The sequence below is a fragment of the Enterobacter cloacae complex sp. P6RS genome (assembly GCF_014982245.1).
Classification (GTDB): domain Bacteria; phylum Pseudomonadota; class Gammaproteobacteria; order Enterobacterales; family Enterobacteriaceae; genus Enterobacter; species Enterobacter bugandensis.
The window spans coordinates 1-56,858 of sequence record NZ_JADCLB010000008.1; the positions used below are offsets into that span (position 1 = coordinate 1).

General features: G+C 57.5%; 55 protein-coding genes (1 of these 55 running past the window's edge). 35 read left to right on the forward strand and 20 right to left on the reverse strand.

Going from position 1 to position 56,858, the window contains the following annotated elements; all coding sequences use genetic code 11:
* The first annotated feature begins 211 nt into the window (after nt 1–211).
* A complete protein-coding gene (locus tag INF73_RS04800; protein WP_150145291.1) occupies nt 212–1,165 on the forward strand; it encodes a nickel/cobalt transporter in 954 nt (317 codons plus the stop codon).
* Between the two features lie 34 nt (nt 1,166–1,199).
* Here the strand turns inward: INF73_RS04800 and proP are convergent, their stop codons facing one another.
* Nucleotides 1,200–2,702 (reverse strand): glycine betaine/L-proline transporter ProP, encoded by a 1,503-nt coding sequence (gene proP, locus INF73_RS04805; protein ID WP_041911505.1) that lies wholly within the window; start codon nt 2,700–2,702, stop codon nt 1,200–1,202.
* A gap of 649 nt (nt 2,703–3,351) precedes the next feature.
* Between proP and kdgT the strand changes: the two genes are divergently transcribed.
* Entirely contained in the window at nt 3,352–4,344 is a 993-nt protein-coding gene (gene kdgT / locus INF73_RS04810) for a 2-keto-3-deoxygluconate transporter (protein WP_059357329.1), read from the forward strand.
* Between the two features lie 55 nt (nt 4,345–4,399).
* Here kdgT and INF73_RS04815 read toward each other — a convergent pair whose 3' ends face one another.
* On the reverse strand, nt 4,400–5,275 hold the full coding sequence (locus INF73_RS04815) for a diguanylate cyclase regulator RdcB family protein (RefSeq protein ID WP_193540802.1): 876 nt from the start codon (nt 5,273–5,275) through the stop codon (nt 4,400–4,402).
* Nucleotides 5,272–7,626: a clamp-binding protein CrfC gene (gene crfC, locus INF73_RS04820; RefSeq protein ID WP_193067156.1), complete on the reverse strand. Its 2,355-nt coding sequence runs from the start codon at nt 7,624–7,626 to the stop codon at nt 5,272–5,274. The genes INF73_RS04815 and crfC overlap by 4 nt, the downstream gene beginning before the upstream one ends.
* A 593-nt stretch (nt 7,627–8,219) precedes the next feature.
* On the opposite strand from crfC, the gene INF73_RS04825 reads away from it, so the two are divergent.
* From INF73_RS04825 to phnP, 16 genes are all read left to right on the forward strand, one after another.
* Nucleotides 8,220–8,555: a zinc ribbon domain-containing protein YjdM gene (locus INF73_RS04825; RefSeq protein WP_028015217.1), complete on the forward strand. Its 336-nt coding sequence runs from the start codon at nt 8,220–8,222 to the stop codon at nt 8,553–8,555.
* Nucleotides 8,556–8,636: 81 nt separating this feature from the next.
* The gene (gene yjdN, locus INF73_RS04830) at nt 8,637–9,074 is read left to right on the forward strand and encodes a VOC family metalloprotein YjdN (RefSeq protein WP_028015216.1); all 438 of its coding nucleotides are present in this window, start codon (nt 8,637–8,639) and stop codon (nt 9,072–9,074) included.
* Nucleotides 9,075–9,210: 136 nt separating this feature from the next.
* Complete coding sequence (gene phnC, locus INF73_RS04835; RefSeq protein ID WP_193540804.1) at nt 9,211–9,999, forward strand: phosphonate ABC transporter ATP-binding protein; 789 nt, start codon at nt 9,211–9,213, stop codon at nt 9,997–9,999.
* A gap of 23 nt (nt 10,000–10,022) precedes the next feature.
* A complete protein-coding gene (gene phnD, locus INF73_RS04840; RefSeq protein ID WP_028015214.1) occupies nt 10,023–11,039 on the forward strand; it encodes a phosphonate ABC transporter substrate-binding protein in 1,017 nt (338 codons plus the stop codon).
* 51 nt (nt 11,040–11,090) lie between these two features.
* Nucleotides 11,091–11,870: a phosphonate ABC transporter, permease protein PhnE gene (gene phnE, locus INF73_RS04845; protein ID WP_023331823.1), complete on the forward strand. Its 780-nt coding sequence runs from the start codon at nt 11,091–11,093 to the stop codon at nt 11,868–11,870.
* Nucleotides 11,871–11,890: 20 nt separating this feature from the next.
* On the forward strand, nt 11,891–12,616 hold the full coding sequence (gene phnF, locus INF73_RS04850) for a phosphonate metabolism transcriptional regulator PhnF (RefSeq protein ID WP_193540806.1): 726 nt from the start codon (nt 11,891–11,893) through the stop codon (nt 12,614–12,616).
* Nucleotides 12,617–13,069, forward strand: a complete 453-nt coding sequence (gene phnG / locus INF73_RS04855; protein ID WP_028015211.1) for a phosphonate C-P lyase system protein PhnG — start codon at nt 12,617–12,619, stop codon at nt 13,067–13,069. It begins immediately after the preceding gene.
* Nucleotides 13,066–13,650, forward strand: a complete 585-nt coding sequence (gene phnH / locus INF73_RS04860) for a phosphonate C-P lyase system protein PhnH (protein WP_193540808.1) — start codon at nt 13,066–13,068, stop codon at nt 13,648–13,650. The genes phnG and phnH overlap by 4 nt, the downstream gene beginning before the upstream one ends.
* Complete coding sequence (locus INF73_RS04865; protein WP_193540811.1) at nt 13,650–14,714, forward strand: carbon-phosphorus lyase complex subunit PhnI; 1,065 nt, start codon at nt 13,650–13,652, stop codon at nt 14,712–14,714. Before phnH ends, INF73_RS04865 begins: the two co-directional genes overlap by 1 nt.
* Complete coding sequence (phnJ, locus tag INF73_RS04870) at nt 14,707–15,552, forward strand: alpha-D-ribose 1-methylphosphonate 5-phosphate C-P-lyase PhnJ (RefSeq protein ID WP_193540813.1); 846 nt, start codon at nt 14,707–14,709, stop codon at nt 15,550–15,552. The genes INF73_RS04865 and phnJ overlap by 8 nt, the downstream gene beginning before the upstream one ends.
* Nucleotides 15,549–16,304, forward strand: coding sequence for a phosphonate C-P lyase system protein PhnK (gene phnK / locus INF73_RS04875; RefSeq protein WP_048210808.1), 756 nt, complete (start codon nt 15,549–15,551; stop codon nt 16,302–16,304). Before phnJ ends, phnK begins: the two co-directional genes overlap by 4 nt.
* 9 nt (nt 16,305–16,313) lie before the next feature.
* A complete protein-coding gene (phnL, locus tag INF73_RS04880; protein ID WP_047366876.1) occupies nt 16,314–16,994 on the forward strand; it encodes a phosphonate C-P lyase system protein PhnL in 681 nt (226 codons plus the stop codon).
* The gene (gene phnM / locus INF73_RS04885; RefSeq protein WP_193540815.1) at nt 16,991–18,127 is read left to right on the forward strand and encodes an alpha-D-ribose 1-methylphosphonate 5-triphosphate diphosphatase; all 1,137 of its coding nucleotides are present in this window, start codon (nt 16,991–16,993) and stop codon (nt 18,125–18,127) included. Before phnL ends, phnM begins: the two co-directional genes overlap by 4 nt.
* Nucleotides 18,124–18,675, forward strand: coding sequence for a ribose 1,5-bisphosphokinase (gene phnN / locus INF73_RS04890; protein ID WP_102863634.1), 552 nt, complete (start codon nt 18,124–18,126; stop codon nt 18,673–18,675). Before phnM ends, phnN begins: the two co-directional genes overlap by 4 nt.
* Nucleotides 18,668–19,102, forward strand: a complete 435-nt coding sequence (gene phnO / locus INF73_RS04895) for an aminoalkylphosphonate N-acetyltransferase (RefSeq protein WP_059357322.1) — start codon at nt 18,668–18,670, stop codon at nt 19,100–19,102. The genes phnN and phnO overlap by 8 nt, the downstream gene beginning before the upstream one ends.
* 9 nt (nt 19,103–19,111) lie before the next feature.
* Nucleotides 19,112–19,870 (forward strand): phosphonate metabolism protein PhnP, encoded by a 759-nt coding sequence (phnP, locus tag INF73_RS04900; protein WP_193067160.1) that lies wholly within the window; start codon nt 19,112–19,114, stop codon nt 19,868–19,870.
* A gap of 52 nt (nt 19,871–19,922) precedes the next feature.
* On the opposite strand, the gene yjdP is transcribed toward phnP, so the two are convergent.
* Complete coding sequence (gene yjdP / locus INF73_RS04905) at nt 19,923–20,246, reverse strand: DDRRRQL repeat protein YjdP (protein WP_028015201.1); 324 nt, start codon at nt 20,244–20,246, stop codon at nt 19,923–19,925.
* A gap of 69 nt (nt 20,247–20,315) precedes the next feature.
* Nucleotides 20,316–22,595 (reverse strand): ATP-binding protein, encoded by a 2,280-nt coding sequence (locus tag INF73_RS04910; RefSeq protein ID WP_193540817.1) that lies wholly within the window; start codon nt 22,593–22,595, stop codon nt 20,316–20,318.
* Nucleotides 22,596–22,720: 125 nt separating this feature from the next.
* On the opposite strand from INF73_RS04910, the gene INF73_RS04915 reads away from it, so the two are divergent.
* The 7 genes from INF73_RS04915 to lpxO all read left to right on the forward strand — a co-directional run bounded on the left by INF73_RS04915 (nt 22,721) and on the right by lpxO (nt 29,868).
* A complete protein-coding gene (locus INF73_RS04915; protein ID WP_028015199.1) occupies nt 22,721–24,241 on the forward strand; it encodes a sugar ABC transporter ATP-binding protein in 1,521 nt (506 codons plus the stop codon).
* Nucleotides 24,238–25,233, forward strand: coding sequence for a ribose ABC transporter permease (locus INF73_RS04920; RefSeq protein WP_028015198.1), 996 nt, complete (start codon nt 24,238–24,240; stop codon nt 25,231–25,233). Before INF73_RS04915 ends, INF73_RS04920 begins: the two co-directional genes overlap by 4 nt.
* 30 nt (nt 25,234–25,263) lie before the next feature.
* The gene (locus INF73_RS04925) at nt 25,264–26,205 is read left to right on the forward strand and encodes an ABC transporter substrate-binding protein (RefSeq protein ID WP_028015197.1); all 942 of its coding nucleotides are present in this window, start codon (nt 25,264–25,266) and stop codon (nt 26,203–26,205) included.
* 49 nt (nt 26,206–26,254) lie between these two features.
* Nucleotides 26,255–26,941: a D-lyxose/D-mannose family sugar isomerase gene (locus tag INF73_RS04930; protein ID WP_193540819.1), complete on the forward strand. Its 687-nt coding sequence runs from the start codon at nt 26,255–26,257 to the stop codon at nt 26,939–26,941.
* Nucleotides 26,942–26,951: 10 nt separating this feature from the next.
* Nucleotides 26,952–27,812 carry a ketose 1,6-bisphosphate aldolase gene (locus INF73_RS04935; RefSeq protein ID WP_193540861.1) on the forward strand — a complete coding sequence of 287 codons (861 nt, stop codon included), beginning with the start codon at nt 26,952–26,954 and terminating at the stop codon, nt 27,810–27,812.
* Complete coding sequence (locus tag INF73_RS04940; RefSeq protein ID WP_193540821.1) at nt 27,812–28,816, forward strand: carbohydrate kinase family protein; 1,005 nt, start codon at nt 27,812–27,814, stop codon at nt 28,814–28,816. Before INF73_RS04935 ends, INF73_RS04940 begins: the two co-directional genes overlap by 1 nt.
* A gap of 143 nt (nt 28,817–28,959) precedes the next feature.
* Complete coding sequence (gene lpxO / locus INF73_RS04945) at nt 28,960–29,868, forward strand: lipid A hydroxylase LpxO (protein WP_028015193.1); 909 nt, start codon at nt 28,960–28,962, stop codon at nt 29,866–29,868.
* A 3-nt stretch (nt 29,869–29,871) separates the two neighbouring features.
* Here the strand turns inward: lpxO and INF73_RS04950 are convergent, their stop codons facing one another.
* A complete protein-coding gene (locus INF73_RS04950) occupies nt 29,872–30,594 on the reverse strand; it encodes a response regulator (protein ID WP_192972052.1) in 723 nt (240 codons plus the stop codon).
* A 257-nt stretch (nt 30,595–30,851) separates the two neighbouring features.
* Here INF73_RS04950 and fdhF point away from each other — a divergent pair, with 257 nt between their 5' ends.
* The 3 genes from fdhF to INF73_RS04965 all read left to right on the forward strand — a co-directional run bounded on the left by fdhF (nt 30,852) and on the right by INF73_RS04965 (nt 34,268).
* Entirely contained in the window at nt 30,852–32,999 is a 2,148-nt protein-coding gene (gene fdhF, locus INF73_RS04955; RefSeq protein ID WP_080350604.1) for a formate dehydrogenase subunit alpha, read from the forward strand.
* A gap of 320 nt (nt 33,000–33,319) precedes the next feature.
* Nucleotides 33,320–33,472, forward strand: coding sequence for a Hok/Gef family protein (locus INF73_RS04960; RefSeq protein WP_028015189.1), 153 nt, complete (start codon nt 33,320–33,322; stop codon nt 33,470–33,472).
* Between the two features lie 121 nt (nt 33,473–33,593).
* Nucleotides 33,594–34,268: a tetratricopeptide repeat protein gene (locus tag INF73_RS04965; protein ID WP_193540823.1), complete on the forward strand. Its 675-nt coding sequence runs from the start codon at nt 33,594–33,596 to the stop codon at nt 34,266–34,268.
* 80 nt (nt 34,269–34,348) lie between these two features.
* Here INF73_RS04965 and gltP read toward each other — a convergent pair whose 3' ends face one another.
* Nucleotides 34,349–35,662 carry a glutamate/aspartate:proton symporter GltP gene (gene gltP / locus INF73_RS04970; protein WP_028015187.1) on the reverse strand — a complete coding sequence of 438 codons (1,314 nt, stop codon included), beginning with the start codon at nt 35,660–35,662 and terminating at the stop codon, nt 34,349–34,351.
* Nucleotides 35,663–36,085: 423 nt separating this feature from the next.
* Between gltP and acs the strand changes: the two genes are divergently transcribed.
* From acs to actP, 3 genes are all read left to right on the forward strand, one after another.
* On the forward strand, nt 36,086–38,044 hold the full coding sequence (gene acs, locus INF73_RS04975) for an acetate--CoA ligase (protein WP_193540825.1): 1,959 nt from the start codon (nt 36,086–36,088) through the stop codon (nt 38,042–38,044).
* 82 nt (nt 38,045–38,126) lie between these two features.
* Complete coding sequence (locus tag INF73_RS04980; RefSeq protein WP_028015185.1) at nt 38,127–38,441, forward strand: DUF485 domain-containing protein; 315 nt, start codon at nt 38,127–38,129, stop codon at nt 38,439–38,441.
* The gene (actP, locus tag INF73_RS04985; RefSeq protein WP_045630756.1) at nt 38,438–40,087 is read left to right on the forward strand and encodes a cation/acetate symporter ActP; all 1,650 of its coding nucleotides are present in this window, start codon (nt 38,438–38,440) and stop codon (nt 40,085–40,087) included. The genes INF73_RS04980 and actP overlap by 4 nt, the downstream gene beginning before the upstream one ends.
* Nucleotides 40,088–40,119: 32 nt before the next feature.
* Here actP and INF73_RS04990 read toward each other — a convergent pair whose 3' ends face one another.
* Together INF73_RS04990 and INF73_RS04995 are read right to left on the reverse strand one after the other, a co-directional pair.
* Entirely contained in the window at nt 40,120–40,809 is a 690-nt protein-coding gene (locus tag INF73_RS04990) for an LrgB family protein (protein ID WP_102751355.1), read from the reverse strand.
* Nucleotides 40,802–41,212, reverse strand: coding sequence for a CidA/LrgA family protein (locus tag INF73_RS04995; RefSeq protein WP_100171234.1), 411 nt, complete (start codon nt 41,210–41,212; stop codon nt 40,802–40,804). The genes INF73_RS04990 and INF73_RS04995 overlap by 8 nt, the downstream gene beginning before the upstream one ends.
* A 102-nt stretch (nt 41,213–41,314) precedes the next feature.
* Here INF73_RS04995 and INF73_RS05000 point away from each other — a divergent pair, with 102 nt between their 5' ends.
* Nucleotides 41,315–42,202, forward strand: a complete 888-nt coding sequence (locus INF73_RS05000) for a LysR family transcriptional regulator (protein ID WP_041911529.1) — start codon at nt 41,315–41,317, stop codon at nt 42,200–42,202.
* An 81-nt stretch (nt 42,203–42,283) separates the two neighbouring features.
* On the opposite strand, the gene INF73_RS05005 is transcribed toward INF73_RS05000, so the two are convergent.
* From INF73_RS05005 to soxR, 4 genes are all read right to left on the reverse strand, one after another.
* Complete coding sequence (locus INF73_RS05005; RefSeq protein WP_028015180.1) at nt 42,284–43,930, reverse strand: Na+/H+ antiporter; 1,647 nt, start codon at nt 43,928–43,930, stop codon at nt 42,284–42,286.
* Nucleotides 43,931–44,083: 153 nt separating this feature from the next.
* Nucleotides 44,084–45,433, reverse strand: a complete 1,350-nt coding sequence (gene ghxP, locus INF73_RS05010; RefSeq protein WP_028015179.1) for a guanine/hypoxanthine transporter GhxP — start codon at nt 45,431–45,433, stop codon at nt 44,084–44,086.
* 297 nt (nt 45,434–45,730) lie between these two features.
* The gene (locus INF73_RS05015; protein WP_028015178.1) at nt 45,731–46,402 is read right to left on the reverse strand and encodes a glutathione S-transferase family protein; all 672 of its coding nucleotides are present in this window, start codon (nt 46,400–46,402) and stop codon (nt 45,731–45,733) included.
* A 287-nt stretch (nt 46,403–46,689) separates the two neighbouring features.
* Nucleotides 46,690–47,148, reverse strand: a complete 459-nt coding sequence (soxR, locus tag INF73_RS05020) for a redox-sensitive transcriptional activator SoxR (protein WP_023331806.1) — start codon at nt 47,146–47,148, stop codon at nt 46,690–46,692.
* A 98-nt stretch (nt 47,149–47,246) separates the two neighbouring features.
* Here soxR and soxS point away from each other — a divergent pair, with 98 nt between their 5' ends.
* A complete protein-coding gene (gene soxS, locus INF73_RS05025) occupies nt 47,247–47,573 on the forward strand; it encodes a superoxide response transcriptional regulator SoxS (protein ID WP_008503387.1) in 327 nt (108 codons plus the stop codon).
* A 6-nt stretch (nt 47,574–47,579) separates the two neighbouring features.
* Here soxS and INF73_RS05030 read toward each other — a convergent pair whose 3' ends face one another.
* On the reverse strand, nt 47,580–49,145 hold the full coding sequence (locus tag INF73_RS05030; protein WP_193540863.1) for an EAL domain-containing protein: 1,566 nt from the start codon (nt 49,143–49,145) through the stop codon (nt 47,580–47,582).
* A gap of 592 nt (nt 49,146–49,737) precedes the next feature.
* On the opposite strand from INF73_RS05030, the gene INF73_RS05035 reads away from it, so the two are divergent.
* Complete coding sequence (locus INF73_RS05035; protein WP_025757848.1) at nt 49,738–50,019, forward strand: YjcB family protein; 282 nt, start codon at nt 49,738–49,740, stop codon at nt 50,017–50,019.
* A 55-nt stretch (nt 50,020–50,074) separates the two neighbouring features.
* Here INF73_RS05035 and ssb1 read toward each other — a convergent pair whose 3' ends face one another.
* Nucleotides 50,075–50,605, reverse strand: a complete 531-nt coding sequence (ssb1, locus tag INF73_RS05040; protein ID WP_006810470.1) for a single-stranded DNA-binding protein SSB1 — start codon at nt 50,603–50,605, stop codon at nt 50,075–50,077.
* Nucleotides 50,606–50,856: 251 nt separating this feature from the next.
* On the opposite strand from ssb1, the gene uvrA reads away from it, so the two are divergent.
* Nucleotides 50,857–53,679 carry an excinuclease ABC subunit UvrA gene (gene uvrA, locus INF73_RS05045; protein ID WP_041911534.1) on the forward strand — a complete coding sequence of 941 codons (2,823 nt, stop codon included), beginning with the start codon at nt 50,857–50,859 and terminating at the stop codon, nt 53,677–53,679.
* A gap of 3 nt (nt 53,680–53,682) precedes the next feature.
* On the opposite strand, the gene INF73_RS05050 is transcribed toward uvrA, so the two are convergent.
* From INF73_RS05050 to alr, 5 genes are all read right to left on the reverse strand, one after another.
* On the reverse strand, nt 53,683–54,036 hold the full coding sequence (locus tag INF73_RS05050; RefSeq protein ID WP_028015174.1) for an MmcQ/YjbR family DNA-binding protein: 354 nt from the start codon (nt 54,034–54,036) through the stop codon (nt 53,683–53,685).
* 2 nt (nt 54,037–54,038) lie between these two features.
* Entirely contained in the window at nt 54,039–54,455 is a 417-nt protein-coding gene (locus INF73_RS05055) for a secondary thiamine-phosphate synthase enzyme YjbQ (RefSeq protein WP_041911536.1), read from the reverse strand.
* Nucleotides 54,456–54,567: 112 nt separating this feature from the next.
* On the reverse strand, nt 54,568–55,281 hold the full coding sequence (aphA, locus tag INF73_RS05060) for an acid phosphatase AphA (RefSeq protein ID WP_193540827.1): 714 nt from the start codon (nt 55,279–55,281) through the stop codon (nt 54,568–54,570).
* A gap of 218 nt (nt 55,282–55,499) precedes the next feature.
* Nucleotides 55,500–56,693, reverse strand: a complete 1,194-nt coding sequence (gene tyrB, locus INF73_RS05065) for an aromatic amino acid transaminase (protein ID WP_045260940.1) — start codon at nt 56,691–56,693, stop codon at nt 55,500–55,502.
* Nucleotides 56,694–56,802: 109 nt separating this feature from the next.
* Nucleotides 56,803–56,858: the 3' end of an alanine racemase gene (gene alr, locus INF73_RS05070; RefSeq protein WP_193540829.1), read on the reverse strand. It continues 1,024 nt past the right edge of the window; only the last 56 of its 1,080 coding nucleotides appear in the window; the start codon falls outside the window, past its right edge; its stop codon occupies nt 56,803–56,805.

Sequence of the window (56,858 nt, forward strand, 5' to 3'; positions counted from 1 at the left end):
GAGGCGCATTATAGGGAGTTCTCCGCAGCCCGCAACAGAAAAGTTGCAAAAAAATGACTGACTGCTGTATTCCCCAGCAAAACCCCGCTTTATACCCTTTTACGCACAGACTTATCCACAATTACAGCAAGATCCTGATGCGATCCTGCGAACTGAAAGAGAAGATCAACTATACTAGCGGCAAATATTCTTCTCCGCAGAGCTCCCCCTGATGAATACACAACGCCTGCCTCGCGACTGGCGCCTCCCTACGGCCGGATTGATGCTGCTGACCATCCTCTTCGCCGCTTTTACGCTGCATGCGCACTGGAACGCCTTTATCCAGTGGTGCCTTGCCACGCAGATTACGCTGCACCGTTATCTGGTGATGTATCTACTGCAGCTTAATAACAACCAGTACAGCGGTGGATTATGGCTCTTAACAGGCGCTTTCTTTTATGGCGTCCTTCACGCCATTGGGCCGGGGCACGGGAAGTTCATCGTGACAACCTACCTGAGCACAAATAAGGAGAGCGAACTGGCCGCACGCACCGTTCCCTTTCTTGGCAGCCTGATGCAGGGCGTCAGCGCCATTCTGTTTGTCTTTATTCTGGCAGTAGGATTTAACCTCGCGTCAGGGGATATCAGCACCAGCCGCTGGTATGTCGAGAAGATAAGCGCCGTGCTGATTGGCGCATTTGGTGCTTTCATCATTTACCAGGCGCTGAAAAGCCTGCGGCCTCAAAGAATGAGGATCTCAGCCATCACTCCCCTTCATCAGCACGATGAACACTGTGGCTGTGGTCATCACGGCGTGGGCGCAGATCTGACACAAGGTGACTGGAAAACGCGTCTGGGCGTCATTCTGGCGATTGGCGCACGTCCGTGCAGCGGTGCAATCATGATTCTGATGTTTTCGAACGCGCTGGGCATTGTCACCTGGGGAATGGCGGCCGTTATGACCATGTCTTTAGGTACGGCACTCTCTATTATGGGGCTATCACTGGCGGTTCGTTATGCCCGTGAACGCACGGTGGCATGGTTCGGGGGAGATAGCGCGTTCAGGTGGCTGGTGCCGGCAGTTAAAATTGCCGGAGGTATCATCCTGATCCTGTTCGCGACCGTCCTGTTCCTGACCGTCATCCCCATTAGCGCCAACGGCGACTACATCGCCGCCGGATGCTAATAAAAGAAAACCCGCCGTTGGCGGGTTTTCTTTATTACTCGTTAATGCGTGGATGTTGATCAACAAGACGGGAGCGTTTCTTCTGCAGCTCTTCAATCTCTGCGTCGATATCCTCAATTTTCTGCTCAACGTTATCGTAGTGCTCACGCAGGATTTCTTTCGCTTCCTGAATATCAGATGCCGCAGGCGTCGCCCCTTTCAGAGGACGGTTCGCCGTCTCCTTCATGGTCAGGCCGGTCGCCAGGCCGACTACCGCAATAACCATCAGGTAGTAGGCTGGCATCATCAGGTTCTGGGTGCTTTCCACCAGAGAGGCGGCAAGCGTAGGCGTCAGGCCGGCAATCAGAACGGAGATGTTGAACGCCGCCGCCAGCGCACTATAACGAATGTGCGTCGGGAACATCGCAGGTAATGTGGATGCCATCACCCCGATAAAGCAGTTCAGGATCACCGCCAGCATCAGCAGACCCGCGAAAATCAGACCCAGCACGTTACTGTTGATCAGAATAAACGCCGGGATCGCCAGCGCGAACAGCGCTACGCTACCCAGGATGATAAACGGTCGACGGCCAAAGCGGTCACTCAGCAGACCCATAATCGGCTGTACAAACAGCATACCCACCATGATGGCGATAATAATCAGCACGCCGTGATCTTCCGAGTAGTGCAGGTTATGCGACAGATAGCTCGGCATGTAGGTCAGCAGCATGTAGTAAGTGACGTTGGTGGAAATCACCAGACCAATACAGGTCAGCAGGCTGCGCCAGTGCTTTGTCGCGATCTCTTTAAAGGACACTTTCGGGCCGTCCTGCAGCCCTTCGCGGTCGCCCTGCTCCAGTTTCTCAACGTGCTGCTGGAACGCAGGTGTCTCTTCCAGCGCATGTCGCAGGTAAAGACCGATAATACCCAGCGGGAGCGCGATAAAGAACGGGATACGCCAGCCCCAGTCGAGGAAGTTCTCCTCACCGACCACGGTTGAAATCAGAACCACGACGCCCGCGCCCATCACGAACCCGGCAATCGAACCGAAGTCCAGCCAGCTGCCCATAAAGCCGCGCTTACGGTCAGGGGAATACTCCGCGACGAAGATCGACGCCCCGGTATACTCGCCCCCGACGGAGAAGCCCTGCGCCATCTTACAGAGCAACAGCAGAATAGGTGCCCAGATGCCGATCGTGGCATAGGACGGTATTAGGCCGATACAGAACGTACTGATCGACATAATGACAATGGTGATAGCGAGTATTTTCTGGCGACCATATTTGTCACCGAGCATACCGAAGAACAGACCACCCAGCGGGCGGATCAGGAAAGGAACGGAGAATGTACCCAGCGCGGCAATCATCTGCAGGCTTGGGTCAGCACCGGGGAAGAACACTTTACCTAATGCATAGGCAACAAAGCCGTAGACACCGAAATCGAACCATTCCATCGCATTACCGAGCGAGGCGGCGGTGATCGCTTTACGCAGTTTAGCGTCATCAATAATGGTGACGTCGCGAAGCGTAATGGGTTTAACCTTTTTCCTTCTTAGCATAGCTTTCCTCGTAGACTTAGCCCTGTCCGTTCCACAGCCAACTCGCACTCTGTGAACCCGAGATCCGCTCCGTGCGAACCTCCATCTTCAAGCGTAGCAGGTTTACTTACATTGACGTTTTCCGTCGATACAACCGAACCTGTTGACGCCTGTCTGGGCAGTTAATGACCTTTTTACCCTACCAGCGTTTATATTTGTGATCAACTTCACACATATATTTATACTGAGTCAGGTGAAGACAGTTTTTGTCAACTACCGCAAATAAGTACTTTCTCAACCTTCCAGAGCCCCCATTTTCGCCCTCATCTTTTTTCTTTTCCCAACAGAATAAAAAGCCATATTTTTTACAAGAGATTTACATAAGTTTTCAGCTCTCACAACGCGCCGTAAAGTTTACATGCAATATGTGATGAAGATAACTAAAACACCGTTTTATTTTCATTGAATCAATATTCCATCGATCGCATGATAATTCCTGAAACATAGCGACGCATGTTTTCTGACGAGAGGAAACGAGAGCGCTAACTGAATTTCGGTGCAGGGTTATCACAAACCAATCATCAAGAGCACCCTTCATCAAATTGAATTTATTGATTTTTTTATTCGCACCTGCCGCTCACCATGAGAGGCGAAATTGTGAGGGTTAGAGATGAAGATTAAAGCCACGATAGAACGCATACCGGGTGGTATGATGCTGGTGCCGCTGGTACTCGGTGCTATTTTGAATACATTAGCACCTGAAACCGGGGCTTATTTTGGTGGTTTCACAAAGGGGATGATTACGGGTACCGTTCCCATCCTGGCGGTCTGGTTCTTTTGTATCGGCGCATCCATTAATTTGCGGGCAACCGGTACCGTATTACGCAAATCCGGAACGCTGGTGATAACCAAAATAGCGGTTGCCTGGGTGGTCGCAATGATATGCGCGATGTTCATTCCTGAAAATGGAATTCAGACCGGTTTCTTCGCCGGGTTATCCGTCCTGGCGATTGTCTCGGCGATGGACATGACCAACGGCGGGCTGTATGCCAGCCTGATGAACCAGTACGGAACGAAAGAGGAGTCCGGCGCGTTTGTTTTGATGTCTCTGGAGTCCGGCCCGCTCATGACGATGTTGATCCTGGGATCCGCTGGCCTGGCTTCTTTTGAGCCCCATCATTTTGTCGGCGCGATCCTGCCATTCCTGATCGGCTTCGCGCTGGGCAATCTGGATCACGATCTGCGTGATTTCTTCAGCAAAGCCACGCCGGTGCTGATCCCATTCTTTGGCTTTGCGCTGGGTAACACCATCAACCTGAACGTGATTCTGGATACGGGACTGCTGGGGATTGTGCTGGGTATCGCGGTTATCATCATCACCGGTATTCCGCTGATCATTGCTGACCGCGTAATCGGGGGAGGAAACGGCACGGCGGGCGTCGCCGCCTCTTCAGCCGCAGGCGCTGCCGTTGCAAACCCGGTGATTATCGCCCAGATTAACCCGGCCTTCGAACCGGTGGCCGCGTCCGCGACGGCACTGGTTGCCGCCAGCGTGATTGTCACCGCAATCCTGGTGCCCATCATCACGGCGCTATACGCGAAACGCTACGGAAATGTGCAAGAGATCCCGCCTGAACCGAAACCGTTAGAAATGAATCACTAACGCACCGCGCCAGCCATCCTCTCTCCCCTGGGGGGAGAGGGTCAGGATGAGGGGTTCAACCAAAAATCTCTTCCACCATTGCATTCACCAGCCGTTTTGCCGAACACAGCCTCGGCATACCCAGCGCGACGGTCTGCCAGTTTTGCGTCACTGACCAACTCACCGGGTGTATATCCGCCTGACACCAGTCGCCCAGCCAGCCCAGCATGTCTTTGTGATCGATTAAACCCGCCGAAGCGGGTGTGGTCAGCCATTGATGATAGAAATGGCGCGTTGTGGGAGACGCATTGATGCCCTGCGCGAGGTAGTTGGCGGCCATGCTGCGTAAATTATCCTTGAGCATTGCCGACACATCGTTGTTCGCCAGACGGCAGGCATCGCCAAATGCTCCCCAGCGCAGCTCTTCCAGAACAATGAAGCAGCGCCCGGCTAAAGACCAGCCATCATAGTGACCGGCTCGCCAGCGGGTGAAAATTTGTTCACTGTGCTCGCCCGCCTGTACCGTCAGTCCACGCTGGGTCAGCGCCTTTTCTTTATAGGCGGCACGTTGGGTAAAATGAGAGGAGAGCTCCGCATACTGTTCAAGCAGGCCGGGAGATGGCTGAGCGCGCAGGTGAGCCTGCTGGCACAGTGCAGTCAGTTTATCGGCCATCAGCGTCAGCGCAAGATGGCCCGGATCCAACATGCCGGCGAGTTTTTCCGCCAGCCCCAGGCGCAGGGCCGCGTTCTCGTTAAGCATTCCCGCCATCGCCCAGGGCCGTAGCCGGGTATGCGTCATGATCTCCTGAGTCAAACGTTCACGAAACTGCAGCTGCTGCGGCCCCAGATGGGGATGGCGCGCCGCGTCCACGCCCTGCACAAGATCGACCATAAACCTGGGATGAATACACTCCAGCGTCCGCCCGGGACCGTCCAGTAGCTGTGTTGTCATGGTTGCTCTGCTGCGAATAGAGTTTGAATGTCATCGCGTAACAGTCGGGTATCTTCCTGAATCCACGTCGCAGTCGTAATGCTTTGCTTCAACAGCTGGCTGAGCGCTCGGGTTGAATGCTCATTTTGTTGACGCACTGCGAGGCTATCACGCAAGCTTTCCTGTAACCCGGTCAGGCATAACGAAAATTCTGCAAAGAACGTCGCCATTCCGGCCGTAACAGAGACATCGACCTGCGCGGATAAAGCTTTACGTATTTGTTCACAAAACTGATCAATATGTTGCTTAAATTTGTCATGCAGTTGCGCAATGTCGATAACATAGTGCGTGCGCGTGACCACATACTCATCCCAGCCCCAGCCCGGATTATTGAGCCAACGCGAAACGGTTTCACGCATACTGCTCCCGGCGGAAAGTTGACCTGCCGGGCGGTTATCCTGTGCAATGGCATCGTTAAACAGCGCGCGCGTATTGAAGTCAAGCTGGTTTGCCTGAAAGGCCGGGAAGCTGATCCGCGCCCGGAAGCCGGCATGGCTCAGATGCTCTTTTATACGCGTTTCAATGGGGCGGATAGCGTCATTCAGCGAGCGCGCCAGCGTAGATTCCAGCTGATCGAAGCGTAACGCCAGCTCCCGGGCGATTTTTGCCTGCGCATCCAGCATGATGAGTTCACAGGAGGAGCGAATTTTACTCAGGACGATCTGCGCCTGACCTTCATCATCCAGAACCAGCGGTTCCCGCTCTTGCTGTTTGTCACTGCGGCGATTCAGCCGCTCAATACCTGCCAAATCAAGAATATTTTGAGGGCTGAACACATGGCCCACGGCCTGGTGAAGCGCCGATTTTTCGGCCTCCATAAAGTCCGCGGTCGCGTTCAGCGCCTGGTCAACTTCATGTTTCACCTCATCGCTCACCGCGCTCTGGCGCGTCTGCAGCAGCGCCATATCCTCTTCAAGACGCGCGATGTTCAGTTCCAGCCCCTCAAAGGCCACCGTCAGCCCCTGATAGCGGAAGTCGAGATACTCCCGGGCATTTTGCGCGTAGTTGAGCAGCTTATGCGAGGCCGAGCGCAGCGCGAATAGCGAGGCATTGGCATAGGCGGCGTAAATCAGTTTGCGTATCGGCTGTTCAAACAGCGAATCTTCCCAGAGCAAATCGGCTGCGTGACGGATATGGTTTATATCGTCCAGGTCCGCCGAACGCCAGCGGCGTCCGAGTGCGGCTTCGGCAAAATCCTGCACCCAGGGCTGCTCCTGATGATCCGGCAGGCGTCCACGTGCATTCATCTCGTTGCGGGCGCGGTTTGCCAGATACGCCCACATAGAGGAAACAGGGTAGATCTGGCCAGGCGAAATAGTGCCTTTCATTAAGGTACCGGAGATCATCGCCCTGACCTGCTCTTCATCGTCGCTATTGCGATCCTTCTGGTCGAATTTATTCACCAGCGCATACAGAGGCACTGATTTCCCCGCAACCGAAATAGCCTGACGGACCTCTTCATCAGATATAGATTTAAGCTGGGTATAATCCATCACCGCCAGCACCGCCGACGCGCGGGCTAGCTGTTCGCTAAGCATTTTTTGCAGATGCGGTTGTCCGGCCTCATTGGGGCCAGGGGTATCGAGCAGCGTCAGCTGCCCGAGGTGCGCATCCAGACCCGCAAGATGCACGAACTCCACTTCAATCACCGGAATATGTTCGATGGCCGCGTATTCAGAGAACGGAAACGCCACGCCCAGCGCCTGGGAGAGCCTCACCAGGTCATTGAGACTTTTCAGGCAATGAAATATTGGCTGCGCCCCGAGATGATGCTTTTCAAAGGCCTCGCCTTTCTCAATACGCTCCAGCAGCGTATTCATGTCCTTATCAATTTCCAGTTGCAGAGCCAGCTTGCCGCGATCGTAATCGCCAAGCTTTTTCTGCAGCAGGTGAATCAAATCATCAATAGGAGAGACATGTGAGAAGTGGAGCACCGGCTCTTTCTGACCTGGCGTATGACGGATCAGCGTAGGCAGCGCCGTCATTGGGCGGTTGCGGTTCGGCAACACTTCGGTACCCACAATGGCATTAATGGTGGTCGATTTCCCCGCTTTCATCGTGCCAACGATAGCCAGAACCATTTCCAGACGTGTTATTTTGCGTAATTCATTATTCAGCGTTGCCTGCTGCGCTTCGACGCCGCGCGCACTAAAATGCAAAGGCAGCACGTTGTTCTTTTCACCTGTAATAGCAGCCGTCGTGCTCTCCAGCTTCGCTGTCGGCATTGATTTCAGGGTATCGAGATTTTGCAGGGCAAGCTGTAACAAACGCTCAGCTTCCTGACTTAATTCAAAAATGGTCTGTGTGTGCATGATAAAAGCCTTTCCTTAACGCAAATTTATTACTTTTATTAAGCCACTTGTATTAATTATGATGTTCAGGCTTATATGATCACGTGTGGAAAACATGTTCACCAAAATATAACTAATTGAAGATAATCAGAAATAAATGGCTATCCCTGCATGGCGTGTAAAGCTCTCCTCAAGGCCAGAAAGCCATAAGATAAAAAGCCTGGCCCATTTTAAGAAGCTTCAGGATATATCATCATTATTTACCCACCTAAAAAGAGAGGGATAGGCCGCCAACATAAGAAATGCATGGCAGTAAAGTTCGAAGATAAATAACAATGCGTTGCTTCACCTTATCCGAAATGAAGGTGCGTAGCAATTTGCCGCAATAAAATATTCGATATATTTAGCGACTTCTCTTTCCACCGTGTTAATGACGTTAGCATCGCTTAGCTGACTGACAGTAAGTGTCACTCGCAACACATTTTCTGCGTTTTTTAAATTCACAATAGCACCGACAAAAGTGTGGATTTGCGTTATACTTGCCGCCTTTTTCGGCACTCTGCCGTCATTTAGCTGGCACTTTCCAGCGCGTTAACACTTTTGAGGATACCGACATGCAACTCCCACACTGCCCAAAATGCAATTCTGAATACACATATGAAGATAATGGCATGTTCATCTGCCCGGAATGTGCACACGAATGGAATGATGCCGAGCCAGCGCAGGACGCTGATGCGCTGGTCGTCAAAGATGCCAACGGTAATCTGCTGGCGGATGGCGACAGCGTCACCGTGGTGAAAGATCTTAAGGTGAAAGGCAGCTCTTCCATGCTGAAGATCGGCACCAAAGTGAAGAATATCCGTCTGGTGGAAGGCGATCATAATATCGATTGCAAAATTGACGGCTTCGGTCCGATGAAACTGAAATCCGAGTTCGTGAAAAAGAACTGATTTAACCCGCCCGGTAGCGCTTCGCTTACCGGGCTTTCGGGAACTACACTTAACGGGCTTTTCTTACGTGAGGTAAAGATTATGCCGTTAAGTCCCTACATCTCTTTTGCCGGCAACTGTGCAGAGGCTACCGCCTTCTATCAGCAGGCCGTCGGCGCAGAACTCCTCTATAAAATCACCTTCGGCGAAATGCCAAAAAGCGATAACAGCGAAGAAGGCTGTCCGTCCGGCATGCAGTTTCCGGATTCGGCTATCGCTCACTCCAACGTTCGCATTGCGGGCAGCGATATCATGATGAGCGACGGGCTGCCGCCGGGCAGCAGCGCACAGTACGCGGGCTTCACGCTGGTGCTCGACACGCAGGATGTGTCAGAAGGCAAGCGCTGGTTCGACAACCTTGCCGATGGCGGGAATATCGACATGGCCTGGCAGGAAACCTTCTGGGCGCACGGCTTCGGTAAGGTCACCGACAAATACGGCGTGCCATGGATGATTAACGTCGTTAAGCAGCAGCACTAATTTTCGGGCGGTGGGCGGTCTGCCTCCGCCTGTCATCAAACTCCCCTCAACTCTTCAAACTCCCGCAACCTGCACTTAACCCAAATGTCATATTGATGCGCCAGCATGAGGCCACATTTATCGTGAGGCCCAGCACATGCACACTGTCATCCGCGTCGAGAAACTGAGCAAGACCTTCAATCACAACAAGGCGCTGCATGCCGTTGATCTGACCGTCCAGCAGGGCGAAATGGTGGCGCTGCTGGGGCCGTCCGGTTCAGGAAAATCCACCCTTCTGCGTCACTTAAGTGGCCTTATTACCTGCGATAAAACGCCGGAAAGCCGCATCGAGCTGCTGGGTAACACCGTGCAGCATGCGGGCCGTCTGGCGAGCGATATTCGCAAAAGCCGCGCCCGGACGGGCTACATCTTTCAGCAGTTCAACCTGGTGAACCGCCTGTCGGTGCTGGAGAACGTGCTGATTGGCGCGCTCGGCAGCACCCCGTTCTGGCGCACCTGCCTGCGCTGGTTCTCCCCATCACAGAAGCAGGAAGCCTTACAGGCGCTGACCCGCGTCGGCATGGCGCACTTCGCCCAGCAGCGCGTGTCCACGCTGTCCGGCGGGCAGCAGCAGCGCGTCGCTATCGCCCGCGCCCTGATGCAGAAAGCCAAAATCATTCTGGCCGATGAGCCCATCGCCTCGCTGGATCCGGAGTCGGCCCGCATCGTGATGGAAACCCTGCGCGACATCAACCAGAACGACGGCATCACCGTGGTGGTGACGCTGCATCAGGTGGATTACGCCCTGCGCTACTGCGAGCGCATCGTCGCCCTGCGTCAGGGCCACGTGTTCTTCGATGGCGCCAGCCATCAGTTTGATAACGAACGTTTTGACCATCTCTACCGCAGCGTAAACCGCGTCGAAGAACGCGCGCAGGCTGCTTAACGCCCCGATAACGAGGAATGGAAATGAACTACAAAGCCGTTGCCGCGCTGGCCTTCACCAGCATGTTCAGCATCAGCACCCTGTTAAGCCCGGCGTACGCCGAAGAGCAGGAAAAAGCGTTGAACTTTGGCATCATTTCAACGGAATCACAGCAAAACCTGAAGCCGCAGTGGGAACCGTTCCTGAAAGATATGGAAACCAAACTGGGGATCAAAGTGAACGCCTTCTTCGCCCCGGACTACGCGGGCATCATCCAGGGGATGCGCTTTAACAAAGTGGACATCGCCTGGTACGGCAACCTCTCCGCCATGGAAGCGGTGGACCGCGCCAACGGTCAGGTCTTTGCCCAGACCGTTGCGGCAGATGGCTCCCCGGGCTACTGGAGCGTGCTGATCGTCAACAAGGACAGCCCGATCAACAACCTCAACGACATGATTGCCAAACGCAAAGATCTGACCTTTGGTAACGGCGATCCGAACTCCACCTCCGGCTTCCTCGTCCCTGGCTACTACGTCTTCGCGAAAAACAACATCTCCGCCAGCGACTTTAAGCGCACGGTCAACGCCAGCCACGAAACCAACGCGCTGGCCGTGGCGAACAAGCAGGTGGACGTTGCCACCAACAACACCGAAAACCTCGACAAGCTGAAAACCTCCGCGCCGGACAAGCTGAAAGAGCTGAAGGTCATCTGGAAATCACCGCTGATCCCCGGCGACCCGATCGTCTGGCGCAAAAACCTCTCCGAAAGCACCAAGGACAAGGTCTACGACTTCTTTATGAACTACGGCAAAACGCCGGAGGAGAAAGCGGTTCTGGAACGTCTGGGCTGGGCACCGTTCCGCGCGTCCAGCGATCTGCAGCTGGTCCCGATTCGCCAGCTGGCGCTGTTTAAGCAGATGCAGGCCGTGAAGGACAACAAAGGGCTGAAGGAAGAGGAGAAGACCAGCAAAGTCTCTGAAATCCAGGCCCAGCTGGAAGACCTCGACCGCCTGACCGCCGCGCTGGGTGCGATGACGAGCGTGAATAAAGCGGTGCAGTAACACAAGTCCCCTCTCCCTTGGGGGAGAGGGAGAACAGATTAAGGAGCCAACATGCAAACCATCACCCTCCCGCCGCCGAAGCGCAGCTGGTTCTCGCTCATAAGCTGGGCCATCCTGCTGGCGGTACTCGTTATCTCCTGGAAGGGCGCGGAGATGGATCCGCTGCTGCTCTTCAAAGATTCCGGCAACATGGCGACCTTCGCCGCCGACTTCTTCCCGCCGGATTTCAGCCAGTGGCAGGACTACCTCAGCGAAATGGCGATCACCCTGCAAATTGCCGTCTGGGGCACCGCGCTGGCCGTTATTCTCTCTATTCCGTTTGGCCTGATGAGCGCTGAAAACATCGTGCCGTGGTGGGTATACCAGCCCATGCGCCGCCTGATGGACGCCTGTCGTGCGATTAACGAAATGGTCTTTGCGATGTTGTTCGTGGTCGCCGTCGGCCTGGGTCCGTTCGCCGGCGTCATGGCGCTGTTCATCCACACCACCGGCGTGCTCTCCAAGCTGCTCTCCGAAGCGGTCGAAGCCATCGAGCCCGGCCCGGTAGAAGGCATCCGCGCCACCGGCGCGAACAAAATCGAAGAGATCCTCTACGGCGTCCTGCCGCAGGTGATGCCGCTGCTGATCTCCTACTCGCTGTACCGCTTCGAGTCCAACGTTCGCTCCGCCACCGTGGTCGGCATGGTGGGCGCAGGCGGGATTGGCGTCACCCTGTGGGAAGCGATTCGCGGTTTCCAGTTCCAGCAAACCTGCGCCCTGATGGTGCTTATCATCGTCACCGTCAGCCTGCTGGATTTTCTCTCTCAACGCTTGCGTAAGCACTTCATCTGATTAGCGAGGCTTTGATTGGTATGCACTTATCCAGACATCCGACCAGTTACCCTACCCGCTGGCAAGAGATTGCGGCCAGGCTCGAAGTGGAGCTGCGCACGCACTACCGCTGCGGTGACTACCTGCCCGCCGAGCAGCAGCTTGCCGACCGCTACGAAGTGAACCGCCACACCCTGCGCCGCGCCATTGACCAGCTGGTGGAGCGCGGCTGGGTCCAGCGCCGTCAGGGCGTCGGCGTGCTGGTGCTGATGCGCCCGTTTGACTACCCGCTCAACGCCCAGGCGCGTTTTAGCCAGAATCTGCTGGATCAGGGCAGTCATCCCACCAGCGAGAAGCTGCTTTCAGTACTGCGCCCGGCCTCCCGCCACGTGGCGGACGCGCTCGGGATTCAGGAGGGTGACAACGTCGTACACCTGCGCACGTTGCGCCGGGTCAACGGCGTGGCGGTCTGCCAGATTGACCACTACTTCGCGGACCTCACCCTCTGGCCAGTGCTGCAACATTTCGCCAGCGGTTCCCTGCATGATTTCCTTCAGGACGCGACGGGTATCGCGCTCAAACGCACCCAGACGCGCATCAGCGCCCGCCGCGCGCAGGCGAAAGAGAGCAAGGTGCTTGAGATCCCCAATATGGCCCCGCTGCTCTGCGTGCGAACCCTCAACCACCGTGACGGCGAGATAGACGCGACGGAATACTCCGTCAGCCTCACCCGCGCCGACATGATCGAATTCACCATGGAGCACTGAATGCACTTCGACACCTCCACCCGACAGCGCTGGATGCGCGTGCTGGCCCACAGCCAGCCTGCTGCGCTGGCCGCACGCATGAACGCACTCGGCCTGACGCCGGACTACGACACGATCCGCGCGCCGGAGATCGGCCTGGTGCAGATCCAGGCACGCATGGGCGGCACCGGCGAGCGCTTCTTCGCCGGCGATGCCACCCTCACCCGCGCGGCTATCCGCCTTAACAGCGGCACGCTGGGTTATAGCTACGTACTTGGGCGAGACAAAACGCACGCCGAGCGCTGCGCGGTGATCGACGCGCTTTTACAGGAACACCCGCATTTCCAGACGTTAATGGAAACCCTTATTGCCCCGCTGGAAGCCGACCGCGCCGCACGCCTTGCCGCGCGTCAGGCCGAAGTGAACACCAGCCGGGTCGACTTCTTTACGCTCGTTCGCGGAGACAACGCATGACGCTTCAACCTGCTTTTACCCTGGCCGTCCAGGATGCCCAACAGAGTTTCCGTCGCCTGCTGAAGGCCATGAGCGAGCCGGGGGTGATTGTCTCCTTGCACCAGCTCTCGCAGGGCTGGCTGCCGCTCAACCTCGCCTCCACCAGCGTGCTGCTGACGCTGGCGGACAACGACACCCCGGTATGGCTGTCAGGCGCATTGCTGAACGATATCGCCAGCCAGAACCTGCGCTTTCACACCAGCGCGCCGCTGGTCGAACAGCCCCAGCAGGCGGTCTTTGCCGTCGCCGACGAACAGATCAGCCATGAACAGCTTAACGCCCTGAGCGAAGGCAGCGCCGTCGCACCGGAAACCAGCGCCACGCTGATCCTGCAGGTCTCCAGCCTGAGCGGTGGCCGCATGCTTCGCCTGACGGGCGCAGGCATCGCCGACGAGCGGATGGTCGCGCCCCAGCTGCCGGAGTGCATCATCCATGAGCTGACCGAGCGCCCGCACCCGTTCCCGCTCGGCATTGACCTGATCCTGACCTGCGGCGAGCGCCTGCTGGCAATCCCGCGGATTACCCACGTGGAGGTGTGCTGATGTACGTAGCCGTCAAAGGAGGCGAAAAGGCCATCGCCGCCGCCCATGCCTTACAGGAGCACAGACGCCGGGGCGATGAACAGCTTCCCGAGCTGAGCGTCGCCCAGATTGAGCAACAGCTTAACCTCGCGGTTGACCGTGTGATGACCGAGGGCGGCGTTGCTGACCGCGAGCTTGCAGCGCTGGCGCTGAAGCAGGCCAGCGGCGATAACGTGGAAGCTATCTTCCTGCTGCGCGCCTGGCGCACCACCGTTCCCCGTCTGGCAGTCAGCGAGCCGGTGAACACGGCGGAAATGCGTTTAGAGCGCCGTATTTCAGCGGTGTACAAAGACATTCCCGGCGGCCAGCTGCTTGGCCCGACCTACGACTACACCCATCGTCTGCTGGACTTCACGCTGCTGGCGAACGGCGAGGCGCCACGACTCAGTACCTCTGACGCCGAACAGGAACCGTCTCCGCACGTCTTCAGCCTGCTGGCGAAACAGGGCCTGGCGAAGGCGGAAGAGGACTCCGGCGCGCAGCCGGATGACATCACCCGCGTACCGCCGGTCTACCCGTGCTCGCGTTCGTCCCGCCTGCAGCAGCTGATGCGCGGCGACGAAGGGTATCTGCTGGCGCTGGCCTACTCCACACAGCGCGGCTACGGGCGCAACCACCCGTTCGCGGCAGAGATCCGCAGCGGCTATCTCGACGTCGAAATCGTGCCGGAAGAGCTGGGTTTTGCGGTGAGCGTCGGCGAACTGCTGATGACCGAGTGCGAAATGGTCAACGGTTTCGTCGCGCCAGAGAATGAAGACCCGCATTTTACCCGCGGCTACGGGCTGGTATTCGGCCTCGGCGAGCGCAAGGCGATGGCGATGGCGCTGGTTGACCGCGCCCTGCAGGCGCCGGACTACGGCGAGCACATTGCCGGCCCGGCGCAGGACGAAGAATTCGTGCTGGCCCACGCGGACAACGTCGAGGCCGCAGGCTTTGTCTCGCACCTCAAGCTGCCGCACTACGTCGATTTCCAGGCCGAACTGGAACTGCTGAAACGCCTGCAACGGGAGCGCGCCAATGGCTAACTTAAGCGGCTACAACTTTGCCTATCTGGATGAGCAAACTAAACGCATGATCCGCCGCGCCATTTTAAAAGCGGTGGCTATTCCGGGCTATCAGGTTCCGTTTGGTGGCCGTGAATTGCCGATGCCGTACGGCTGGGGCACGGGCGGCATTCAGATCACCGCCAGCGTGATTGGCGAAGCGGACGTGCTGAAGGTTATCGACCAGGGCGCGGACGATACCACCAACGCCGTGTCGATCCGCAACTTCTTTAAGCGCGTGACGGGCGTCAACACCACCGAAAAAACCGAAGACGCGACGCTGATCCAGACCCGCCACCGCATTCCGGAGACTCCGCTGACGGAAGATCAGATTCTGATTTTCCAGGTGCCGATCCCGGAGCCGCTGCGCTTTATCGAGCCGCGCGAAACCGAGACCCGTACCATGCACGCGCTGGAAGAGTACGGGATCATGCAGGTCAAACTGTATGAAGACATCGCCCGCTTCGGCCATATCGCCACCACCTACGCCTACCCGGTGAAGGTCAACGGGCGCTACGTCATGGACCCGTCGCCGATCCCAAAATTCGATAACCCGAAGATGGACATGATGCCTGCCCTGCAGCTCTTTGGTGCCGGACGTGAAAAACGCATCTACGCGGTACCGCCGTATACGCGTGTCGAAAGCCTGGATTTCGACGATCACCCGTTTACGGTGCAGGAGTGGGACGAGCCGTGCGCCATCTGCGGATCCAAACACAGCTATCTCGATGAAGTGGTGCTGGACGATACGGGCAAACGGATGTTTGTCTGCTCCGACACCGATTACTGCCGCCAACAGAGCGAGGCGAACGGCCAATGAAACCGCTGCTTTCGGTTAATAACCTGACCCACCTTTATGCGCCGGGAAAAGGCTTCAGCGACGTGTCGTTTGAGCTGTGGCCGGGCGAAGTGCTGGGCATTGTCGGCGAGTCCGGCTCCGGCAAAACCACCCTGCTGAAGTCTATCTCCGCGCGCCTGACGCCGCAGAACGGCGACATTCTGTATGGAGGAAAATCCCTGTATGCCATGAGCGAGGCCGAGCGCCGTCGCCTGCTGCGCACCGAGTGGGGCGTGGTGCATCAGCACCCGATGGACGGCCTGCGCCGTCAGGTGTCGGCGGGAGGCAATATCGGCGAACGGCTGATGGCCACCGGCGCGCGCCACTACGGCAACATCCGCGCCACCGCACAGCACTGGCTGGAGGAGGTTGAGATCCCCGCCTCGCGCATTGACGACCTGCCAACCACCTTTTCCGGCGGTATGCAGCAGCGTTTGCAAATTGCCCGCAATCTGGTCACCCATCCAAAGCTGGTGTTTATGGATGAACCCACCGGCGGGCTGGACGTCTCCGTGCAGGCCCGCCTGCTCGACCTGCTGCGCGGCCTGGTGGTGGAGCTGAACCTGGCGGTGGTGATTGTCACCCACGATCTGGGCGTTGCGCGCCTGCTGGCGGACCGCCTGCTGGTGATGAAGCAGGGTCAGGTGGTGGAAAGTGGGCTGACCGACCGCGTGCTTGACGATCCGCATCATCCATACACCCAGCTGCTGGTGTCCTCGGTATTACAGAATTGAGAGGCCAACATGATCCACGTTGAAAATGTCAGTAAGACCTTTGTGCTCCACCAGCAAAATGGCGTGCGCCTGCCGGTGCTGCAAAACGCCTCGCTAGAGGTGAGTCAGGGTGAATGCGTGGTGCTGCACGGCCACTCCGGCAGCGGTAAATCGACCCTGCTGCGCTCCCTGTACGCCAACTATTTACCGGACGAAGGCCACATCCATATTCGCCATAACGAAGAGTGGGTCGATCTGGTTCAGGCCCCGGCGCGCAAGGTGCTGGAAGTGCGCCGCTCAACGATCGGCTGGGTTAGCCAGTTCCTGCGGGTGATCCCGCGGATCTCCGCCCTGGACGTGGTGATGCAGCCCCTGCTGGATCTCGGTGTGCCGCGCGAAACCTGCGCCGCCAGGGCCGCCAGCCTGCTGACGCGCCTCAACGTGCCGGAGCGCCTGTGGCACCTCGCCCCGTCGACCTTTTCCGGCGGCGAGCAGCAGCGCGTGAATATCGCGCGCGGGTTTATCGTCGACTATCCGATTTTACTGCTGGATGAACCCACCGCCTCGCTCGACGCTAAAAACAGCGCAGCGGTGATAGCGCTGATCGAACAGGCCAAAGCGCGCGGGGCGGCGATCGTCGGGATCTTCCACGACGACGCCGTCCGCAATCGCGTGGCGGACAGGCTGCACCCAATGGGGACAAACGCATGATTATCAATAATGTCAGGCTGGTGCTGGAAAATGAGGTCGTGAAGGGTTCGGTTGAAATCCAGGACGGCGTCATCCGCGCCTTTGCCGAAACCCAGAGCCGCTCCCCGGAGGCGATGGACGGCGAAGGCGGCTGGCTGCTGCCGGGGCTGATTGAGCTGCATACCGATAATCTGGATAAATTCTTCACCCCGCGCCCGAAGGTGGACTGGCCCGCCCATTCGGCAATGAGCAGCCACGACGCGCTGATGGTCGCCAGCGGCATCACTACGGTGCTGGACGCGGTGGCGATCGGCGACGTGCGCGACGGCGGCGATCGTCTGGAAAATCTGGAGAAGATGATCAACGCCGTGGAGGAGACGCAAAAGCGCGGCCTCAACCGCGCCGAGCACCGCCTGCACCTGCGCTGCGAGCTACCACACCACACCACCCTGCCGCTGTTTGAAAAGCTGGTCGGGCGCGAGCCGGTCTCGCTGGTTTCGCTGATGGATCACTCCCCGGGGCAGCGCCAGTTCGCCAACATTGAAAAGTACCGTGAATACTATCAGGGCAAATACTCGCTCAACGACGTGGAGATGGCGCGCTACGAAGAAGAGCAGCTGGCGCTTGCGGCACAATGGTCGCAGCCGAACCGCCTCTCCATTGCCGCGATGTGTCGGGACCGCAACATTGCGCTGGCCAGCCATGACGACGCCACGCACGATCACGTGCGCGAATCCCACCAGCTTGGCAGCGTGATCGCCGAATTTCCCACCACGTTCGAAGCGGCTGAAGCCTCCCGCAAACACGGCATGAACGTGCTGATGGGCGCGCCGAACATCGTGCGCGGCGGATCGCACTCCGGCAACGTGGCGGCAAGCAAACTCGCTACCCTCGGCCTGCTGGATATCCTCTCGTCTGACTACTACCCCGCCAGCCTGCTGGACGCGGCCTTCCGCGTTGCAGACGACGAGGACAACCGCTTTACGCTGCCGCAGGCGATTCGACTGGTGACGAAAAACCCGGCCAGCGCGCTCAACCTTCACGACCGCGGTGAGATTGCCGAAGGCAAACGGGCAGACCTGGTGCTGGCGCACCGCAAGGGCGAGCACGTTCATATCGACCACGTCTGGCGTCAGGGAAAAAGGGTGTTCTGATGGGAAGACTCATCTGGTTAATGGGCCCGTCCGGCTCGGGAAAAGACAGCCTGCTGTCGGCGTTACGGCAGCGGGAACATTCACAGCTGCTGGTGGCGCACCGCTACATTACCCGCGCGGCGAACGTTGGCAGTGAAAACCATATCGCCCTGAGCGAGCAGGAGTTTTTTACCCGCGCCGGGCAAAATCTGCTGGCGCTGAGCTGGCACGCGAACGGCTTTTATTACGGCGTCGGCATCGAGATCGACCTCTGGCTGCACGCAGGCTTCGACGTGCTGGTTAACGGCTCGCGCGCGCATCTGCCGCAGGCAAAAGCCCGGTACGAAGCGGCGCTGCTGCCGGTCTGCCTGCAGGTTTCTCCGGATATTCTGCGCAGCCGCCTGCAAAGCCGGGGGCGCGAAAATGCGCGTGAGATCGACCAGCGGCTGGAACGTGCGGCGCGCTACACTCCGTCGGGCTGTCACGTCCTCAATAATGACGGAAGTTTGCTACAGTCAGTCGAGACCTTTTTATCGCTTATTCGCCAGAAGGAGAGACAGCATGCCTGACTGCCAGCTTCGCCCCGCCACCGCCGACGACGCGCAAATTGTTTACGCCCTGATCTGTGAACTGAAGCAGGCAGAGTTCGATCACCAGGCGTTTCACGCCGGATTTCTGGCCAACCTTCAGGATCACAACATGCGCTACCAGCTTGCCGAGCTGGACGGACAGGTCGTCGGCATGATCGGCCTGCACATGCAGTTTCACCTGCATCATGCCCGCTGGATCGGCGAGATCCAGGAGCTGGTGGTGATGCCGCAGGCGCGCGGGTTAAAGATTGGCAGCCAGCTGCTGGCCTGGGCGGAAGACGTAGCACGAGAGGCGGGCGCGGAGTTGACCGAACTCTCCACCAGCGTGAAGCGCACGGACGCCCACCGCTTTTACGTTCGTGAGGGATATACGCAGAGCCATTTTCGATTCACCAAACCGCTGTAGAGGTGCGTTATGAGTCTGACCATCACGTTAACGGGAACCGGAAGCGCGCAGCTGGTCCCGGTCTTTGGCTGCGACTGCGCGGCGTGTCGCAGGGCGCGTTTGCAGGACAACTATCGCCGTCGCCCCTGTAGCGCGGTGGTCAAATTCAACGATGCAGTCACCCTGCTGGATGCGGGCATTCCGCACCTGATGGACGACTGGCCGGCGGGCAGTTTCCAGCAGTTTTTACTCACGCACTATCATATGGATCACGTCCAGGGGCTATTCCCCCTGCGCTGGGGCGTGGGCGCGACCATCCCGGTGTACGGTCCGCCGGACGACGCAGGCTGTGACGATCTGTTTAAACACCCCGGCATTCTGGATTTCAGCCACACGGTCGAGCCGTTCGTGATGTTTGAGCTGCAGGGGCTGCGGGTCACGCCGCTGCCGCTCAACCATTCAAAACTGACCTTCGGGTATCTGCTGGAATCGGCCCATAGCCGCGTGGCGTGGCTTTCTGATACCGCCGGGCTGCCGGATAAAACGGTGACGTTTCTGCTCAACAATCAGCCACAGGCGATAATCATCGACTGCAGCCATGAACCGCGTCCGGAGACGCCGCGCAACCACAGTGATTTAAATACGGTGATTGCCCTGAACGAGGTGATTGGCTGTCCGCAGGTGATCCTGACGCACATTAGCCATCAGTTTGACGCATGGATGATGGATAACCCGCTGCCGGACGGCATTGAAGCGGGATATGACGGGATGGTACTGGTGCTGGATTAGGTTTTCTCCCTCTCCCGTGGGAGAGGGTTGGGGTGAGGGCAACAGGCCGCACTTAGCCGCGATCGTAATCGTCTTCCAACCTGCGCTCGTCCTCTTCTAACCGACGCCTGTCGTCATCCAGCTGGCGCTGACGCTCGTCTAAGCGGCGGCGTCTGTCTTCGAGCTGCCGACGACGATCGTCGTACTGTCGGCTGTCGATTTGACGGCTGCGGTCGTAACGATCGTCGTCATCGTCATTACGGCTGCTGCTGGGGTTGTAGGCATCGTTGATCGCCTGCTGAATGTTGCCAATCGCGTCATCAATCACATCGGCATGCGCCAGTTGGCTGGTTAAAGTCAGCAGACCAAATAACAGGACGGTAGAGTAACGTTTCATAAGGCCAGACTCGCAGGGGAACTGGCCTTACGGTAATGAATGGCTGGGAACCGGGGTAGCGGAGGAATCTCAAATTACCATCACCTTCCGCAGCGCCTGCGCCAGCTGCTGGCGGGTAAACGGCTTACGCAGTAACGGAACGTCCGGCAGCTGCGGATTATGCGCCGGGCGCAAATCCTGCCCGCTGATCAGCAGCACCGGAAGCTGCGGGTAATGGCTGCGCACATGGTTAATCACCTCGGCCCCGCTCAGGCTTCCGGGCAACATCAGATCGCTGATAAACATGCCAATATCCGGCGACGCCGCCAGCATGTTCAGGGCCTGTTCGCCGCTGTCCGCCTCGAGCGTCAGGTAACCAAGCTGATGCAGCTGTTCGCACAGGGTCTGGCGAACGTCCGCCTCATCTTCCAGCACTAGTACAAGCCGCTCGTTATCCACGGACGTTGTGGCAGCCAGCGCTTCATCCTCCGAAACGACGGGCAGCGTCGAGCGCGGGAGGTGGAGCCGCACGGTCGTTCCTTGTCCCGGCGCGCTTTCGATCTCTACCCGCCCCCCGGACTGACGCACAAAACCGTACACCATCGACAGGCCCAGCCCGCTTCCGCTTCCGGTCTGCTTGGTGGTGAAGAACGGTTCAAAAACCCGGGATTTCACCTCCTGCGACATCCCGCTGCCGCGATCGATGACCTCCAGCGCTACCATATCCTGCCTGCGTCCGTCGCTGCGGGTCACGCGCTGGTTCCAGGTGCGAATTTTGATCGCCCCGCTCTGGCCTTCCATCGCATCCCGGGCGTTCATCACCAGGTTGATAATGGCGTTTTCCAGCTGGCTGACGTCAATCCACGCGGGCCATGCCGGGGTTTGCGCTTCAATCTCCAGGGTAAGCGTGGCGGGCAGCGAGTGGCGCATCAGTTCCCGAAGGTTTTCCAACAGGGGCAGCATCTCTACTGCATGCGGCGTCAGGGACTGTTTGCGGGAAAACGCCAGCAGGCGCTGGGTCAGCAGCGCGCCGCGTTCGGCAGCCTTCAGCGCACGGGTAATGCGCGGCGCGTCGTTTGATTCGGGGTCTGTCAGCTCAAGGCTGCCGATAATTACCGCCAGCAGGTTGTTAAAATCATGCGCCAGCCCGCCGGTCAGCTGTCCGACGGCCTTCATCTTCTGGCTGTGCAGCAGCGCCTCTTCCAGCCCCTGACGCTCGATGCGGTCGATCTCCATCTGCGTGGTTTTCTCTTTCAGCAGACGCGTGGTGTGCTCAAGCGAGGCGGTGTTGCGGGCAAAAACGTTAAACGCGCGCGCCAGCTCGCCCAGCTCGTCGCGCCGCTGCAGCGCAGGAACAGAAACATCCTGTTCACCGTGGGCAAGTCGCGACATCGCCCGGGAGATGGCCGTCAGGTTGGAGCCCAGATTGCGGTAGATATACCAGCAGGCGCAGCCGGTGATGATCAGCGCCAGCACGGCGAAGATGCTGATAAACACGCTGATGGATTGCAACTCGTGATGGCTCTGGGCCGTGCGAAGCCGGGAAGCCTGCGCCACCTGCTCAACGTACTGATTAATATCGCTATTAAGGATCGCCACCAGCGCCTTAATGTGGAACATATACCAGCTGATGGACAGATCGCTCTCCTCCAGCTGCTTCGACAGCGGGGCAAGCTTGCGCAGCTCGGCGTTAAAATCGGGCAGAACGCCCTCCACGACCGGCTGTATGGCGCTTCGGGGCAGCGTGGCGGTCACGGCGTCCAGCTGCTGAACGGTAGCACGCGGCGAAGGTGTATCAATCGCGGCCGCGATCAGCCGATCCATCTCCATCAGTTGCCGCGCGTCCGGCACGTTGCTGCCGAAGCGGCGGTTGATGTCCTGAAGATGGCGTAAATAGCTCTGGCTTTGATAGAGCGAGCTCAGCAGCGCGTTACGCTCAAGATGCCGCTTTTGCCCACGCTCCAGCATCCCCGTTACGCTTTGCTGTAATTCATTGCTTCTGCGAATAATCCGCGCCACCAGCGCCGGCTCCTGCTGCGCCAGCGGGGCATCCGCCAGCTGTTCCAGCGAGCGGCGCAGCGCCGTTTGCATCTGCTTCAGCCGCTCGGCCTCGCCTTTGTACTCCAGCGCCCCCACTACCTGCGAAAGCCGCACCGCCGCCGTTGCCACGTTGGCCGTGTCGCGCGCGAGGTTCATGCTCCCGGTCATGTCGTCCAGCGTTTGCTGTTGGACCTGCTCCTGGATCTGGCTGGCATGACGAAAGCCGAGCACCGCCACGCCGCTCACCATCAGCGTGACGGCGACCACCAGCAGGTTAAATATCAGCAGGCGACCGCGGGCGCTGGAGAAGAACGGGGGGCGTGAAGACATGTTGACTCCGTAACTGTGATCCACATTCGCTATTCATAACTATGACAAATATGAACAGCTTCTGACATTTTGCATTTACGCACCTGTGATGAAGTGCAGATATCGACATTCACAGGAGACCCGCCATGAGCAGAACCCCGGTTTTAGAGATGCGCCACATTGCCAAAACCTTTGGCAATTTCCACGCGCTCAAGGGCGTGGATTTGACGGTCTTCCCCGGTGAGATCCACGCGCTGATGGGGGAAAACGGCGCGGGAAAAAGCACGCTGATGAAGATCCTCGCGGGGGCCTATACCGCCACCGGCGGCGAGATCCTGATCGACGGCCAGCCGTTTCACATCAAAGGGCCGAAGGACGCGCTGGCCGCAGGCATTACCCTGATTTACCAGGAGATGCAGCTCGCCCCCAATCTGACCGTCGCGGAAAATATCTTCCTCGGCAGCGAGTTGTCGCGCGGCGGGCTGGTGCAGCGCAAGGAGATGGCCGCCCAGGCGCAGGCGGTGATTGACCGTCTCGGCGCGCAGTTCAGCGCCACCGACCTGGTGATGAAGCTGACCATCGCTGAGCAGCAGCAGGTGGAAATCGCCCGCGCGCTGCACCGCAACAGCCGCATCCTGGTGATGGACGAACCCACCGCCGCCCTCTCCTCCCGCGAAACCCATCGCCTGTTTGAACTGATTTTGCGCCTGCGCGATGAAGGGATGGCGATCATCTATATCAGCCACCGCATGGCGGAAGTGTATGAACTCTCTGACCGCGTCAGCGTTCTGCGCGACGGGCAGTACGTCGGCAGCCTGACGCGCGACAAGCTGAACGCGTCTGAACTGGTGAAGATGATGGTGGGCCGCCCGCTCAGCGATCTGTTCAACAAAGAGCGCGATATCCCTCTCGGCAGCCCGCGTCTCAACGTGCACCACCTCACCGACGGTAAAAAAGTGCAGCCGTGCAGCCTGCAGGTGCGCTCCGGTGAAATCGTCGGGCTGGCGGGGCTGGTCGGGGCCGGACGCTCCGAGCTGGCGCAGTTGATTTTCGGCGTGCGCAAGGCCACCGGCGGGATGATTGAGGTCGACGGCGAGCCGGTGGTGATCCACTCCCCGCGCGCGGCTATTGAAAACGGGATTGGTTTTCTCACCGAGAACCGCAAGGAGCAGGGGCTGTTTCTGGAGCTGGCGGCGCAGGAGAACATCACCATGGCGACGCTGGAGCGCGACGCCACCTTCGGCATGCTTAACCGCAAAAAAGCCCAGTCCATTTCCGATGACGCTATCGCCCTGCTTAACATCCGCGTGCCCCATTCTCAGGTGCGCGCGGGCGGGCTCTCCGGCGGCAACCAGCAAAAGCTGCTGATCTCCCGCTGGGTGGCGATTGGCCCGCGCATCCTGATTCTCGACGAACCCACGCGCGGGGTGGACGTCGGTGCCAAAAGCGAGATCTACCGCATCATGAACCAGATGGCGCGCAAGGGCGTGGCGATTCTGATGATCTCCAGCGAGCTGCCGGAAGTGGTGGGGATGAGCGACCGGGTGTACGTAATGCGGGAAGGCAGCATTGCGGGTGAACTGCACGGGCGCGACATCTCTCAGGAAAATATTATGACGCTGGCAACCGGCGTGAACGACACACATCATCAGGCGGTGCAATCATGACAACTCCAACCCATCCGCAGCAGGTGGCGAAATCCGCCTCCGCCAAAAAAATGCTGATGAGCGATCTGATGCAAACGGTCGGCATTTTGCCGATTTTAATCCTGATTGTGGCGGTGTTTGGCTTTATCGCCCCGAACTTCTTTACCGAAAGTAACCTGCTCAACATTACCCGTCAGGCGTCGATCAACATCGTGCTGGCGGCGGGAATGACCTTCATCATCCTGACCGGCGGGATTGACCTCTCCGTGGGCTCGATTCTGGGCACCACGGCGGTGGCGGCGATGGTGGTCTCGCTTATTCCTGAATTTGCGATGCTCTCCATTCCGGCGGCGCTGATGCTCGGCATGGTGCTGGGGCTGTTCAACGGCGCGCTGGTGGCCTTCGCCGGGCTGCCGCCGTTTATCGTCACGCTCGGCACCTATACGGCGCTGCGCGGCGCGGCGTATCTGCTGGCGGACGGCACCACGGTGATTAACTCCAGCATCAGCTTCGAGTGGATCGGCAATAACTATCTCGGCCCGATTCCGTGGCTCGTCGTCATTGCCCTGGCGGTCATCGCTATCTGCTGGTTCATCCTGCGCCGCACCACGCTCGGCGTTCATATCTACGCGGTCGGCGGCAACATGCAGGCGGCGCGCTTAACCGGCATCAAAGTCTGGCTGGTGCTGCTGTTTGTCTACGGCATGAGCGGCCTGCTCTCCGGCCTCGGCGGGGTGATGAGCGCCTCGCGCCTCTACAGCGCCAACGGTAACCTCGGCACGGGTTACGAGTTGGATGCGATTGCGGCAGTGATCCTCGGCGGCACCAGCTTCGTCGGCGGGATCGGCACGATCACCGGCACGCTGGTGGGGGCATTGATCATAGCCACCCTCAACAACGGCATGACGCTGATGGGCGTCTCCTACTTCTGGCAGCTGGTGATCAAAGGGGCGGTGATCATCATAGCGGTGCTGATCGACAAATACCGTACCCGACATCATCAAAGTGCATAACAACAATACCCTACAAGCGAGGAAGACAAGATGCGTTTGAAACCCTTAGTGACCGCGCTCTGTGCTGGCGCGCTGCTGGCCGCAACGCCGTTTGCGCAGGCAAAAGATTTGAAGTCCATCGGCGTGACGGTGGGCGACCTGGCTAACCCGTTCTTCGTGCAGATCACCAAAGGTGCCGAGCTGGAAGCGCGCAAGCTGGCAGGCGATAACGTCAAGGTGACGCTGGTTTCCAGCGGTTACGATCTGGGCCAGCAGGTGTCGCAGATCGATAACTTCATCGCCGCGAAGGTGGACATGATCATCCTCAACGCTGCGGATTCCAAAGGGATCGGCCCGGCGGTGAAGCGAGCCAAAGAAGCGGGGATCGTGGTCGTGGCGGTGGACGTGGCGGCGGAAGGGGCCGATGCGACCATCACCTCCGATAATACCCAGGCGGGGGAAATGGCCTGTAAGTACATTACCGACCGCCTGAAAGGCAAAGGCAACGTGGTGATCATCAACGGACCGCCGGTCTCCGCGGTGCAGAACCGCGTGGAAGGCTGCCAGACGGAATTCAAAAAACATCCGGACATCAAGGTGCTCTCGGACAACCAGAATGCCAAAGGCAGTCGTGAAGGCGGGCTGGAAGTGATGACCTCCCTGCTGGCGGCCAATCCGAAGATCGACGGCGTATTCGCGATTAACGATCCGACCGCGATCGGCGCCGATCTGGCGGCGAAACAGGCCCAGCGCAACGAGTTCTTTATCGTCGGCGTGGACGGTTCCCCGGACGGTGAAGAGGCGCTGAAGCGCGAAAACTCCCTGTTTGTGGCGACCCCGGCGCAGGATCCGCAGGTGATGGCGGCGAAGGCGGTGGAGATCGGCTATGACATTCTGCAGGGCAAACCTGCGCCGAAAGAGCCTGTGCTGATCCCGGTGACGATGATCGATAAAAAGAACGTCGGCACGTATAAGGGGTGGACGGTTAAATGATCCTTTTCCCTCTCCCACAGGGAGAGGGAACTGTTTTCAAGGAGTCCCCATGAAACGCTCCGACATTAATGAAATCCTCGGCCACACGCGGCAGTTCTTTTCCATGCACGACGTGCATCTCCCGCCGTTTGCCAGCTTTCCACCAACCAAATGGCAGCAGCTTGATCGGGCCGAGTGGCAGGAAGTGTTTGACCTCAAGCTCGGCTGGGACGTGACCGCTTTCGGCGGCAACAGCTTTTCCGCACAGGGTCTGACGCTGTTTACCCTGCGCAACGGCTCCCCCAACGGCGTGCCGTATGAGAAATGCTACGCCGAAAAAATCATGCACGTGCGCGACGGCCAGGTGACGCCGATGCATTTTCACTGGCGCAAGCGGGAGGACATCATTAACCGGGGCGGCGGGAACCTGATTATTGAGTTATGGAATGCGGGAGCGCATGAAGAGACCGAAAACACCGACGTGACCGTCACGATTGACGGCTGTCGGCAAACCCACGCTCCCGGCAGCCAGCTGCGCCTCACGCCAGGGGAAAGCATCTGTCTCACGCCCGGCCTGTATCACAGCTTTTGGGGCGAACGCGGCTTTGGCGACGTGCTGGTGGGCGAAGTGTCGTCGGTGAATGACGACGAGCACGACAACCACTTTTTGCAGCCCGTTGCCCGCTATAACAACATCGAAGAAGACGAACCGGCGGTGCTGGTGCTGTGCAACGAGTACAACCTGTTTCGAAGCTAAGGAGTGAATGATGCCACTGATTTCTCTTGCCGACGGTCTTGAGCACGCCAGGAAACACCGCTACGCGCTGGGCGCGTTCAACGTGCTCGACTCCCATTTCCTGCGCGCGCTGTTTGCCGCCGCAAAGCAGGAACGCTCGCCGTTTATCATCAACATCGCCGAAGTGCACTTTAAGTATGTTTCCCTGGATTCGCTGGTCGAAGCGGTCAAGTTCGAAGCCGCCCGTCACGAAATTCCCGTGGTGCTTAACCTTGACCACGGCCTGCATTTCGAGGCCGTCGTGCGCGCCCTGCGCCTGGGGTTTAGCTCGGTGATGTTCGACGGCTCGACGCTGAGCTACGAGGAGAACATTCGCCAGACCCGGGAAGTGGTGAAGATGTGCCACGCGGTGGGCGTCTCGGTGGAGGCGGAGCTGGGCGCGGTCGGCGGGGATGAAGGCGGCGCGCTTTACGGCCATGCGGATGAAGCGTGCTTTACCGACCCACAGCTGGCGCGGGAGTTTGTCGATAAGACCGGCATCGACGCGCTGGCGGTCGCCATCGGCAACGCGCACGGCAAATACAGGGGCGAGCCGAAGCTCGATTTCCCGCGCCTGGATGCCATTCGCCAGCAGACGGGGCTGCCGCTGGTTTTACACGGCGGCTCCGGGATTAGCGATACCGACTTCCGCCGCGCCATCGAGCTGGGCATACATAAAATCAATTTCTATACCGGGATGTCGCAGGCCGCGCTCGCCGCCGTGGAGCAGCGCATGGCGAACCGCCAGCCGCTCTACGATGAGTTTGCCGAGCTGCTGCTGGGAATAGAAGAGGCGATAACCGATACGGTCGCGGAGCAGATGCGCATCTTCGGCAGCGCGGGGCAGGCATAATGGAACGCAAAGGCATCATCGCCGCAGGCAACATGCTGGTGGATCACGTTCACCAGATCGTGCAGTGGCCGGAGCGCGGCTGGCTGGCGGAAATCACCCACAGCGAACGCTCAACCGGCGGCGCGCCGCTCAACGTGCTGCTGACGCTGGCGAAAATGCACGCCGGCCTGCCGCTGCAGGCGGTGGGGCTGATTGGCGAAGACGGCGACGGGGATTACATTCTGGCGATGCTCGACCAGTACCACGTCAACCGCCAGCGCGTGCAGCGCACCACCTTCGCCCCAACCTCCATGTCGCAGGTGATGACCGATCCCAGCGGGCAGCGCACCTTTTTCCACTCGCCGGGAGCTAACCGTCTGCTGGATCTTCCCGCCTTCGATCGTCTCGATGGATCGATGAAGATCTTCCATCTCGGCTACCTGCTGCTGCTCGACAGCCTGGATATGCCGGATGACGAATTTGGCACCCGCAGCGCGCGGCTGCTGGCGCAGATGCGCGAGCAAGGATATGAAACCTCCCTTGACCTGGTGTCCCGCAAGGGCGACCCGCGCTATCAGCCATTGGTACTCCCTGCCCTGCGCCATCTGGATTATCTGGTGATTAATGAGCTCGAGGCCGGTGAATTTAGCGGGCTGGAGATGCGCGACGCCGACGATACGCTGAACATCGCCCATATCGCCGATGCCGCGGCGCAGCTGCTGGCGGCAGGCGTTCGTCAGCGGGTGGTAATCCACTGCCCGGAAGGGGCATGGGGTGAAACACCGGGAGAAGCAGGCCGGTGGGTTCCGTCGTGGAAGCTGGAGCAGGACGAGATTATCGGCAGCGTTGGCGCGGGCGATGCCTTTTGCGCCGGCTTTTTATACGGCTGCCATGAATCGCTGCCGCTGGCAGAAAGTATTTATCTGGCGCACGCCTGCGCGCGGGCAAGCCTGCTGGCCGCCAATGCGATTGACGGCGCAAAAACGCTGGCCGAGCTGCAGGCGTTTATTCGCGAGAGCGCTTAGTTTAACAATAATTGCGATTTTTCATTACAGTTCTATGAATTTTATATTCCCGAACTACACTCTCTCCATCTGGCATATTCGGCGTGGGCAGCACTCTGTCCGCACGCTTTTCCGAAATGAGATAGAAAGAGGACAAGGGAAAAATGTTCGCAGCAATCATCATCGGTATTTTCATTATCAGCGTTATTTATGCGCATTCACGCGGCAAAGAAAAACAGACGCTTTCTCGTCAGCTCTTCGACCATTCGACGTTCATGGCCCCCATCAATATGTTTATGACGGCGTTTTCTTCCCTGCCCGCCAGGCAGCCTTTCTTTGAAACAGAGCGCTTCCCGGAATTAAATAAGCTGACGGAAAACTGGCTGGTTATTCGCGAAGAGGCGCTGCGTTTGCAGCATCATATTAAGGCGGCGGAAAATAATAACGACGCTGGCTTTAACACCTTTTTTAAACGCGGCTGGAAACGTTTTTACCTGAAATGGTATGCCGATGCCCATCCCTCCGCGCAGTCTTTATGCCCGGTGACGACCCGGCTGGTGAGTGAAATCCCCTCGGTGAAGGCGGCCATGTTTGCCGAGCTGCCGGCGGGTGCGAAGCTGGGTAAGCACCGGGATCCGTACGCGGGATCGGTTCGTTACCATCTGGGCTTATTCACACCGAATGACGATCGCTGCTTTATTGAAGTCGACAGGCAGCGCCACAGCTGGCGGGATGGCGAAGCCGTTATTTTTGATGAGACCTACGTCCACTGGGCAGAAAATAAATCGGATCAAACGCGCATTATTCTCTTCTGCGATATTGAACGTCCGATGAAGTGGCGCTGGGCGCAGGCGGTTAACCATTGGGTGGGGACCACGCTGATGTCTGCAGCCCGCTCACCGAATGACGAGAATGACAGCACCGGCGGCATTAACCGCATTTTTAAATACGTTCATGCGGGCCGCGAGCGGGGACAGCGTCTGAAAAAAAGAAACCGTAAGGCCTATTACGCCATCAAGTATCTGTGCATCGCTGCAATCTTTGCCGCCATCATTGTTCCGGCGATAACGTAAGCCTTATGCCGCCTGTTCGGGTCGGCTCACATCGGAGGCAAACACGTAACCCAGCCCGCGGATCGTTTTGATAAGCGCAGGCTGATGCGGGTTAGCCTCTATTTTCCGGCGCAGGCGCATGATCAGCACGTCAATCGTGCGATCGAACACGTCGGCGCTTTCGCTGTGGGTCAGCTCGAGCAGGCGATCGCGGCTCAGCACCCGGCGGGCATTCTGCGTGAGCGCCAGCAGCAGGCCGTACTCGCCCTGGGTTAAGGGCACGGTATTACGCTGCGGATCGCTCAGCTCGCAGCGGGAGGTATCCAGCGTCCATCCGTTAAACACAATGCCCGCGGCGGGAGCTTCCGCCGCCAGCACGCCCGTACGCCTCAGCACCGCCTTCACGCGGGCGACCACCACGCGCGGGTTGAACGGTTTGCCAATATAATCGTCAGCCCCCATCTCCAGCCCCACCACCACGTCTGATTCACTGCCCAGCCCGGTTAACATGATCACCGGTAGCGCCGGGCGCTGCTTTTGCAGCTGCAGCAAAACCTGCAGGCCGTTGATGTCCGGCAGCATCATATCCAGCAGAACAAGGGCGATAGCCGGCTCCTGTTGGACCTGCCGCAGCGCATCCTGGCCGTTGTGGCAGACAAGCACGCTAAAGACGTGCTCGCTCAGCACATCCTGCAGCAGTTCACACACTGCCATATCGTCATCAACCACCAGAATCGCCGGTTTCATCATATGCTTCCGTCAGGGGATTATGTTAAGTCTGAACCATTCTGCCGTCGGCTCCAGTGAAATGGATTTTTCCGTGACGGAAATTCAACCCATGTCACATCCGCCGCTCATTCGACACGTCAATTTTGACGATTGTCTGCTTTTCGTCAGGGATTTCGCCGGGAATGCACCGTAAAGCCGGTGAGTAACCCCACTAAAAACATGGCATAGAAGCTGCATTAGTCGGTGCGAAAGATTTGATTAACTGGAGCAGACTGATGAAAAAAGTCGTCACGGTTTGCCCTTATTGTGCCTCAGGTTGCAAGATCCACCTGGTGGTCGATAACGGCAAAATCGTCCGGGCGGAGGCCGCGCAGGGGAAAACCAACCAGGGCACGCTGTGCCTGAAGGGGTATTACGGCTGGGATTTTATTAACGATACACAAATCCTCACCCCGCGCCTGAAAAACCCTATGATCCGCCGCGAGCGCGGCGGCAAGCTGGAAGCCGTCTCCTGGAACGAGGCGCTGGATTACGTCGCCACGCGCCTGAGTGCTATTAAGGCCAAGTATGGCCCGGATGCCATTCAGACCACCGGCTCCTCACGCGGGACCGGGAATGAAACCAACTACGTGATGCAAAAATTCGCGCGCGCCGTTATTGGTACCAATAACGTCGACTGCTGCGCTCGCGTCTGACACGGCCCATCGGTTGCAGGTCTGCACCAGTCGGTCGGTAACGGCGCAATGAGTAATGCTATCAACGAGATAGATAACACCGATCTGGTGTTTATCTTCGGTTATAACCCGGCGGATTCTCACCCTATCGTCGCGAACCACGTGATTCGCGCTAAACAGAACGGGGCGAAAATTATCGTCTGCGATCCGCGCAAAATCGAAACCGCGCGCATTGCGGATATGCACATTGCGCTGAAAAACGGCTCGAATATCGCGCTGTTGAATGCGATGGGGCACGTCATTATCGAAGAGAACCTGTACGACCAGGCGTTTGTCGCCACGCGTACGGAAGGGTTTGAAGAGTACCGGAAAATTGTCGAAGGCTACACGCCGGAGTCGGTAGAGGCGATAACCGGCGTCAGCGCGCAGGAGATCCGCCAGGCGGCACGGATGTATGCCGGAGCGAAAACCGCCGCCATCCTGTGGGGCATGGGCGTGACCCAGTTCTACCAGGGCGTGGAAACCGTGCGCTCCCTGACCAGCCTCGCGATGCTGACCGGGAATCTGGGCAAAGCGCACGTCGGCGTTAACCCGGTTCGCGGCCAGAATAACGTCCAGGGTGCCTGCGACATGGGCGCGCTGCCGGACACGTATCCGGGCTATCAGTACGTGAAGTACCCGGAAAACCGCGAGAAGTTCGCGAAGGCCTGGGGCGTGGAGAGCCTGCCGGCACATACCGGCTATCGCATCAGCGAGCTGCCGCACCGCGCGGCGCACGGTGAAGTGCGGGCGGCCTACATCATGGGTGAAGATCCGCTCCAGACCGACGCCGAGCTGTCTGCGGTGCGCAAAGGCTTTGAGGATCTGGAGCTGGTGATTGTCCAGGATATCTTCATGACCAAAACCGCGGCGGCGGCGGATGTGATTCTCCCGTCGACCTCCTGGGGCGAGCATGAAGGCGTCTATACGGCGGCGGACCGCGGCTTCCAGCGCTTCTTTAAGGCGGTCGAGCCGAAGTGGGATTTGAAAACGGACTGGCAGATCATCAGCGAAATCGCCACCCGCATGGGCTACCCGATGCACTACAACAACACCCAGGAGATCTGGGACGAGCTGCGGCATCTGTGCCCGGACTTTTATGGGGCGACCTATGAAAAAATGGGTGAGCTGGGCTACATCCAGTGGCCGTGCCGGGACGAGTCGGAGGCCGACCAGGGGACGTCGTATCTCTTTAAAGAGAAATTTGACACCCCGAACGGGCTGGCGCAGTTCTTCACCTGCGACTGGGTTGCGCCGATCGATAAACTCACCGAGGAGTACCCGATGGTGCTCTCTACCGTGCGTGAAGTAGGCCACTACTCCTGTCGTTCAATGACCGGCAACTGCGCCGCGCTGGCGGCGCTGGCGGACGAACCGGGCTACGCGCAGATCAACACCGCCGATGCGGAGCGCCTCGGCATTGAGGATGAAGCGCTGGTGTGGGTGAATTCGCGCAAAGGCCGCATCATTACCCGCGCGCAGGTCAGCGACCGTCCAAACAAAGGGGCGGTCTATATGACCTACCAGTGGTGGATTGGTGCCTGTAACGAGCTGGTGACGGAGAACCTCAGCCCGATAACCAAAACGCCGGAGTATAAATACTGCGCCGTCAACGTTGAGCCGATTGCGGATCAGCACGCGGCGGAACAGTATGTGATCGACGAATATAACAAGCTGAAAGCACGGCTGCGTGAAAGCGCAATGGGTTGAAGCCGTTAATTAATCGTTGAATAAAGGGAGTGAGTTATTCACTCCCTTTTTATTTCCGCTTAAAACATTAAAAATATAAATTATTATTCTGGAAAGCGGCTCGCAAAATAATGTAATTCGCGCAGAACAGAATTACATCTTTGCATTTTAATTCAGAAGGATAAGATGTGCGGCGGGTGCTTAAGACTTTCTGTCTTGAGCATTGTTGAGGGACAGAAAGTGGAAAGCCCCGGGAAATTTTCATTCACCCGAGGCTACCCCTCAACTACCAACAGGTTGAGAGTAGCCTCTTATTCTTTTTTTGACAAGGAGTAAAAGGCATGACGCCATTAAAAACTGCGTTAGGCATCGTCTTTATTATCTGCCTGACGATAGTGATATTTACCTTTATTACTCGCGGTAGACTCTGCGAGTTTTCAATAAAGAGTGAACATCAGGAGGTGGCGGCGAAATTAGCCTGCGTGGCAGGCTAACCTCTACGGGCGAAACCACGGTTCCGCCCGGCTTGTAGGATGCTGAGGTCTTAATGCACCCATTTTTTTCTTTTGCTACCGCGATTATACTGCGCGGCGTGTACCCAGATGATAAGAATCCATGAAAGCCATTTTTCTGTTGTTGTTATTTTTTACGTCGTTCGCCCGCGCAGATGAGATAGGCAGCCAGTATCAGAAGCAGGCGGAAGCCGGCGATGCCCGCGCCCAGTATTATCTCGCCGATACCTGGTTCAGCTCCGGTGACAGAAAGCAGGCAGCGCTGTGGGCCGAGAAAGCCGCGAAAGGCGGTGATGTCGACGCCATGGGGTTACTCTCGCAGATCCTCTTTACGCAGGGGGATTACGCTCAGGCTAAAGCGCTGGCGCAGCAGGCCACCATCGCCGGCAGCAAGCGCGGCACGATTATGCTGGCGCGTATTATGGTGAACACGCAGGCGGGTAAAACCGACTATCCTCAGGCCATCAAGCTCCTGCAAACGGCGGCCGAAGATATCGACAACGACTCGGCAGTCGATGCGCAACTGCTGCTGGGGCTGATTTATGCCAACGGCGTAGAGGTGCCGCAGGATGACGTACAGGCGGCGTTATGGTTTAAGCGCAGCTCGTCACTGTCACGTACCGGCTATGCGGAGTACTGGGCAGGGATGCTGTTCCAGCAGGGAGAGAAAGGCTTTATCACGCCGAATAAGCAGAAAGCGCTCTACTGGCTAAACCTGAGCTGTACCGAAGGGTTTGATACGGGGTGTGAGGAGTTTGATGCGTTGAGCGGAGAATAACGTGCCGGGTGGCGGCTTCGCCTTACCGGGCCTACAAAACCCGTAGGCCCGGTAAGCGCAGCGCCACCGGGCTTAGGATGTTACTGGTCAGCCGTCTTATCGAAACGACCCAGCACTTCACGTTCATACGCCAGCGCTTTTTTACGGTCGAATTTGTGTTCCCACTTGGCGATAACCAGCACCGCCAGCGCGTTACCCACCACGTTCAGCGCCGTACGCGCCATATCGAGGATACGGTCCACACCGGCGATAAACGCCAGGCCTTCCAGCGGAATACCCACGCTGCCCAGCGTCGCCAGCAGCACCACGAAGGAGACGCCCGGCACGCCTGCGATGCCCTTTGAGGTCACCATCAGCGTCAGAACCAGTACGATCTCCTGCCACAGCGACAGGTCAATGCCGTACAGCTGGGCAATAAAGATAGCGGCGATACTCTGGTACAGCGTGGAACCATCCAGGTTGAAGGAGTAACCGGTTGGCACCACGAAGCTCGTTATCGACGCTGGCGCACCGTACGCCTCCATCTTCTCAATGATGCGCGGCAGCACGCTCTCAGAGCTTGCGGTGGAGTACGCCAGAATCAGCTCATCCTTCAGGATGCGGATCAGGATCCAGATGCTCAGCCCGCACAGGCGCGCCACAATGCCCAGCACCACCAGCGCGAAGAACAGAATGGCGAAGTGCACCAGGATCACCAGCTTCGCCAGCGGCCACAGGGAGGCAAAACCAAAGTTCGCCACGGTTACGGCGATCAGCGCGAACACCCCAACCGGCGCGTAGCGCATCACCATGTGGGTGACTTTGAACATGGTTTCGGAGATAGAGCGGAACACGGTCACCAGCGGCTCACGGTGTGTTGCCGGCAGGGAGGAGAGCCCCAGACCAAACAGCACCGAGAAGAAGATGATCGGCAGCATCTCGCCTTTCGCCATGGAAGCAATGATGTTGGTCGGCACCAGCGACAGGATAGTCCCCATCAGACCGTGGGAATGGCTCTGCACGTCAGCGGTAGTGCTTTGGTATTTCGAAATATCCACCGTCGCCAGCTGCGACATATCGATCCCGGAGCCTGGCTGGAATACGTTCGCCAGCGTTATGCCGAGGATAATCGCAACCGTGGTGATCACTTCGAAATAGAGAATAGTTTTCGCGCCAATGCGACCTAACTGCTTCGCATCGCCGACGCCCGCGATACCGACCACCAGCGTCGAGATCACAATGGGCACCACAATCATCTTAATCAGATGAATAAAAATATCGCCTGCCGGAGAGAGCAGGTTCGCAATCAGCCACTCGCGGCTGTCGCTATGATAATGCAGATAACTGCCCAGCAAGATGCCCAGCACAAGGGCCAGCAGGATCTGCCAGGCCAGGCTGACTTTCAAATTTTTCATAGAAACTGACTTCCTCAATGAAATCTCCGCACCAGCAAAACTGCATGAATATGGAGACATACTGAAAGGGTATGAATTGTGTTGCGTTCGTTTATGGGATTTTTTAACGCGGCGTATGAGTATCATTTGCACGACCTGTTGCGCAAGCCTTAAAGAACGACGCATTTCACTATCAAAAGCGGTTATGACGCGAGTTTGTCATAATTCTGGTAAATAACCTTTTGTTATAAAAACGCTTTTTTATAAAGAATTGTGAATAATCGGCATCGTGAATTATTTCCCTTCAAAGTTTCATTCGCTCAATTTTCAACCTGTTCAAACAATGCGTGATCTGTCGCCCAAATACTAAACAAAGCTTGTAAAGCCCCTACTATTAACGTTTTTGCGACATATTATTAACATCTTACAAGGAGAAAAAAAGCCATGAGCCAAATACACAAACACGACATTCCCGCAAACATTGCGGACCGTTGCCTGATCACCCCGGAGCAGTACCACGAGAAATATCAGCAATCTGTTACCAACCCGGACGCCTTCTGGGGCGAGCAGGGTCACATCCTTGACTGGATCAAACCTTATCAGAAGGTGAAGAATACCTCTTTCGCGCCAGGCAACGTCTCCATCAAATGGTATGAAGACGGCACGCTGAACCTGGCGGCGAACTGCCTGGACCGCCATCTTGCCGAACGCGGCAACGAAACGGCCATTATCTGGGAAGGCGACGATGCCTCTCAGAGCAAACACATCTCTTATAAAGAGCTGCACCGCGACGTCTGCCGCTTCGCCAACGTGCTGCTGGACCAGGGGATTAAAAAAGGCGACGTGGTGGCGATCTACATGCCGATGGTGCCGGAAGCGGCGGTAGCTATGCTCGCCTGCGCGCGTATCGGCGCGATCCACTCCGTCATCTTCGGCGGCTTCTCCCCTGAAGCGGTTGCCGGGCGCATCGTTGACTCGAACTCGAAGCTGGTGATCACCGCCGACGAGGGCGTACGCGCCGGGCGCGATATTCCGCTGAAGAAAAACGTCGATGAAGCGCTGAAAAACCCGAACGTAAAATCCATCAATAACGTCATTGTCCTCAAGCGTACCGGCGGCAAGATCGACTGGCACGAGGGGCGTGACCTGTGGTGGAGCGACCTGATTGAAAACGCGAGCGACCAGCATCAGCCGGAAGAGATGAACGCGGAAGATCCGCTGTTTATTCTTTACACCTCCGGCTCAACCGGTAAACCGAAAGGCGTACTGCACACCACCGGCGGCTATCTGGTCTATGCGGCCACCACCTTTAAATACGTCTTCGACTACCATCCGGGCGACATCTACTGGTGTACCGCCGACGTGGGCTGGGTCACCGGACACAGCTACCTGCTGTACGGCCCGCTGGCCTGCGGCGCAACGACGCTGATGTTTGAGGGCGTACCGAACTGGCCGACCCCGGCGCGCATGTGTCAGGTGGTCGACAAGCACCAGGTCAACATTCTTTACACCGCGCCAACGGCGATCCGCGCGTTAATGGCGGAAGGCGATAAGGCCATCGAGGGCACCGACCGCTCCTCATTGCGCATCCTCGGCTCCGTGGGCGAGCCCATCAACCCGGAAGCCTGGGAGTGGTACTGGAAGAAAATCGGTAACGAGAAGTGCCCGGTGATGGACACCTGGTGGCAGACCGAAACCGGCGGCTTCATGATCACCCCAATGCCGGGCGCGACGCAGCTGAAGGCCGGCTCGGCAACCCGTCCGTTCTTCGGCGTGCAGCCTGCGCTGGTGGATAACGAAGGTAATCCGCAGGAAGGCGCCACCGAGGGTAACCTGGTGATCACAGACTCCTGGCCGGGCCAGGCGCGCACGCTGTTTGGCGATCACGAGCGCTTCGAGCAGACCTACTTCTCGACCTTTAAAAACATGTACTTCAGCGGCGACGGCGCGCGCCGGGATGAAGACGGTTATTACTGGATCACCGGACGCGTGGACGACGTGCTGAACGTTTCCGGCCACCGTCTGGGTACGGCAGAGATTGAGTCCGCGCTGGTGTCGCATCCGAAGATTGCCGAAGCGGCGGTGGTCGGCATTCCTCACAACATCAAGGGCCAGGCGATCTACGCCTACGTCACCCTGAACCACGGCGAAGAGCCGTCGCCGGAGCTGTATACCGAGGTGCGCAACTGGGTACGTAAAGAGATTGGCCCGCTTGCCACGCCGGACGTACTGCACTGGACAGACTCGCTGCCGAAAACCCGTTCCGGCAAGATTATGCGCCGTATTCTGCGCAAAATCGCGGCAGGCGATACCAGCAACCTCGGCGATACCTCAACGCTTGCCGATCCTGGCGTGGTGGACAAACTGCTCGAAGAGAAGCAGGCCATCGCGATGCCATCCTAGTGTTTTCTCCCTCTCCCCTCACCCTCTCCCCATAGGGGAGAGGGGATAAAACAAACCAACCTTACCTCTGGAGATTTCTGTGATGAATAACGATATTTGTCAGCAGATAGAGAATAGTGCGCACTACAGGGAGCTCGTCGATAAGCGGCAACGGTTTGCCTTCACCCTTTCCATCATCATGCTGATTATCTATGTCGGCTTTATTCTGCTCATCGCCTTTGCGCCGCACTGGCTGGGCACCCCGTTACATGAGGGCACCAGCGTGACGCGCGGTATCCCCATTGGCATTGGCGTGATCGTGATTTCGTTTGTGCTGACCGGCGTCTACGTCTGGCGTGCGAACGGTGAGTTCGATCGTCTTAATAAAGCGGTACTGCAAGAGGTAAAAGCATCATGAAGCGAGTCCTGACGGCGCTAGCCGCCACACTTCCCTTTGCCGCCCACGCGGCGGATGCCATTACCGGCGAGGTACAGCGCCAGCCCACCAACTGGCAGGCGATTATCATGTTCCTGATTTTCGTGGTGCTGACGCTGTACATTACGTACTGGGCGTCGAAACGCGTTCGCTCCCGTAACGATTACTACACCGCGGGCGGCAACATTACCGGCTTCCAGAACGGCCTGGCGATTGCGGGTGACTTTATGTCCGCCGCCTCGTTCCTCGGGATCTCCGCGCTGGTGTACACCTCCGGCTATGACGGCCTGATCTACTCCCTCGGCTTCCTCGTCGGCTGGCCGATCATTCTGTTCCTGATTGCCGAACGCTTGCGCAACCTGGGACGTTACACCTTCGCTGACGTGGCATCCTATCGCCTGAAGCAGGGGCCGATTCGTACCCTCTCCGCCTGCGGCTCGCTGGTGGTGGTGGCGCTGTATCTGATCGCCCAGATGGTGGGCGCGGGCAAGCTTATCGAACTGCTGTTTGGCCTGAACTACCACATCGCGGTGGTGCTGGTGGGCGTGCTGATGGTGATGTACGTTCTGTTCGGCGGCATGCTGGCCACCACCTGGGTGCAGATCATCAAAGCCGTACTGCTGCTGTTCGGCGCGAGCTTTATGGCCTTTATGGTGATGAAACACGTCGGCTTCAGCTTCAATAACCTGTTCACCGAAGCGATGGCTGTCCACCCGAAAGGAGAAGCGATCATGAGCCCGGGCGGGCTGGTGAAAGATCCGATCTCCGCGCTCTCTCTCGGTCTCGGCCTGATGTTTGGTACCGCTGGCCTGCCGCACATTCTGATGCGTTTCTTCACGGTGTCAGACGCGCGTGAAGCGCGTAAGAGTGTCTTCTACGCCACCGGCTTTATGGGTTACTTCTACATCCTGACCTTTATCATCGGCTTCGGCGCGATCATGCTGGTGGGCGCGAACCCGGCGTTTAAAGACGCGGCGGGCGCGCTGATTGGCGGTAACAACATGGCGGCGGTGCACCTGGCCGACGCGGTGGGCGGCAACCTGTTCCTCGGCTTTATCTCCGCTGTGGCCTTCGCCACCATCCTTGCGGTGGTCGCCGGGCTGACGCTGGCGGGCGCGTCTGCGGTATCGCACGACCTCTACGCCAACGTCTTCCGTAAAGGCGCGAGCGAGCGCGACGAGCTGAAGGTTTCCAAAATCACCGTGCTGGTGCTGGGCGTGGTCGCTATTCTGCTGGGGATCCTGTTTGAGAAGCAGAACATCGCCTTTATGGTGGGACTGGCCTTCTCAATTGCGGCAAGCTGTAACTTCCCAATCATTCTGCTCTCCATGTACTGGTCCAAACTGACCACCCGTGGGGCGATGATAGGCGGCTGGCTCGGCCTGCTGACAGCGGTAATTCTGATGATCCTCGGCCCGACCATCTGGGTGCAGATCCTCGGTCACGAAAGCGCTATCTTCCCGTACGAGTACCCGGCGCTGTTCTCCATTGCCGTGGCATTTATCGGTATCTGGGTCTTCTCGGCTACCGACAACTCTCCGGAGGGTAACCTGGAGCGTGAGAAATTCCGCGCCCAGTTTATCCGCTCACAAACCGGCCTCGGCGTTGAGCAGGGCCGCGCGCACTAAGCCTTTCTCCCCGGTTGCTCTGGCCGGGGAGCTTAAAACATCACCCACGCCACCAGCGGCGCAATCAGCACCATCGTTACGCCCGAGAGCATCATCACCAGGCTTGCAACGACCCCTTCCTGCTGACCCAGCTCATACGAACGCGCCGTGCCTGCCCCGTGAGATGCCGCGCCAAATCCCGCGCCTTTCGCCATCCCTTCACGGATAGAGAGCCGCAGAAAGAGCATATCGCCCACCGCCATGCCGAATACACCGGTGACGACCACGAACAGCGCCACCAGGTCCGGCTGCCCGCCGAGCGGTTTAGCCGCTGCCAGCGCAAACGGCGTGGTCACCGAGCGCACGGCCAGGCTGCGCTGAATTTCATCGGAGAGGGTAAACAGTCGCGCCAGCCAGACGGAGCTACAGACCGCCACCACCGTGGCGGTGACGACGCCCGCGCTGAGCGACATCCAGTGGCGTTTGATAATCGCCAGGTTGTCATACACCGGCACCGCAAAGGCGATAGTCGCCGGGCCGAGCAGCCACAGCAGCCAGTGGGATTCACCAATGTAGTTCTGCCAGGAGATATGGCCGAAGACCAGCATCAGCACCAGCAGGATGGGCGTGAAGACCAGCGGCATCAGCGGCAGCGTGCGAAAGCGGCGATACAGGCGCTTGTTGGCAAAGTAGATGGCGACCGTCACGATCAGGCACAGCACGCTTATCTGAAAGTTAGTCATGCTTTTGCCTGCTGATTTCGAACCGGTACACCTTATCCACCACCCAGGCGGTGGCACCCAGCACCATCAGCGTGCTCAGGGCAATAACCGCGAAGATGCGCCAGCCGTCGACCATCAGCAGCTGCGCATAGTTCACCACCGCCACCACGGCCGGAACAAAGAACAGCAGCATCTCCGCCAGCAGCCAGCGCGCGCCGGCGCGCACCCAGCTGAGGGGCAACGCGCGGCAGAGGATCAGCACCAGCATCAGCACCATCCCTACCAGGTTGGCGGGTAAAGGCAGGTGCAGCCAGTCGACAAGATATTCCGCAAAAACAAACAGTCCCGCGTAGAGCAGTACCTGAACCGGGACCTGGAGTCGTTGCACAACGGCAGGCGTAACACGGCTTAACGCCACGGCCATGGGGGTTTTCCTCAGAAATGAGACGAGGCGCCAGTATAGTGAGCGTACGTCATCGACTGAAATGAATTAAAATCATCGAAGGTATAGTTTCGAGGAATAATCATGGACATAAGAACGCTGCGCTATTTTGTCGAGGTGGTTCGCCAGCAAAGTTTTACCCGCGCAGCGGAGAAGTTGTTCGTTACCCAGCCAACCATCAGCAAAATGCTGAAAAACCTCGAAGACGAGCTGAACTGTACCCTGCTGATCCGCGACGGACGCAAGCTGCTGCTGACCGATACCGGACGCGTGGTGTTCGAGCGCGGGCTGGCGATCCTGGCGGAGTTCCGCCAGCTTGAGGCCGAGCTTGCGGACATCAACCACCTGACGAAAGGTCTGCTGCGGCTCGGCATTCCGCCGATGGTCGGCATGATGATGGCCGGGCCGATAAGCCTGTTCCGCCAGCGCTACCCCGGCGTTGAGCTTAAAATATCTGAGTTCGGCGGCCTGACCGTGCAGCAGGCGGTGATCAACGGCGAGCTGGACGTGGCGATGACGGCCCTTCCCGTGGAGGAAGAGAGCGGGCTGGCAACGCTGCCGCTGTTCAGCCATCCGCTGTGCGTGCTGGTGCCCCGCTCCGGCGACTGGCTGAAGATAGACTCAGTGAAGCCCGATCTGCTCGGCGAACACCCGCTGCTGATCTACAACGAAGACTTCGCCTTAAGCCGCCAGCTGATGACCCTGTTTAACCACCATAACGTGAAGCCGCGCATTGCGGTGCGCAGCGGCCAGTGGGATTTCCTCGCGGCGATGGTGCAGGCGGGCGTGGGAATTGCCATTCTGCCGCAGCCGATCTGCGAGCGGCTGGATAAAAACACGCTGCGCTGGATCCCGCTGGAGAGTGACCTGCACTGGCAGTTGGGGATGATTTGGCGTGAAGGGGTGTATCTTTCGCACAGCGCACAGGCGTGGCTGCAATGTTGTGAGGGGTTTTGGGTGCGGTCTGAATAGTGCCGGGTGGCGGCTTCGCCTTACCCGGCCTACGGTTCAAATGTAGGCCCGGTAAGCGCAGCGCCACCGGGCAAAAGCGCGCTACTGATTCTCTATCAGCAGCGCTTCTAACAGGTCCAGATCGTGCAGCAGCTTTTGCAGCGTCTCGTTGCTGATCTGGCGCGTGGCGCGCAGGTGATAGAGCTCGGCACGCTCGGAGCGCAGCGCCGCCAGGCGGAAACGACGCTCGAGGTTCTCTTCCTGCAGCGAGCTTTCCACGTCGTTACGTCCGTCAGCACGACGGCGCAAATTACCAATCACGCGTGAACTGACTTCCTTCAGCAGCTGGTTATCAATGTTCTCTTCGGCATCGGCAGCCAGACGCTCCTCCATCTTCTCAATGGCGACAATCGCGACTTCTGCCGTCGCCGCACGGGCTATCCGCTCCTCTTTGTGCTGTTGGGTCGAGTCACCGGCATCAATGTGCTGGAGTAAAATCGGCAGCATAATCACGCCGACAAACAGCGAGAAGAGAATCACGCCCGCCGCCAGGAACACCAGCTCGTAGCGCGCCGGGAAGACGTCGCCCGTCGGCAGCAGCAGCGGAATAGAGAGCACACCGGCGAGGGTTATCGCCCCGCGTACGCCCGCGAAGGAGGCAATCAGCAGCTCGCGCGTGGTCCAGGAGCCGAACTCCATCGGCTTTTTGGTCAGGAAGCGGACGCTGAATTTTTTCATCGTCCACAGCCAGCCGAAACGCACCAGCATTAATGCCATGTAGATCAGCACGATATCGGTAAACAGCATCCAGACTTCAACGTTTGGATCCGCCTCCGCCGCGATCAGCGAGGATTCCATGATGCCCGGCAGCTGCAGGCCCAGCAGCAGGAAGACCATGCCGTTAAAGACAAACTCCAGCATCGCCCAGGTGCTGTTGGCGCGCAGGCGCATCGCCAGCGGCGCGCGGCGCATCACGCCGGAACGGGTGATGGTCATCCCCGCCGCTACCGCCGCCAGAATGCCCGAGACGCCAATATGTTCAGCGATAAGGTAAGAGGCAAACGGCAGCAGGAACAGCAGAACGATTTGCGTCGCCGGTTCATCGCCGCCCCAGCGGCTGAGGAAGCGCAGCGAACGACCATACAGCCAGCTCACCACGAAGCCCGCGAGAATACCGCCAATCGCCACCTTGAAGAATTCCAGGGTCGCGCCACCAATGGTAAAGACCATGGTGCCCATGGCTACCGCCACGGCAAACTTCAGGGCCACCAGGCCGGAAGCGTCGTTCATCAACGCCTCGCCCTGCAAAATGCCCATGATTTTCTTCGGAATGCGCCCTTCTCCCACAATGCCGGAAAGGGCCACGGCGTCGGTCGGCGACAGCACGGCGGCCAGCGCAAAGGCGGGAATTAACGGGATACCCGGTACGGCCCAGTAGATCAGGAAACCAATCCCGACCACGGTAACGACCACCAGCGCCAGCGCCAGGCCGAAGATCTCTCGCCCGTGCTCAAGAAATTCGCGCGTCGGGGTTTTCCAGCCATCGGCAAACAGCAGCGGCGGGATAAACAGCACGAGGAACAGTTCCGGATCGAACTCCACGTGCAGACCGAACGTCGGCCACGCCAGCAGCGCGCCGATGGCTATTTGCATTAATGGCAGGGGGACCTGGAAGGGCAGTACGCGTGTGACCACCCCGGATAACGAGACCACAAGGGTCATGATGAGTATTGTGAAGAAGATTTCCATGCGTTCCCTGTTTGCTGTGTTTCTTTTTAAGCCAAACCTGAGGCGTCGTGCCTCTTATTCTATCCTCTCCAGAGTAACGCAAAAGGCAACGGGATGAGTCCTGAAAATAAAAACGGGCGGCCTGAGCCACCCGTTTTCGCATCAATGGATAACTCAGATTGCCCAGCCGCCCGCGTAGAACGCCACCAGCGCAACGGCGATCACCACGGTGCCGATGTTCAGCTTGCGCCACTCTCCGGAAACCAGACGACCAATCACCAGCGAGGCGAAGCCGATCATAATGCCGGTCACGATGTTACAGGTCAGGACGATAAACACTGCGGTAATCAGGCCGGACATCGCATCCACGAAGTCCGCAAAATCGATTTTCGCCACGTTGCTCAGCATCAGCAGGCCGACGTACATCAGCGCTGGCGCGGTCGCATACGCAGGCACCAGGTAGGAGAGCGGAGAGAGGAACAGGATCAGTAGGAACAGCACGCCGACGGTGATGGCCGTCAGGCCGGTTTTACCGCCTGCCGCCGTACCCGCTGCAGATTCGATATACACCGCCGCAGGCGCCGCCCCCACCAGACCAGAGAAGACGCTGCTCAGGGAGTCGGTGGTCAGCGCTTTGCCGCCATCAATAATCTGACCGTCTTTATCCAGCAGGTTGGCCTGACCGGCCACCGCGCGAATGGTACCGGTGGCGTCAAATACCGCGGTCATCACCAGCGCCAGCACGCTTGGCAGGATCACCGGGTTCAGCGCGCCGACGATATCCAGGCTGCCGATCAGGGAGTTGCCTTTGTCATCGCTCAGCGACGGCATGGCGAAAATACCGGAGAAGTGAACGGTCGGATCGAAAATCAGGCCGACGATGGAAATGCCAATAATGGTCAGCAAAATGCCGCCCGGCACCTTCAGTTTTTCCAGGCCGATAATCACCGCCAGACCGATGAGCGACATAATGACCGGGAAGCTCGCGAAATGACCGAGCGCTACCGGCAGGCCGTCCAGCGGGTTCTTGATGACCAGACCCACGCCATTGGCAGCGATCAGCAGCAAGAACAGGCCGATACCGATACCGGTTCCGTGCGCCACGCCCTGCGGCAGGTTGCGCAAAATCCAGCTACGGATGCCGGTGGCAGAAATAACGGTAAACAGTACGCCCATCAGGAACACGGCGCCGAGGGCAACCGGTACGCTGATCTGCTGGCCCAGCACCAGACTGAACGCGGTAAAGGCGGTCAAAGAGATGGCGCAACCAATTGCCAGCGGCAGGTTCGCCCACAGGCCCATTACGATGGAGCCCACGCCAGCCACCAGGCAGGTGGCGACAAAGACAGCCGCAGGCGGGAAGCCCGCCTTGCCCAGCATGCCCGGCACCACGATGACGGAGTAAACCATCGCCAGAAACGTGGTCAGACCGGCAACGACTTCCTGGCGCACGGTGCTGCCACGAGCCGAAATTTTAAACATGGCGTCAAGTGAACCGCCGGTACGCGCAGATGGCGTAGACATAGAAAACATCCCCTGAGAGTTTTTATAGAACGTCCATAAGCGTGGTGGAGACACCGCTGCCAGCTAAAACGTCAAATCCGTGTGTTGCGTTTGCGACGAAAGGGCGTCGCAAAAAAAGCAAACGTTTAGCTCCGCGCTTATAAAACGGGTGGTCAAATTAAGGCAAACGATTATCCAGCCTAATACCCGCCCTTTTCAACTGAACTTTGTCGTTTTTCGCTAAAATTCACTTATGACGATGAAGAAATAAACAGAGGATGCGCAAACGTTATCGTCTATGCGCAATTTGTTTACATTTCAATCCTCACCCGGGATCGTTAACGGGCCACCTTGTTGCAGGGTTCTTTGCCAGCCAGGGCTAGTTTCCACTTTTTGCTTCCATGCCTGAATATGCGGAAGATTAGCAATGCCGCCGCGCGCCAGCAGGGCAAAGAGGGGGAAGCTCATCTGAATGTCGGCCATGCTTAACGTCTCTCCGGCAAACCAGCTGTTTTTAGCAAGATGTGAGTCAATAAAGCGCGCATGGGTCTCCAGCTGGGGGTTGAGATACGCTTTCTGTACCCCCTGCCCCAGCGCCTTGCCCAGTGTTCGGATGCCAAACGGCACGGGCGGCTTGCCCAGGCTGCTGAAGACCAGCTTCATGAGCAGCAGCGGCATCAGCGACCCTTCTGCGTAATGCAGCCAGAAGCGGTATTGCACCTTATGCGCGGGGTCTAAAGGCTTCAGCCGCGATTCGGCATCATAGGTTTCCTGCAGATACTCCAGAATGGCGCCTGACTCCGCAAGGATCAGCCCGTTATCTTCAATGACCGGCGATTTGCCCAACGGATGCACCTTTTTGAGGGACTCGGGTGCCAGCATGTTCTTTTCGCGCTGGTAGTGAACAATCTCATAAGGCAGGGCGAGCTCTTCCAGCGCCCAGATCACGCGGTGCGAGCGCGACTGGTTAAGGTGATGTACCGTGAGCATGATTTTCTCCTGTTATTCATACTTTTTAACTATAGAAAATCGAACAACACCGCGAAAAAATTTCGTTTAAAAAACGGCTAGCGCGGCTGGCGAAAAAACGGGTCTTGCATAGAATTAAAGTGTCAGCACAATCCGGAACCTCCCCAACCAGCTCGACACGAGGGGTGCTGATGTCGGGGGAAACCCTCCCGTGAACCAGCGGGATAGAGAGAAAGACAAAGACCGGGAAAAACTAAAGCGCCCTTAGTGGCGCTTTAGTTCTTTATTATGCTTTTTGCCGCAAGAACTTAATCCTCCTCCAGCAGCCGCGCCCCGGTCCCCTGCTCGCCCAGCCTGTCGCCAGGGTTACGTAACGGGCAGTCGCTACGGGACAGGCAGCCGCAGCCGATACAGCCGTCCAGCTCGTCACGCAGCGCCACCAGCGTGTGGATACGCCTGTCCAGCTCTTCACGCCACTGGGACGAAAGCTCTTTCCACTCTTTCGGGCTAAGCGTGTGCCCTTCCGGCAACACGCCGAATGCCTCACCGATCGTCGCCAGGGGAATGCCGATGCGTTGCGCAATTTTGATAATCGCCACGTAGCGGAGCACGTCACGGGTGTAGCGGCGCTGGTTTCCGCCGTTACGGATGCTTTTAATTAACCCTTTGCTTTCATAAAAGTGGAGCGCCGATACCGCAACACCGCTTCGCTTTGCCACTTCGCCGGGGGTTAACAGCGCTTTAATGCGCGGCAATCTCTTTTCCATAAAACCTCTTTACCTCAAGTTAACTTGAGGAATTATACTCCCCCGCAGAGAAAACGACGAATCAACCGAGAAAGTTGTATCTACAGAGGGGCAACCTTATGTCGCATCAGCAAATTATTCAGACACTTATTGAATGGATTGACGATCATATCGACCAACCGTTGAACATTGATGTGGTCGCAAAAAAATCGGGCTATTCGAAATGGTATTTACAGAGAATGTTCCGCACGGTCATGCACCAGACGCTGGGGGAGTACATTCGTCAGCGCAGGCTGCTGCTGGCGGCGCAGGCGTTACGCTCAACGCAGCGGCCGATTTTTGATATCGCAATGGATCTTGGCTATGTTTCGCAACAAACCTTTTCCCGCGTGTTTCGCCGCGAGTTTGACCGTACGCCGAGCGATTATCGCCACCAGTTGAATTAATGCATATCAGTGCATAGGTTGCTGCTGCCAGGTCATAAATTCCTGGGGCGGCATCGCTTTCGCGAAGTGCCATCCCTGACAGAACTGAACGCCGCGCTTCAACAGCCAGCTCACCTGCTCAGCCGTCTCAACCCCTTCCGCAATGGTTTTAAGCCGCAGGCTTTGCGCCATCTCGATAATATGCTCGGCGATCAGGTGGCTGGTACTGTTGGTGGTTAAGGTGTCGATAAACGATTTATCGATTTTCAGAATATCCACGTTCAACGAGTAGAGGTTGTGCAGGTTGGAATAACCGGTCCCGAAATCATCGATCGCCACTTCATAGCCCGCCTGACGGAAGGCCTGAATCACAGGCGTGGTTTTTGGCACATCGATAAAGCCGCGTTCCGTCACTTCAATTTTAATTTGCTGGGCGCGTACGGCGTAGTGCCGGGCCTTGTCAGAAATCATGGCGATCAGCCGCGAGGAGTGGAAGTCCGTGGCCGACAGGTTAATCGATATATAGAGATGCGGATGCGCCGCCAGGAAATGGCCCAGATCGCTGAATACCTCCTCAACGACATAATCCGTGATCCGCTCGCTCATTCCCTCTTTTTCCGCAAGCGGAATAAACTCAGCCGGGCTCATTACCTGCCCATTGAAACCAGGCCAGCGCAACAGCGCCTCTGCCCCCACACACTGGTTGTTCTTGATATCAATAATCGGCTGATAGTGCACACAAAGCTGGCGCTTGTTCAGCGCCCGGTGCAGTAAGCGCCCCGGCGAATTAAGCTCACGATGGGTGCGGGACCACACCAGCAAAATAATAATGCTGCAGATCATTCCCAGCGGTAGCGTCAACGTCGCCTGGTGATAGAGCGTTTCATAAAAACGTTTATCTGACGTCGACACGATGGCGGCAATAGGCCGATTTGTCGATTTCACGACGGTATAGAAACGGTTATCTTTTTGAAATACCGATTCCTTATCCCGAATCATCGAATTTAATAAAGTCGCATTGGCTTTCTGGCTGACGGAAAAGAAGGCATTAGTTACCGTGTCGTATACCCCCCATGCGAGGGAATGATCGGTAGACATCACTTCACTGTAAGAAAGCGGATTGACCACCACGACATAATTTCCGCGCTGCATATATGTCATTTTATAGCCAGTATAAAATGGCGTATCGCGAAAATAATAGATAGCAACGTCAGGTTTACGCGTGTAATTAGCGACCGGAATGACGTAGGGTTGATCCGGTGTAAAAACGGTCGAACAAAGAAAATTCTGACCTTCAGCATAAATTAAATCGGCGACAAACAGGCGGCCACGAACAACGTTCAACATATATTGACGATGTTCCGGCGTACAACGTTCACCCTGATATTTTTCTGCCTCGCCCCTGGCCAGTTCAACTTGTTGAATTACCAGTTCTGTTTTGTCTAAAGCCAGTTCAGCAAATGTCCGTAGCTGAGCGCTCGTTTCCGACTCGGCTCGTAGCTGGGCAAACCATAGAGCAAGCATCACCGGCAGCATAACTACCATGATGATCCCTACCACTCTGAGCATTTTGCGCCGCGCGCTACGATTCATTTCCCGCCCTATATCCCTGCATGTTGTACGCCTGTAGTAATGAAGGCCGGATGCTTTGTTAAACAGGTGATTACGTTGCATGAATCATGCGAAGTTAGCAACTGACTTTTAGTATTAAAAATCTTAAATTTCGTTATGACGATAATATTTTCCCGTAAGCTAAACTGTAAGTATTCGTTCCGTTTTAATTAAGGAAAATAATTATCCATCGCGCACGGTAGGTTTGAAGAGAACACAACAGAGGATCGCTGATTAAGCAAAACTTCTGGTGGCATGAAAAAAGCACAACGTCAGCATGACGTTTTATCCTATTTACGCGGGTATATTTTGTTCGCTGATTTATAAATAATCAGCCAACGCTACAATATAATCAGAAAATAAGGCTACGCCTAAAAACCGACACGTGGTGGATCCCAGGTCCGCTGTGCAAAGGCAGCCCCGTACCACACACGCTTTTTTGGGTAATAAAATCCCCCTTTTGGGTTGCACAGACACTGGCGAATAAATCATCAAATGTGATATAGTTCACACATATTGTGTAACGAAAAACACTGTTTCATTCAGTTCGTCTGTTTTGTAGAGGATGGGTTTTATGGCAACCATTACGACCAGCATGGTTCTCCTGCGCTGGCCCTTGTTGAGTGCGGTTTTGATGTTTTTAGCCAGCACGCTGAACATTCAGTTTCGTAAGTCTGACTACACGGGTCTGGCGGTGATCAGCACCCTGTTGGGCTTGGGGGCGGCCTGTTGGTTCGCGACGGGCCTGCTGGGCATCACGCTGCTGGATATGGCCGCCGTCTGGGAAAATATTAAAGTGGTGATGGTTGAAGCGATGAGCCACACGCCACCAGACTGGCCGATGGTGATTACCTGATCCCTATAAAAAAACCCAGACGACGTCTGGGTTTTTAGTTTGGATCACGCTGAAATCAGAACGGGATATCGTCGTCGAAGTCCATTGGCGGTTCGTTAGACGGTGCCGGAGCAGACTGCTGCTGCGGACGAGACTGCGCGCCGCCGCTGAACTGGTTGCCGCCCTGCGGCTGCTGAGGCTGACCCCAACCACCCTGCTGCTGGTTCTGACCGCCACCTGCCGGTGCGCCACCGCCCTGACGGCCACCCAGCATTTGCATGGTGCCGCCCACGTTCACCACCACTTCCGTGGTGTATTTTTCCTGACCGGATTGGTCGGTCCATTTGCGGGTACGCAGCTGGCCTTCGATATAAACCTGAGAACCTTTACGCAGATACTCACCGGCTACTTCTGCCAGTTTGCCAAACAGCACAACGCGGTGCCATTCGGTCTGCTCTTTCATTTCACCGGTCGCTTTATCACGCCAGGATTCGGAAGTAGCCAGCGTAATGTTGGCAACTGCGCCACCACTCGGCATGTAGCGTACTTCCGGGTCCTGGCCCAGATTACCGACGAGAATCACCTTGTTTACGCCTCTGCTGGCCATGTTCGTGTCTCCTGAATACGTTTCTTAATAGTGTAAACGCGCGAGTGTACCATTTCCATGCTGCACTTTGATAGTTGCGTAGCACGTTCCAGAGTTCTCCCGCGAACTCAACATTGTTACACAGTGAATCAGAAAATGCATTCCAATACTGTATATTCAAACAGGTCATTTTGTGTCATAATTAGCCGTTTCTGACAGCCGTTTGTCCTTCAAACAAACCAGGCAATCCGTGTTCCAACCGGGAAAGGTGAATGGATAAGATCGAAGTTCGGGGCGCCCGCACCCATAATCTCAAGAATATCAACCTCATAATCCCTCGCGACAAACTCATCGTCGTGACCGGACTTTCGGGGTCTGGCAAATCCTCACTGGCTTTCGACACTTTGTATGCCGAAGGACAGCGTCGTTACGTTGAATCGCTCTCGGCGTACGCACGTCAGTTCCTGTCGCTGATGGAAAAACCGGATGTCGATCATATTGAAGGGTTATCGCCTGCTATCTCTATTGAGCAGAAGTCTACCTCGCATAACCCGCGTTCAACGGTCGGTACCATTACCGAAATCCATGACTACCTGCGTCTGCTGTATGCCCGCGTGGGTGAGCCGCGCTGCCCGGACCACGATGTCCCGCTGGCGGCACAGACCGTGAGCCAGATGGTGGATAACGTGCTGTCGCAGCCGGAAGGCAAACGCCTGATGCTGCTGGCACCGATCATCAAAGAGCGTAAAGGCGAGCACACCAAAACGCTGGAGAACCTGGCAAGCCAGGGCTATATCCGCGCCCGTATCGACGGCGAAGTGTGTGACCTGTCCGATCCGCCAAAGCTTGAGCTGCAAAAGAAACACACCATCGAAGTGGTGATTGACCGCTTTAAGGTGCGTGACGATCTCGCCACGCGTCTGGCTGAATCCTTTGAAACCGCGCTGGAACTCTCTGGCGGCACGGCCGTGGTCTCCGACATGGACGACCCGAAAGCGGAAGAGCTGCTCTTCTCCGCCAACTTCGCCTGCCCGATTTGCGGCTACAGCATGCGCGAGCTGGAACCGCGCCTGTTCTCGTTCAACAACCCGGCGGGCGCGTGCCCGACCTGTGACGGTCTGGGCGTGCAGCAGTATTTCGATCCGGATCGCGTGATCCAGAACCCCGAGCTGTCGCTCGCGGGCGGTGCGATTCGCGGCTGGGATAAGCGTAACTTCTACTACTTCCAGATGCTGAAGTCGCTGGCGGAGCACTACAAATTCGACGTTGAAGCGCCGTGGGCGAGCCTGAGCCCGAACGTGCACAAAGTGATCCTGTTCGGTTCCGGCAAAGAGAACATCGAGTTCAAATACATGAACGATCGCGGCGATACCTCCGTGCGTCGCCACCCGTTCGAAGGGGTGCTGCACAATATGGAGCGCCGCTACAAAGAGACCGAATCCAGCGCGGTGCGCGAGGAGCTGGCGAAGTTCATCAGCAACCGCTCCTGCGCCACCTGCGAGGGCACGCGTCTGCGTCGCGAAGCGCGCCACGTGTTTGTGGAAAACACGGCGCTGCCGACCATCTCAGACATGAGCATCGGCCACGCAATGGACTTCTTCAACAACCTGAAGCTTTCCGGCCAGCGTGCGAAAATCGCCGAAAAAGTGCTGAAAGAGATCGGCGATCGCCTCAAGTTCCTCGTGAACGTTGGCCTGAACTACCTGACGCTTTCCCGCTCGGCGGAAACGCTCTCCGGCGGTGAAGCCCAGCGTATCCGTCTGGCGAGCCAGATTGGCGCGGGCTTAGTCGGCGTGATGTACGTGCTGGATGAACCGTCCATCGGCCTGCACCAGCGCGACAACGAGCGTCTGCTCGGCACACTGATCCACCTGCGCAATCTCGGCAACACGGTAATCGTGGTGGAGCACGACGAAGACGCAATTCGCGCCGCAGACCACGTGATCGACATCGGCCCGGGCGCGGGCGTGCACGGCGGCCAGGTGGTGGCGGAAGGTACGCTGAAGGACATTATGGCGGTGCCCGAGTCGCTGACAGGCCAGTACATGAGCGGCAAGCGCAAAATTGAAGTGCCAAAACAGCGCGTCGCGGCGAACCCGGAAAAAGTGCTGAAGCTCACAGGGGCGCGCGGCAACAACCTGAAGGACGTCACCCTGACGCTGCCGGTTGGCCTGTTTACCTGCATTACCGGCGTGTCCGGTTCCGGTAAATCGACGCTGATCAACGATACGCTGTTCCCGATTGCGCAGACGGCGCTGAACGGCGCGACGCTGGCCGAGCCTGCACCGTACCGCGACATTCAGGGGCTGGAGCATTTCGACAAGGTTATCGACATCGACCAGAGCCCGATTGGCCGTACGCCGCGTTCCAACCCGGCGACCTATACCGGCGTCTTCACGCCCGTACGTGAACTCTTCGCAGGCGTACCGGAAGCGCGTTCGCGCGGGTATACGCCAGGACGTTTCAGCTTTAACGTGCGCGGCGGTCGCTGTGAAGCGTGTCAGGGCGACGGAGTGATCAAGGTTGAGATGCACTTCCTGCCGGATATCTACGTGCCGTGCGACCAGTGCAAAGGCAAGCGCTATAACCGCGAAACGCTGGAGATTAAGTACAAAGGCAAGACCATCCACGAAGTGCTGGACATGACCATCGAAGAGGCGCGCGAGTTCTTTGACGCCGTCCCTGCGCTGGCGCGTAAGCTGCAGACGCTGATGGACGTAGGCCTGACCTACATTCGCCTGGGGCAGTCAGCAACAACCCTGTCCGGCGGTGAGGCGCAGCGCGTGAAGCTGGCGCGCGAACTGTCCAAGCGTGGTACCGGCCAGACGCTCTACATTCTGGATGAGCCGACCACCGGCCTGCACTTTGCGGATATCCAGCAGTTGCTTGAGGTGCTGCATCAGCTGCGCGATCAGGGCAACACGATTGTGGTCATCGAACATAATCTGGACGTGATTAAAACCGCGGACTGGATTGTCGATCTCGGCCCGGAAGGCGGCAGCGGCGGGGGTGAAATCCTCGTCTCCGGTACGCCAGAGACCGTTGCAGAGTGCGAAGCCTCGCACACCGCGCGCTTCCTTAAACCGTTGCTGTAATTGTTACACGGAGAGCTGCTGTCGGGTCGCTTCCGGCAGCAGCTCAACCGCCTGCTTGTAGGACGCATCCACCAGATAGTAAATTTGCGAGCCGGGCAGCGAGCCGTCCAGATAAACGGTACTCCAGTGCGCCTTATTGAGGTGCTGGCTCGGCCTCACATCATCATGCTGCTGACGTAATAGATCCGCCAGTTCCGGGCTGGTTTTCAGCGACGCCGCCGGGCGCCCTTCAACCTCTTTCACCATCGCAAACAGCACGTCTCCCACTTTGATCTGCGTGGCTTTCCAGTCGCTGTGAACGCTTTGTTCCGCGCCAGGCTTGCTCATGCAGTACTGAAGTATCTCCGAAATTGTCATCTTTATTCCCCTTGTAGCGTTGCGATAATTTTACGCGAACCACCGTGAATGCGATGTTCTCCCAGCCAGATCCCTTGCCACGTTCCCAGCATTAGCCGCCCGTTATGAACCGGCAGCATCAGCGATACGCCCAGCAGAGAAGATTTGATATGCGAAGGCATGTCATCTGCGCCTTCATAATCGTGCTCGTAGGGGGCGTTGTCCGGAACCGTCTTCAGGAAATGGTGTTCCATATCAGACCGGACGGTAGGGTCGCAATTTTCATTAAGCGTGAGGGAGGCTGACGTGTGCTGAAGCAGCAGATGCAGTAAACCCGTTTTGACGCGCGACAGGTCGCGGAGTTGCCCGATGACTTCGTCCGTCACAAGGTGAAACCCGCGGGGTTTAGCGCTTAAGGTCAGGGTCTGTTGATACCACATGAGCTGCTCCGTTCTGAAAGATGAATCTTTCTAAGTGTGCAGCAAGAAGGCGAAAGGTAAAACCCGCAGCGGCGGATTTGTTCAAAAAAGAATCAAAGCCGCCGCTCAAGAACTAATACTCGGAGTTAACAATCACCTCCTCGCCAAACTTGCCTGCCATCGGCAGCGGTCGATAGGTCGAGTTAGAGGCACGCAGCACCCGGATCGCTCTGGCCCCCACATCCTGCGCCGCGGTAATGTCGTTATCCGAATCACCGTAGAACACTTTGATGTTTTTCTGCTCCAGCCACTGGGTTTTGGTGTTTTGTCCCTCTTTATCACCGGCAAAAATGACCGGATTCATGCTGGCCGCCGGGATCTGAAAATCGTCCTGCAGGGTTTTGGAGACGGTCTCCGTTTTGGTCTGGCTACGGCCGGTGACAAAGTAAATGCTGTCGCCGCGCTTAACGTGCATGGCGATCAGCGCGCGGGCCACCTCTTTCGGAATGCTGAACTCATCCCAGCCGTTATTCATTTTTTCCCAGAACTCCGGGTTCTTCAGATACGCATCGCTGTCCGGAGAATACGTTTTCTTGCCACGCCAGAAACCAGGGCTTGAGAACAGCACGGTATCGTCAATGTCGAAGCCCACGGCCATTGGCGGGCGGCCCATCAGGCTGTTTTCAATTTGGGCCACGGAAACCCAGTGAATGGGTGCCTGCTCGGCAAGGATAGCGGCGGTGGTGCCGGTGTAAAGCGGCGTCGGTGCGGAAGCGCGCGCGACGACGGCGCTATTAAGCGAGAACAATAAGCAGGCGGCGCTGAGCGCCAGTGTGATCTTGCGCATATTTTCCCCTGAATATTCAGTTTGTTATCTTTATATTTTGAGTGGATGGTCAAAAATCTATCCGACCATAACCCCGGCGGGAGGGGAAGGAAAGGAGTTTTTACTTATAAAGATGAATAAAAAGAAGACGATCACAAAGTGCCGGGGGACGTGTTTATGCGGTCTGATGCCCTCACCCCAGCCCTCTCCCACGGGGAGAGGGCTGGGTTAGTGAGCATTTACATTACAGCAGCAAACGCCTGCGCCACGCGCTGGACGTTGCCGGCATTCAGGCCCGCCACGCACATACGGCCGCTGGCGATCAGGTAGACACCGAACTCGTCACGCAGGCGATCGACCTGTGCCGCGCTCAGTCCGGTATAGCTGAACATCCCGCGCTGCTTGAGCAGATAGTCGAAGTTATGCCCCGGCACCGCCTCTTTCAGCACGTTAACAAGTTCCTGACGCATCGACAGAATGCGCTTGCGCATCGCTTCCACTTCCGCAAGCCAGGTGGCTTTCAGCTGTTCGTCGCCCAGAACGGTCGCCACCACCTGCGCACCAAAGTTCGGCGGGCTGGAGTAAATACGGCGGACCGTCGCTTTCAGTTGGCCGAGAACGCGCCCCGCGGCTTCGGCGTCTTCACACACCACGGACAGACCGCCAACGCGCTCGCCGTAGAGAGAGAAGATTTTTGAGAAGGAGTTGCTGACCAGCGCTGGCAGCCCGGCGCTGGCAACGGCGCGGATGGCGTAAGCATCTTCTTCCATGCCCGCGCCAAAGCCCTGATAGGCGATGTCGAGGAACGGGATCAGGTTACGTGCCTTCAGCACCTCGATCACCGCATCCCACTGGGCATTGGTGAGGTCCGCCCCGGTCGGGTTATGGCAGCATGGGTGCAGCAGCACGATGCTGCGCGCCGGCAGGGTGTTCAGTTTTTCCAACAGCGCTTCGACGCGCACGCCGTTGGTTTCGCTGTCGAACCACGGATAGGTCTCGACCTTAAAGCCCGCACCTTCAAAGATGGCCACGTGGTTTTCCCACGTCGGGTCGCTGACCCACACGCCGGAATCCGGGAAATATTTTTTCAGGAAATCTGCGCCTACCTTCAGCGCACCCGAGCCGCCCAGCGTCTGGATAGTCGCCACGCGCTTTTGCGCGAGCACCGCGTGGTCCGCACCAAACAGCAGCGGCGCAATCGTATTACGGTAGGTGTTTAACCCTTCCATCGGCAAATAAAGCGAAGCACCGTGCGGGGTTGCGTTAAGACGTGCTTCGGCTTCGGCAACGGCTTTCAGTTGAGGAATGATGCCGTCCTCGTTGTAATAAAGACCAATGCTGAGGTTCACTTTATCGCTGCGAGGATCTTCTTTGAAACGCTCCATCAAGGAGAGAATAGGGTCGCCGGCGTAGGCGTCTACTTTCTGAAACACGCGATGTTCTCCGGATTATTATGAGGCAGGGTTTTCAACAATAAACCGGAAGCGGAATAAGATCGAGGGGATGTTAACAGAAGCGGGATGCATCGCATCCCGTTAAAGCTCAGTCGATGTATTTCATCGCCACCCGCGACGTCAGACGCGTAATAAGTTCGTAAG

What these genes read in the sequence shown, in the direction of transcription:
- INF73_RS04965 (WP_193540823.1), top strand. Translation starts at nt 33,594, where the DNA reads ATGAAAGCCATTTTTCTGTTGTTGTTATTTTTTACGTCGTTCGCCCGC.
- phnK (WP_048210808.1), top strand. Translation starts at nt 15,549, where the DNA reads ATGAAACCGCTGCTTTCGGTTAATAACCTGACCCACCTTTATGCGCCG.
- INF73_RS04940 (WP_193540821.1), top strand. Translation starts at nt 27,812, where the DNA reads ATGGAACGCAAAGGCATCATCGCCGCAGGCAACATGCTGGTGGATCAC.
- yjdP (WP_028015201.1), bottom strand. Translation starts at nt 20,246, where the DNA reads ATGAAACGTTACTCTACCGTCCTGTTATTTGGTCTGCTGACTTTAACC.
- proP (WP_041911505.1), bottom strand. Translation starts at nt 2,702, where the DNA reads ATGCTAAGAAGGAAAAAGGTTAAACCCATTACGCTTCGCGACGTCACC.
- phnG (WP_028015211.1), top strand. Translation starts at nt 12,617, where the DNA reads ATGCACTTCGACACCTCCACCCGACAGCGCTGGATGCGCGTGCTGGCC.
- lpxO (WP_028015193.1), top strand. Translation starts at nt 28,960, where the DNA reads ATGTTCGCAGCAATCATCATCGGTATTTTCATTATCAGCGTTATTTAT.
- phnH (WP_193540808.1), top strand. Translation starts at nt 13,066, where the DNA reads ATGACGCTTCAACCTGCTTTTACCCTGGCCGTCCAGGATGCCCAACAG.
- INF73_RS04935 (WP_193540861.1), top strand. Translation starts at nt 26,952, where the DNA reads ATGCCACTGATTTCTCTTGCCGACGGTCTTGAGCACGCCAGGAAACAC.
- phnC (WP_193540804.1), top strand. Translation starts at nt 9,211, where the DNA reads ATGCACACTGTCATCCGCGTCGAGAAACTGAGCAAGACCTTCAATCAC.
- kdgT (WP_059357329.1), top strand. Translation starts at nt 3,352, where the DNA reads ATGAAGATTAAAGCCACGATAGAACGCATACCGGGTGGTATGATGCTG.
- INF73_RS04990 (WP_102751355.1), bottom strand. Translation starts at nt 40,809, where the DNA reads ATGACTAACTTTCAGATAAGCGTGCTGTGCCTGATCGTGACGGTCGCC.
- INF73_RS05050 (WP_028015174.1), bottom strand. Translation starts at nt 54,036, where the DNA reads ATGACAATTTCGGAGATACTTCAGTACTGCATGAGCAAGCCTGGCGCG.
- INF73_RS04980 (WP_028015185.1), top strand. Translation starts at nt 38,127, where the DNA reads ATGAATAACGATATTTGTCAGCAGATAGAGAATAGTGCGCACTACAGG.
- acs (WP_193540825.1), top strand. Translation starts at nt 36,086, where the DNA reads ATGAGCCAAATACACAAACACGACATTCCCGCAAACATTGCGGACCGT.
- ssb1 (WP_006810470.1), bottom strand. Translation starts at nt 50,605, where the DNA reads ATGGCCAGCAGAGGCGTAAACAAGGTGATTCTCGTCGGTAATCTGGGC.
- INF73_RS04960 (WP_028015189.1), top strand. Translation starts at nt 33,320, where the DNA reads ATGACGCCATTAAAAACTGCGTTAGGCATCGTCTTTATTATCTGCCTG.
- yjdN (WP_028015216.1), top strand. Translation starts at nt 8,637, where the DNA reads ATGCCGTTAAGTCCCTACATCTCTTTTGCCGGCAACTGTGCAGAGGCT.
- INF73_RS05000 (WP_041911529.1), top strand. Translation starts at nt 41,315, where the DNA reads ATGGACATAAGAACGCTGCGCTATTTTGTCGAGGTGGTTCGCCAGCAA.
- INF73_RS04910 (WP_193540817.1), bottom strand. Translation starts at nt 22,595, where the DNA reads ATGTCTTCACGCCCCCCGTTCTTCTCCAGCGCCCGCGGTCGCCTGCTG.
- phnD (WP_028015214.1), top strand. Translation starts at nt 10,023, where the DNA reads ATGAACTACAAAGCCGTTGCCGCGCTGGCCTTCACCAGCATGTTCAGC.
- INF73_RS04930 (WP_193540819.1), top strand. Translation starts at nt 26,255, where the DNA reads ATGAAACGCTCCGACATTAATGAAATCCTCGGCCACACGCGGCAGTTC.
- INF73_RS04815 (WP_193540802.1), bottom strand. Translation starts at nt 5,275, where the DNA reads ATGACAACACAGCTACTGGACGGTCCCGGGCGGACGCTGGAGTGTATT.
- ghxP (WP_028015179.1), bottom strand. Translation starts at nt 45,433, where the DNA reads ATGTCTACGCCATCTGCGCGTACCGGCGGTTCACTTGACGCCATGTTT.
- phnF (WP_193540806.1), top strand. Translation starts at nt 11,891, where the DNA reads ATGCACTTATCCAGACATCCGACCAGTTACCCTACCCGCTGGCAAGAG.
- INF73_RS04800 (WP_150145291.1), top strand. Translation starts at nt 212, where the DNA reads ATGAATACACAACGCCTGCCTCGCGACTGGCGCCTCCCTACGGCCGGA.
- INF73_RS04925 (WP_028015197.1), top strand. Translation starts at nt 25,264, where the DNA reads ATGCGTTTGAAACCCTTAGTGACCGCGCTCTGTGCTGGCGCGCTGCTG.
- INF73_RS05005 (WP_028015180.1), bottom strand. Translation starts at nt 43,930, where the DNA reads ATGGAAATCTTCTTCACAATACTCATCATGACCCTTGTGGTCTCGTTA.
- actP (WP_045630756.1), top strand. Translation starts at nt 38,438, where the DNA reads ATGAAGCGAGTCCTGACGGCGCTAGCCGCCACACTTCCCTTTGCCGCC.
- uvrA (WP_041911534.1), top strand. Translation starts at nt 50,857, where the DNA reads ATGGATAAGATCGAAGTTCGGGGCGCCCGCACCCATAATCTCAAGAAT.
- phnP (WP_193067160.1), top strand. Translation starts at nt 19,112, where the DNA reads ATGAGTCTGACCATCACGTTAACGGGAACCGGAAGCGCGCAGCTGGTC.
- INF73_RS04950 (WP_192972052.1), bottom strand. Translation starts at nt 30,594, where the DNA reads ATGAAACCGGCGATTCTGGTGGTTGATGACGATATGGCAGTGTGTGAA.
- gltP (WP_028015187.1), bottom strand. Translation starts at nt 35,662, where the DNA reads ATGAAAAATTTGAAAGTCAGCCTGGCCTGGCAGATCCTGCTGGCCCTT.
- INF73_RS04995 (WP_100171234.1), bottom strand. Translation starts at nt 41,212, where the DNA reads ATGGCCGTGGCGTTAAGCCGTGTTACGCCTGCCGTTGTGCAACGACTC.
- INF73_RS05030 (WP_193540863.1), bottom strand. Translation starts at nt 49,145, where the DNA reads ATGAATCGTAGCGCGCGGCGCAAAATGCTCAGAGTGGTAGGGATCATC.
- phnL (WP_047366876.1), top strand. Translation starts at nt 16,314, where the DNA reads ATGATCCACGTTGAAAATGTCAGTAAGACCTTTGTGCTCCACCAGCAA.
- soxS (WP_008503387.1), top strand. Translation starts at nt 47,247, where the DNA reads ATGTCGCATCAGCAAATTATTCAGACACTTATTGAATGGATTGACGAT.
- phnE (WP_023331823.1), top strand. Translation starts at nt 11,091, where the DNA reads ATGCAAACCATCACCCTCCCGCCGCCGAAGCGCAGCTGGTTCTCGCTC.
- phnM (WP_193540815.1), top strand. Translation starts at nt 16,991, where the DNA reads ATGATTATCAATAATGTCAGGCTGGTGCTGGAAAATGAGGTCGTGAAG.
- INF73_RS04920 (WP_028015198.1), top strand. Translation starts at nt 24,238, where the DNA reads ATGACAACTCCAACCCATCCGCAGCAGGTGGCGAAATCCGCCTCCGCC.
- INF73_RS05035 (WP_025757848.1), top strand. Translation starts at nt 49,738, where the DNA reads ATGGCAACCATTACGACCAGCATGGTTCTCCTGCGCTGGCCCTTGTTG.
- soxR (WP_023331806.1), bottom strand. Translation starts at nt 47,148, where the DNA reads ATGGAAAAGAGATTGCCGCGCATTAAAGCGCTGTTAACCCCCGGCGAA.
- crfC (WP_193067156.1), bottom strand. Translation starts at nt 7,626, where the DNA reads ATGCACACACAGACCATTTTTGAATTAAGTCAGGAAGCTGAGCGTTTG.
- INF73_RS04915 (WP_028015199.1), top strand. Translation starts at nt 22,721, where the DNA reads ATGAGCAGAACCCCGGTTTTAGAGATGCGCCACATTGCCAAAACCTTT.
- phnO (WP_059357322.1), top strand. Translation starts at nt 18,668, where the DNA reads ATGCCTGACTGCCAGCTTCGCCCCGCCACCGCCGACGACGCGCAAATT.
- INF73_RS05055 (WP_041911536.1), bottom strand. Translation starts at nt 54,455, where the DNA reads ATGTGGTATCAACAGACCCTGACCTTAAGCGCTAAACCCCGCGGGTTT.
- INF73_RS05015 (WP_028015178.1), bottom strand. Translation starts at nt 46,402, where the DNA reads ATGCTCACGGTACATCACCTTAACCAGTCGCGCTCGCACCGCGTGATC.
- aphA (WP_193540827.1), bottom strand. Translation starts at nt 55,281, where the DNA reads ATGCGCAAGATCACACTGGCGCTCAGCGCCGCCTGCTTATTGTTCTCG.
- phnJ (WP_193540813.1), top strand. Translation starts at nt 14,707, where the DNA reads ATGGCTAACTTAAGCGGCTACAACTTTGCCTATCTGGATGAGCAAACT.
- INF73_RS04865 (WP_193540811.1), top strand. Translation starts at nt 13,650, where the DNA reads ATGTACGTAGCCGTCAAAGGAGGCGAAAAGGCCATCGCCGCCGCCCAT.
- INF73_RS04825 (WP_028015217.1), top strand. Translation starts at nt 8,220, where the DNA reads ATGCAACTCCCACACTGCCCAAAATGCAATTCTGAATACACATATGAA.